Source organism: Nocardia sp. NPDC057668 (genome assembly GCF_042799795.1).
Taxonomy (GTDB): Bacteria; Actinomycetota; Actinomycetes; order Mycobacteriales; family Mycobacteriaceae; genus Nocardia.
This window is the reverse complement of sequence record NZ_JBHVIC010000003.1, coordinates 283392-337860: the sequence shown is the minus strand read 5'-3', so window position 1 is coordinate 337860 and position 54469 is coordinate 283392. Positions and strand designations below refer to the sequence as shown.

57 protein-coding genes and 2 tRNA genes (2 of these 59 only partly in view) are annotated in these 54469 nt (G+C 68.2%); 29 read left to right on the top strand and 30 right to left on the bottom strand.

The features are described 5' to 3' along the window. A protein-coding gene (locus ACFVBH_RS20090) for an ATP-grasp domain-containing protein (protein WP_379003280.1) crosses the window boundary here: on the bottom strand, nt 1-38 show its 5' portion. 736 nt of this gene lie to the left of the window's left edge; the window shows 38 of its 774 coding nt (coding positions 1-38); it begins with the start codon at nt 36-38; the stop codon falls past the left edge of the window. 386 nt (nt 39-424) lie between these two features. On the opposite strand from ACFVBH_RS20090, the gene ACFVBH_RS20085 reads away from it, so the two are divergent. The 3 genes from ACFVBH_RS20085 to ACFVBH_RS20075 all read left to right on the top strand — a co-directional run bounded on the left by ACFVBH_RS20085 (nt 425) and on the right by ACFVBH_RS20075 (nt 2588). Continuing rightward, a complete protein-coding gene (locus ACFVBH_RS20085; RefSeq protein WP_379003278.1) occupies nt 425-1297 on the top strand; it encodes a helix-turn-helix domain-containing protein in 873 nt (290 codons plus the stop codon). Between the two features lie 86 nt (nt 1298-1383). Continuing rightward, the gene (locus tag ACFVBH_RS20080; RefSeq protein ID WP_379003276.1) at nt 1384-2061 is read left to right on the top strand and encodes a DUF998 domain-containing protein; all 678 of its coding nucleotides are present in this window, start codon (nt 1384-1386) and stop codon (nt 2059-2061) included. A 35-nt stretch (nt 2062-2096) separates the two neighbouring features. Next, nucleotides 2097-2588: a hypothetical protein gene (locus tag ACFVBH_RS20075; protein ID WP_379003274.1), complete on the top strand. Its 492-nt coding sequence runs from the start codon at nt 2097-2099 to the stop codon at nt 2586-2588. Between the two features lie 44 nt (nt 2589-2632). On the opposite strand, the gene ACFVBH_RS20070 is transcribed toward ACFVBH_RS20075, so the two are convergent. Beyond that, on the bottom strand, nt 2633-2836 hold the full coding sequence (locus tag ACFVBH_RS20070) for a DUF397 domain-containing protein (RefSeq protein ID WP_354990738.1): 204 nt from the start codon (nt 2834-2836) through the stop codon (nt 2633-2635). Further along, nucleotides 2833-3732: a helix-turn-helix transcriptional regulator gene (locus ACFVBH_RS20065; RefSeq protein WP_354990739.1), complete on the bottom strand. Its 900-nt coding sequence runs from the start codon at nt 3730-3732 to the stop codon at nt 2833-2835. The genes ACFVBH_RS20070 and ACFVBH_RS20065 overlap by 4 nt, the downstream gene beginning before the upstream one ends. A 331-nt stretch (nt 3733-4063) precedes the next feature. Here ACFVBH_RS20065 and ACFVBH_RS20060 point away from each other — a divergent pair, with 331 nt between their 5' ends. From ACFVBH_RS20060 to hisG, 5 genes are all read left to right on the top strand, one after another. After that, nucleotides 4064-4288: a hypothetical protein gene (locus ACFVBH_RS20060; RefSeq protein ID WP_379003271.1), complete on the top strand. Its 225-nt coding sequence runs from the start codon at nt 4064-4066 to the stop codon at nt 4286-4288. Continuing rightward, nucleotides 4285-4470, top strand: a complete 186-nt coding sequence (locus ACFVBH_RS20055; RefSeq protein ID WP_354990741.1) for a hypothetical protein — start codon at nt 4285-4287, stop codon at nt 4468-4470. Before ACFVBH_RS20060 ends, ACFVBH_RS20055 begins: the two co-directional genes overlap by 4 nt. A gap of 84 nt (nt 4471-4554) precedes the next feature. Continuing rightward, complete coding sequence (locus tag ACFVBH_RS20050) at nt 4555-5136, top strand: TerD family protein (RefSeq protein WP_354990742.1); 582 nt, start codon at nt 4555-4557, stop codon at nt 5134-5136. Nucleotides 5137-5306: 170 nt separating this feature from the next. Next, nucleotides 5307-5570, top strand: coding sequence for a phosphoribosyl-ATP diphosphatase (locus ACFVBH_RS20045; protein ID WP_067710097.1), 264 nt, complete (start codon nt 5307-5309; stop codon nt 5568-5570). Nucleotides 5571-5657: 87 nt separating this feature from the next. Continuing rightward, nucleotides 5658-6509, top strand: a complete 852-nt coding sequence (gene hisG, locus ACFVBH_RS20040) for an ATP phosphoribosyltransferase (protein WP_354990743.1) — start codon at nt 5658-5660, stop codon at nt 6507-6509. Nucleotides 6510-6629: 120 nt separating this feature from the next. On the opposite strand, the gene ACFVBH_RS20035 is transcribed toward hisG, so the two are convergent. After that, complete coding sequence (locus ACFVBH_RS20035) at nt 6630-7562, bottom strand: RecB family exonuclease (protein ID WP_379003268.1); 933 nt, start codon at nt 7560-7562, stop codon at nt 6630-6632. Nucleotides 7563-7647: 85 nt separating this feature from the next. On the opposite strand from ACFVBH_RS20035, the gene ACFVBH_RS20030 reads away from it, so the two are divergent. Beyond that, entirely contained in the window at nt 7648-8481 is an 834-nt protein-coding gene (locus ACFVBH_RS20030; RefSeq protein ID WP_354990950.1) for a tRNA (adenine-N1)-methyltransferase, read from the top strand. 86 nt (nt 8482-8567) lie between these two features. Here ACFVBH_RS20030 and ACFVBH_RS20025 read toward each other — a convergent pair whose 3' ends face one another. Both ACFVBH_RS20025 and ACFVBH_RS20020 read right to left on the bottom strand, forming a co-directional pair. After that, nucleotides 8568-8990, bottom strand: coding sequence for a hypothetical protein (locus ACFVBH_RS20025; RefSeq protein ID WP_379003266.1), 423 nt, complete (start codon nt 8988-8990; stop codon nt 8568-8570). 54 nt (nt 8991-9044) lie between these two features. Continuing rightward, nucleotides 9045-9569, bottom strand: a complete 525-nt coding sequence (locus ACFVBH_RS20020) for a hypothetical protein (RefSeq protein WP_379003264.1) — start codon at nt 9567-9569, stop codon at nt 9045-9047. A gap of 180 nt (nt 9570-9749) precedes the next feature. On the opposite strand from ACFVBH_RS20020, the gene arc reads away from it, so the two are divergent. Continuing rightward, nucleotides 9750-11510: a proteasome ATPase gene (gene arc / locus ACFVBH_RS20015; RefSeq protein WP_354990953.1), complete on the top strand. Its 1761-nt coding sequence runs from the start codon at nt 9750-9752 to the stop codon at nt 11508-11510. 65 nt (nt 11511-11575) lie between these two features. Here the strand turns inward: arc and ACFVBH_RS20010 are convergent, their stop codons facing one another. Further along, nucleotides 11576-12019 (bottom strand): MarR family winged helix-turn-helix transcriptional regulator, encoded by a 444-nt coding sequence (locus tag ACFVBH_RS20010; RefSeq protein ID WP_379003261.1) that lies wholly within the window; start codon nt 12017-12019, stop codon nt 11576-11578. A 90-nt stretch (nt 12020-12109) separates the two neighbouring features. On the opposite strand from ACFVBH_RS20010, the gene ACFVBH_RS20005 reads away from it, so the two are divergent. Continuing rightward, nucleotides 12110-13870 carry an ABC transporter ATP-binding protein gene (locus ACFVBH_RS20005; protein WP_379003259.1) on the top strand — a complete coding sequence of 587 codons (1761 nt, stop codon included), beginning with the start codon at nt 12110-12112 and terminating at the stop codon, nt 13868-13870. 69 nt (nt 13871-13939) lie between these two features. On the opposite strand, the gene ACFVBH_RS20000 is transcribed toward ACFVBH_RS20005, so the two are convergent. Continuing rightward, on the bottom strand, nt 13940-14347 hold the full coding sequence (locus ACFVBH_RS20000) for a hypothetical protein (protein ID WP_354990956.1): 408 nt from the start codon (nt 14345-14347) through the stop codon (nt 13940-13942). Between the two features lie 408 nt (nt 14348-14755). Between ACFVBH_RS20000 and ACFVBH_RS19995 the strand changes: the two genes are divergently transcribed. Genes ACFVBH_RS19995 through ACFVBH_RS19985 form a run of 3 tightly spaced genes read left to right on the top strand, consistent with a single transcriptional unit; the run spans nt 14756 to nt 18067 of the window. Further along, nucleotides 14756-15592, top strand: coding sequence for a nitrilase-related carbon-nitrogen hydrolase (locus tag ACFVBH_RS19995; RefSeq protein WP_379003256.1), 837 nt, complete (start codon nt 14756-14758; stop codon nt 15590-15592). After that, nucleotides 15592-17013 carry a dihydropyrimidinase gene (hydA, locus tag ACFVBH_RS19990; RefSeq protein WP_379003253.1) on the top strand — a complete coding sequence of 474 codons (1422 nt, stop codon included), beginning with the start codon at nt 15592-15594 and terminating at the stop codon, nt 17011-17013. Before ACFVBH_RS19995 ends, hydA begins: the two co-directional genes overlap by 1 nt. A 19-nt stretch (nt 17014-17032) precedes the next feature. Next, nucleotides 17033-18067 (top strand): TIGR03842 family LLM class F420-dependent oxidoreductase, encoded by a 1035-nt coding sequence (locus tag ACFVBH_RS19985; protein ID WP_379003251.1) that lies wholly within the window; start codon nt 17033-17035, stop codon nt 18065-18067. Between the two features lie 70 nt (nt 18068-18137). Here the strand turns inward: ACFVBH_RS19985 and ACFVBH_RS19980 are convergent, their stop codons facing one another. The 6 genes from ACFVBH_RS19980 to ACFVBH_RS19955 all read right to left on the bottom strand — a co-directional run bounded on the left by ACFVBH_RS19980 (nt 18138) and on the right by ACFVBH_RS19955 (nt 21306). Then, nucleotides 18138-18575 (bottom strand): hypothetical protein, encoded by a 438-nt coding sequence (locus ACFVBH_RS19980; protein ID WP_354990961.1) that lies wholly within the window; start codon nt 18573-18575, stop codon nt 18138-18140. Nucleotides 18576-18584: 9 nt separating this feature from the next. Next, nucleotides 18585-18872 carry a hypothetical protein gene (locus ACFVBH_RS19975; RefSeq protein ID WP_379003248.1) on the bottom strand — a complete coding sequence of 96 codons (288 nt, stop codon included), beginning with the start codon at nt 18870-18872 and terminating at the stop codon, nt 18585-18587. Between the two features lie 81 nt (nt 18873-18953). Then, entirely contained in the window at nt 18954-19409 is a 456-nt protein-coding gene (locus ACFVBH_RS19970) for a hypothetical protein (protein WP_379003246.1), read from the bottom strand. Between the two features lie 169 nt (nt 19410-19578). After that, on the bottom strand, nt 19579-20100 hold the full coding sequence (locus ACFVBH_RS19965; protein WP_379003244.1) for a hypothetical protein: 522 nt from the start codon (nt 20098-20100) through the stop codon (nt 19579-19581). Nucleotides 20101-20202: 102 nt separating this feature from the next. Then, nucleotides 20203-20754, bottom strand: coding sequence for a dihydrofolate reductase family protein (locus ACFVBH_RS19960; protein ID WP_379003242.1), 552 nt, complete (start codon nt 20752-20754; stop codon nt 20203-20205). A gap of 45 nt (nt 20755-20799) precedes the next feature. After that, the gene (locus ACFVBH_RS19955) at nt 20800-21306 is read right to left on the bottom strand and encodes a hypothetical protein (protein ID WP_379003240.1); all 507 of its coding nucleotides are present in this window, start codon (nt 21304-21306) and stop codon (nt 20800-20802) included. Nucleotides 21307-21426: 120 nt separating this feature from the next. On the opposite strand from ACFVBH_RS19955, the gene ACFVBH_RS19950 reads away from it, so the two are divergent. Beyond that, on the top strand, nt 21427-22944 hold the full coding sequence (locus ACFVBH_RS19950) for an ArnT family glycosyltransferase (RefSeq protein ID WP_379003238.1): 1518 nt from the start codon (nt 21427-21429) through the stop codon (nt 22942-22944). 2 nt (nt 22945-22946) lie between these two features. Here the strand turns inward: ACFVBH_RS19950 and ACFVBH_RS19945 are convergent, their stop codons facing one another. Next, nucleotides 22947-23681, bottom strand: a complete 735-nt coding sequence (locus tag ACFVBH_RS19945) for a peptidylprolyl isomerase (protein ID WP_354990968.1) — start codon at nt 23679-23681, stop codon at nt 22947-22949. Nucleotides 23682-23840: 159 nt separating this feature from the next. On the opposite strand from ACFVBH_RS19945, the gene ACFVBH_RS19940 reads away from it, so the two are divergent. After that, nucleotides 23841-24521, top strand: a complete 681-nt coding sequence (locus tag ACFVBH_RS19940; RefSeq protein ID WP_354990969.1) for a TIGR00266 family protein — start codon at nt 23841-23843, stop codon at nt 24519-24521. 1340 nt (nt 24522-25861) lie between these two features. On the opposite strand, the gene ACFVBH_RS19935 is transcribed toward ACFVBH_RS19940, so the two are convergent. Beyond that, a complete protein-coding gene (locus ACFVBH_RS19935; protein ID WP_379003235.1) occupies nt 25862-27343 on the bottom strand; it encodes a DUF222 domain-containing protein in 1482 nt (493 codons plus the stop codon). Nucleotides 27344-27605: 262 nt separating this feature from the next. Here ACFVBH_RS19935 and ACFVBH_RS19930 point away from each other — a divergent pair. The 3 genes from ACFVBH_RS19930 (at nt 27606) to ACFVBH_RS19920 (ending at nt 28154) form a co-directional block, all read left to right on the top strand. Beyond that, nucleotides 27606-27677: transfer RNA gene (locus ACFVBH_RS19930), tRNA-Asn, on the top strand. A 29-nt stretch (nt 27678-27706) separates the two neighbouring features. Then, nucleotides 27707-27780 (top strand) — tRNA-Asp (locus tag ACFVBH_RS19925). A gap of 8 nt (nt 27781-27788) precedes the next feature. Then, entirely contained in the window at nt 27789-28154 is a 366-nt protein-coding gene (locus tag ACFVBH_RS19920; RefSeq protein WP_379003232.1) for an HIT family protein, read from the top strand. Between the two features lie 104 nt (nt 28155-28258). Here the strand turns inward: ACFVBH_RS19920 and ACFVBH_RS19915 are convergent, their stop codons facing one another. From ACFVBH_RS19915 to ACFVBH_RS19905, 3 genes are all read right to left on the bottom strand, one after another. Beyond that, complete coding sequence (locus tag ACFVBH_RS19915; RefSeq protein ID WP_379003230.1) at nt 28259-28660, bottom strand: PPOX class F420-dependent oxidoreductase; 402 nt, start codon at nt 28658-28660, stop codon at nt 28259-28261. 59 nt (nt 28661-28719) lie between these two features. Beyond that, the gene (locus ACFVBH_RS19910; RefSeq protein ID WP_379003228.1) at nt 28720-30216 is read right to left on the bottom strand and encodes a carboxylesterase/lipase family protein; all 1497 of its coding nucleotides are present in this window, start codon (nt 30214-30216) and stop codon (nt 28720-28722) included. Nucleotides 30217-30295: 79 nt separating this feature from the next. Continuing rightward, complete coding sequence (locus tag ACFVBH_RS19905; RefSeq protein WP_379003226.1) at nt 30296-31198, bottom strand: SMP-30/gluconolactonase/LRE family protein; 903 nt, start codon at nt 31196-31198, stop codon at nt 30296-30298. Between the two features lie 264 nt (nt 31199-31462). On the opposite strand from ACFVBH_RS19905, the gene ACFVBH_RS19900 reads away from it, so the two are divergent. Then, on the top strand, nt 31463-32089 hold the full coding sequence (locus ACFVBH_RS19900; protein ID WP_379003224.1) for a TetR/AcrR family transcriptional regulator: 627 nt from the start codon (nt 31463-31465) through the stop codon (nt 32087-32089). Between the two features lie 273 nt (nt 32090-32362). Continuing rightward, entirely contained in the window at nt 32363-33895 is a 1533-nt protein-coding gene (locus ACFVBH_RS19895; RefSeq protein WP_379003222.1) for an alpha/beta hydrolase, read from the top strand. Nucleotides 33896-34081: 186 nt separating this feature from the next. On the opposite strand, the gene ACFVBH_RS19890 is transcribed toward ACFVBH_RS19895, so the two are convergent. Genes ACFVBH_RS19890 through ACFVBH_RS19880 form a run of 3 tightly spaced genes read right to left on the bottom strand, consistent with a single transcriptional unit; the run spans nt 34082 to nt 38269 of the window. Beyond that, the gene (locus tag ACFVBH_RS19890) at nt 34082-35542 is read right to left on the bottom strand and encodes an FAD-dependent oxidoreductase (RefSeq protein WP_379003219.1); all 1461 of its coding nucleotides are present in this window, start codon (nt 35540-35542) and stop codon (nt 34082-34084) included. Nucleotides 35543-35576: 34 nt separating this feature from the next. After that, on the bottom strand, nt 35577-37349 hold the full coding sequence (locus ACFVBH_RS19885; RefSeq protein WP_379003216.1) for an NAD(P)-binding domain-containing protein: 1773 nt from the start codon (nt 37347-37349) through the stop codon (nt 35577-35579). Then, nucleotides 37349-38269, bottom strand: a complete 921-nt coding sequence (locus ACFVBH_RS19880) for a diiron oxygenase (RefSeq protein WP_379003214.1) — start codon at nt 38267-38269, stop codon at nt 37349-37351. Before ACFVBH_RS19880 ends, ACFVBH_RS19885 begins: the two co-directional genes overlap by 1 nt. A 130-nt stretch (nt 38270-38399) precedes the next feature. Here ACFVBH_RS19880 and ACFVBH_RS19875 point away from each other — a divergent pair, with 130 nt between their 5' ends. Next, a complete protein-coding gene (locus ACFVBH_RS19875) occupies nt 38400-39020 on the top strand; it encodes a TetR/AcrR family transcriptional regulator (protein WP_379003212.1) in 621 nt (206 codons plus the stop codon). Nucleotides 39021-39128: 108 nt separating this feature from the next. Here the strand turns inward: ACFVBH_RS19875 and ACFVBH_RS19870 are convergent, their stop codons facing one another. Beyond that, the gene (locus ACFVBH_RS19870) at nt 39129-39638 is read right to left on the bottom strand and encodes an NUDIX domain-containing protein (protein ID WP_379003210.1); all 510 of its coding nucleotides are present in this window, start codon (nt 39636-39638) and stop codon (nt 39129-39131) included. Between the two features lie 325 nt (nt 39639-39963). Between ACFVBH_RS19870 and ACFVBH_RS19865 the strand changes: the two genes are divergently transcribed. After that, on the top strand, nt 39964-40344 hold the full coding sequence (locus ACFVBH_RS19865) for a nitroreductase family deazaflavin-dependent oxidoreductase (protein ID WP_354991114.1): 381 nt from the start codon (nt 39964-39966) through the stop codon (nt 40342-40344). Between the two features lie 7 nt (nt 40345-40351). Here ACFVBH_RS19865 and ACFVBH_RS19860 read toward each other — a convergent pair whose 3' ends face one another. Further along, the gene (locus ACFVBH_RS19860; RefSeq protein ID WP_379003207.1) at nt 40352-40858 is read right to left on the bottom strand and encodes a nitroreductase/quinone reductase family protein; all 507 of its coding nucleotides are present in this window, start codon (nt 40856-40858) and stop codon (nt 40352-40354) included. A gap of 231 nt (nt 40859-41089) precedes the next feature. Between ACFVBH_RS19860 and ACFVBH_RS19855 the strand changes: the two genes are divergently transcribed. Continuing rightward, complete coding sequence (locus ACFVBH_RS19855) at nt 41090-42643, top strand: glycosyltransferase family 39 protein (RefSeq protein WP_379003205.1); 1554 nt, start codon at nt 41090-41092, stop codon at nt 42641-42643. Here ACFVBH_RS19855 and ACFVBH_RS19850 read toward each other — a convergent pair. The 3 genes from ACFVBH_RS19850 to ACFVBH_RS19840 form a co-directional block, all read right to left on the bottom strand. Further along, nucleotides 42573-44066 (bottom strand): AarF/ABC1/UbiB kinase family protein, encoded by a 1494-nt coding sequence (locus ACFVBH_RS19850; RefSeq protein ID WP_354991117.1) that lies wholly within the window; start codon nt 44064-44066, stop codon nt 42573-42575. The two genes, ACFVBH_RS19855 and ACFVBH_RS19850, sit on opposite strands and share 71 nt — an antisense overlap. A gap of 369 nt (nt 44067-44435) precedes the next feature. Next, nucleotides 44436-45728 carry a PucR family transcriptional regulator gene (locus ACFVBH_RS19845; RefSeq protein ID WP_379003203.1) on the bottom strand — a complete coding sequence of 431 codons (1293 nt, stop codon included), beginning with the start codon at nt 45726-45728 and terminating at the stop codon, nt 44436-44438. Nucleotides 45729-45738: 10 nt separating this feature from the next. Beyond that, entirely contained in the window at nt 45739-47541 is a 1803-nt protein-coding gene (locus ACFVBH_RS19840; protein WP_354990325.1) for a long-chain fatty acid--CoA ligase, read from the bottom strand. 357 nt (nt 47542-47898) lie between these two features. Here ACFVBH_RS19840 and glnA point away from each other — a divergent pair, with 357 nt between their 5' ends. The 3 genes from glnA to ACFVBH_RS19825 all read left to right on the top strand — a co-directional run bounded on the left by glnA (nt 47899) and on the right by ACFVBH_RS19825 (nt 51381). Continuing rightward, complete coding sequence (glnA, locus tag ACFVBH_RS19835) at nt 47899-49335, top strand: type I glutamate--ammonia ligase (protein ID WP_379003201.1); 1437 nt, start codon at nt 47899-47901, stop codon at nt 49333-49335. 296 nt (nt 49336-49631) lie between these two features. Next, complete coding sequence (locus tag ACFVBH_RS19830; protein ID WP_379003198.1) at nt 49632-50990, top strand: hypothetical protein; 1359 nt, start codon at nt 49632-49634, stop codon at nt 50988-50990. A gap of 31 nt (nt 50991-51021) precedes the next feature. Next, entirely contained in the window at nt 51022-51381 is a 360-nt protein-coding gene (locus tag ACFVBH_RS19825; RefSeq protein ID WP_379003196.1) for an arsenate reductase family protein, read from the top strand. Nucleotides 51382-51743: 362 nt separating this feature from the next. Here the strand turns inward: ACFVBH_RS19825 and ACFVBH_RS19820 are convergent, their stop codons facing one another. Next, nucleotides 51744-52205, bottom strand: coding sequence for a nitroreductase family deazaflavin-dependent oxidoreductase (locus ACFVBH_RS19820; protein ID WP_379003194.1), 462 nt, complete (start codon nt 52203-52205; stop codon nt 51744-51746). Between the two features lie 126 nt (nt 52206-52331). On the opposite strand from ACFVBH_RS19820, the gene ACFVBH_RS19815 reads away from it, so the two are divergent. Beyond that, nucleotides 52332-53021, top strand: coding sequence for a TetR/AcrR family transcriptional regulator (locus ACFVBH_RS19815; protein ID WP_379003192.1), 690 nt, complete (start codon nt 52332-52334; stop codon nt 53019-53021). A gap of 24 nt (nt 53022-53045) precedes the next feature. On the opposite strand, the gene ACFVBH_RS19810 is transcribed toward ACFVBH_RS19815, so the two are convergent. Beyond that, nucleotides 53046-53429, bottom strand: coding sequence for a DUF4873 domain-containing protein (locus tag ACFVBH_RS19810; protein WP_379003190.1), 384 nt, complete (start codon nt 53427-53429; stop codon nt 53046-53048). After that, nucleotides 53426-54340 carry a diiron oxygenase gene (locus tag ACFVBH_RS19805; RefSeq protein WP_379003188.1) on the bottom strand — a complete coding sequence of 305 codons (915 nt, stop codon included), beginning with the start codon at nt 54338-54340 and terminating at the stop codon, nt 53426-53428. The genes ACFVBH_RS19810 and ACFVBH_RS19805 overlap by 4 nt, the downstream gene beginning before the upstream one ends. Before the next feature lie 96 nt (nt 54341-54436). Between ACFVBH_RS19805 and ACFVBH_RS19800 the strand changes: the two genes are divergently transcribed. Next, nucleotides 54437-54469, top strand: partial view of a TetR/AcrR family transcriptional regulator gene (locus ACFVBH_RS19800; protein WP_379003185.1) — the 5' end (the start) only. Its footprint extends 678 nt past the window's final position; the window shows 33 of its 711 coding nt (coding positions 1-33); it begins with the start codon at nt 54437-54439; the stop codon falls past the right edge of the window.

The following is a 54469-nucleotide window of genomic DNA, read 5'->3' as shown; positions in this document are numbered from 1 at the left end:
AACTCGTCATGGAGGTCGATGATCCACCGCGGTCGCATGGTCCGATGGTATGCGTGACCGGCGCGGGATCCGCGGGGCGGCAGCAGGACTCGGCGTACCCGCGGCCGGGTGCGATCCGCGGACCTCAAGATCGCCGTCCTCGAAGACTGTTGTGGCGCATGAGCTGTGAGAGCGCAGGTCGAACGACGACGCTGATGATGTCGGCGCATACGTGAGCTCAGCAGATCGTGTCGCGCCGGGATCGGAGCAGTGGTACGGCCGCTGGGTGCTCTCCGGCGTGTGGCGCGCCGCGCCGGCTCCATCGCGGTGATGAGCGGGAAACGGAATGAGGTTCCACGGGAACGTCGCGGCCGTGCGGTGCTCGGTGACGGCCGGGCCGGCCGACGTCGGCGTACGGCAACGCCGGATCCGTAGTGTGGAGCGTGTGGGAGTATCCGAAGCCGGGGACGTCGGCGGGGCGGGGTGGGACTTCGCGGGGCCGGTGGCGGGCGGAGAGCCGGGTGCGGCGCTGATCGGGTATCGCGACCTCGGCGGGGCGGGGTGGGACTACCGGGCGGCCGCGACCACCGCGGTCGGGGTGGTGATCGAATTCTCGGGGCGGGATCTGACCGTTGACGGTGCGGGCGGGCAGCGGCGGCTGGGCGGGTTCGTCGTGGGACTTCCCATGGGGGCCACTCGCATTCGCAGCGTCTCCGCCGAATGCGTCGAGGTGCGGTTGTCGCCGGCCCGGGCCTATTCGCTGCTGGGCGTCGCCGCGCACGAACTGGGGCCGGGCGTCGTATCCCTCGACGAGCTGTGGGGGCCGGAGGCGGACCGGCTGCGGGAGCGGCTCGCGGCGGCGGGGAACTGGGAGCGGCGGTTCACGGTCACGAAAGCGTTTCTGGCCCAGCGTGACAGGCCGGACCGGGTGCTGGAGCCCGAGGTCGGCGCGGCGTGGCAGCGCATCGTCGCCGCCGGTGGTCAGGTGCGGGTCGCCGAGCTCGCGCGATCGCTCGGCTGGAGTCGTAAGCGGCTGTGGTCCAGGTTCGAGGACCAGATCGGACTCACGCCCAAGCGCGCGGCGATGCTGGCCCGATTCCGTTGCGCGACAGTCGGTCTGCTGGCGGGCAGGCCGGCCGCCGAGGTTGCGGCGGCCTGCGGGTACACCGATCAGGCGCATCTGTGCCGGGACGTGGCGATCTTCGCCGAGCGCACGCCGGGGTCGCTGCGGGCGGACGCGCTGCCCGCCATCGCCGCGGACCGCGACCGGGCCTGGGGAACATTTTTCCAATCCCCGAGCCGAGCCGCCGGCCGATAGTGGTGTCCCCGGCTGCGGCGCGCTCCCCGCGCGACTCGGCAACCGCACCGGCCGACGAGAGGACACGTGTCGTGCGGACACCCTTGATGACGAGACTGCTACTGGCCTGCGGTGTCGTCGCGCCACTGTTGAACATCACCGTGCTGCTCATCCTCGGGGCCGTTCGCCCCGGCTACGACGCCTGGCGGGTCCCCGACAGCAACCTCGAACTGGGGCCCGGCGGCTGGATGCAGATCACCAACTACATCGCCACCGGAATCCTGCTGCTCGCCTTCGCATTCGGTGTGCAGCGGGTGCTGGGCGCCGAACGCGGTTCGGGCCGGGGCCCGATCCTGCTCGCCGTCTACGCCCTCACCTTCGTGGCGATCGGCCCGATCCTGCCCGACCCGTCCCTGGGCTACCCGGCGGGCGAGCCCACCGACCTGACCCTGCACGGCGCGATCCACAGCGTGCTCGGCCTGATCCAGTTCTCGTCGCTGAGCGCGGCGTGCTTCGTCCTCGCGCGCGGCTACGCAATGCTCGAAAGTCGTAGCTGGCAGCGGTATTCGATGACGAACGGCGTGCTGGTGGCCCTGTCCTACATCGCGTTCGCGCTCACCGCGAAGCTGGTGGACGGTGGCCCGGCGGGGCTCGTCGAGCGCATCGGCCTCGGCCTGTGTGGAACATGGATCGCGATCCTCGCGATCCGGTTGTCGCGCGGCCTCATTCGGCGTTCGACCGTGGCGGCGCGCGGTGCGGTGGTGCACAGGGCCGACGCGGTATAGGTCGGGTGTCGGGGACGCGGAGTATGTTGCGGCGCATGGAGTTGGTGCTACCTCGGCCCGAGGAACTGTGGTCCCTGATCGTTTCCGAGGGGTACGCGTACCTGATCCGGGCGGGGGAACCGGGCGTGGCGACGAAGCTCGCGGCGACGGACGCACCGCACCCGACGGCGGGAGACCGGCTCGCCAGTGAAGACGGCGCGGGAAACTGGTTCGTGCTGGTGTGGGTCGAGGCCGGCCGGGCGCTGCTGTTCGGCGCCGACGAATCGAGCGAACTGTTCGAGACCGACTTCGACCCGTGGGGCGATGCGCCCGAGTGGGTGCGGGCCATCGACCGTCCTACGACGCACCCGAGGCTGCATCCGGAGTCGGACCTGGTGTCGTTCGCCCGGTGGTGGGACGGCGCGAGCTGGTGCCGGACGCCGTTCGAGAATCACCTGGACGACGAACTCTTCGCCGATGATCCTGACGCCGACGACGGCTTCTACATGGGCCTGCGGTCGGTGCTGGATCCAGCGTTTCGCGGCTGACCCGGGACAGCTCCCCGAAGCGGCCCCCGGTCAGTCGTGCTCGGCTACAGGTCGAAAGCGCCCGTACCCACCGAGGATACGAACCGGTCCCAGGCAGCGGGCTCGAAGACGAGCACCGGGCCGGCGACACCGAGCTTCGAGTCGCGCACGCCTACCGTGCCACCGCGCAGGTGAGCCGCTTCGACACAATGCTCGCCGCCACCGCTGCGACTGCTTTTGAACCAGCGCGCTCCGTCTAGATCGTTCACGCTTCGTACTCCTTCGCTACCCACCTCAGAAGGTGTTTGCTATCAGCAGGATTCAACGCTACCTGCCCCAGCGCCATATGGGCGTTCAGGTACCTGTCGACATCGCTTGCGCGGTCGTAGTACAGCCGAGATCCATAGCCTTCGATGTAGACGGTTGTCGGTTCGACCGGCCGTTTCGTGGCCGGATCGGTGGGAAAGTGCAGGATGACGAAGGGGCCGGAAGGGATGCCCAGCGGAAAACCCGCCTTGAACGGGATGATCCGGACCTGGACGTTCGGGGGAGTATCGGCCAGTTTTCGCAGCTGAGCGGCCATGATTCGCTTGTTGCCCGACCAGCGGTGCAGCACAGCCTCATCGAGCAGTAGATCGACCTCGACGGGAGACAGCCTGCGATTCAGCGCCGTCTGTCGCTGCATCCGCACCTGGATGCGCTGCTCGAGTTCCATCGGCGTGTCGGATGAGAAGAACACGCGATCCAGTTCCCGCGCGTAGTCGGCGGATTGCACCACACCGGGCACGATGTCGGCCTGGTACATGATCACTTGTGCCGCAGCTGCTTCCAGGCTGACGTAGGTCTCGAAGTCATCGGGGATGAGATCCTCGTAGCGATGCCACCAGACCCGTTCGTCCACCGGCCGTGTTCGGTGGTCGGCCTCGGTGGCCAGAGCCTTCAGCGCGTCGGTCTTGGGTTCGCATCCGTAGACCTTGCACAGAGCTTCTATGTCCAGCAGCCGGATTCTGGGCGACTCACCTGATTCGAGGCGTTGCAGTGTGCCGGCGCCGCGTTCGATCAGGCGTGCGGCGTCTGCGATCGAAAGGCCTGCGGCCTGACGAAGTTCCCGCAGCTGTCTGCCGAGTCTGCGACCGGGGATGGTGGTTCGATTCTTACCGCTCATTAGCCTGGCTCCCCATTTTTTGGGTGGCGCTGTGCGCCGTACGTGGGTGGCAGATATCTAATTCCGGGGCGGAGCGTGAAAAGTTCCCAGCTGTATTGTCCGCTGACTTCGGGTGCCGTGCAGGGAAAATGGGCGGATCTGCTTTGGGTGATCCGAAGTGCTGTTTTCGCAGGCGAGAGGCATGTCTACTGGAGATCGCCCCGGCCGGTGGGCAATTGGACACGGCGATTCGGTAGTCATCAGTGCCCGTTGTGCATTCGGGTCGTCCAACTCCAGCACCTGCCTGCCCGGCAACACAGCAAGCATCGAATCCAGAAGGAGGTGACCGAGAATGTTCGACGACCTTCCCCTCATCAACCACGATCCCGTCCCCTGGGAAACCATGACCGACGCCCGCGCGCACCGCGTCATGCAGCAGCACGGGTCGTGTCCGATATCGGTGTGCGGAGCCAAGTCTCAGGCGCACTGCATGCTCGTCGCCGCGGGCCGTGTGACGCCCGCGGGATCGGCCGCGCGATCGGTGACCGCTGTCACAGCGGCGGGGTGGCGGGCATGAAGACCTACATGAGTCACAACTATCCCGAGCGTCCCGTGCTCGATCTGGAGATCGCCAAGCGCGAACGGGACAAGCATCGGGACTGCGGCGACGACTGTGATGCCAAGCGCTACTTCACCCGGCTGGTGCCGCAGATCGAACGCCGCGCGGGTGCCTGGAACATCTGGGCGCGGCCGAGCTGAGGTCCGGCAACCGCGCGGAAAAGTCCGCTACCAGGTATTTCGCTGCCCCCCAACGAAACCGGTGATCGCCGGTACGCTGAGGGCGTGATTACGCTTCGAAAAGAAGACGGTGCGGCTGATCTCGGCGGGATCACCAAACTGAGTGTGGGTGTGAGCTGGGATCCTTCGGCGGGCAGCAGCGGCGGTGTGCTCGGCATCGCCAGGCGCAAGCGCGGGGTGGATCTGGATCTGATCGCGATTCTCATGCAGGGCGCGGAGCCGGTGCGCTTCGCGGGCCTGGACTCGCTCGATCCGCTCGGCAACGGCGCGGTGCTGCACACCGGCGACGAGCAGACCGGCGCGGCCAGTGGTGACGACGAGACCGTGCATGTGACGTTCGCCAATGTTCCGACCGCCATCGACTCGATCATCTTCGTCGCCGCCGCCTTCAAGAAGGGCTCGAGCTTCGAGAAGGCGAACAACATCTCGTTCAAGATCTACGACGCGACCGGCGGCAGCACCCAGCAGGTCGCCGACATCTGGCCCTCGCTGCTGGGCACCGACAACGCCAACGCCATCGCCCGGGCCTTCCGCAACGGCCCGGACTGGCAGCTCGAGGTGCTCGACCGCAAGGGCAAGATCAAGCAGGGCGACATGCAGGCCCTGCTGCGCTTCGGCCTGGCCTGACCGGCCGCGCGGCCCCGGACGCGGGCCCGCGCCGACGCGCTCTCGACCCGCGACCCCCGGCCGCCGACGCGGCGAACCGGGGGTCGCCGCGTGGGCCCGGGCCGCTGACCGCACCGAACGGACCGGGTGAATTGCGGGCAGGATGCGGCGGTCTGGAACAATGGCTCTCCGTGAAAACTTTCGAAGCCCTGTTCGCCGAGCTGCAGGATCGTGCTGTCAACCGACCCGAGGGGTCCGGAACCGTCGCCGCCTTGGACGCCGGTGTGCATGCGCAGGGCAAGAAGGTACTGGAAGAGGCCGGTGAAGTGTGGCTGGCCGCCGAACACGAGAGTGACGAATCCCTTTCGGAGGAGATCTCCCAACTCCTGTACTGGGTGCAGGTGCTGATGGTGGGCCGCGGCTTGCGGCTCGAGGACGTCTACCGACATCTGTGATGCGCCGATTCACCGCACAGCCAGTGCGGCCGACGACCCCGCGACCACTGTCTTCGCGTCCCCCCACCCGCCCCGAAAGGAATATCTATGCTTCGCGTCGCCGTCCCCAATAAGGGATCGCTCAGTGAGATGGCCGTGGCCATCCTCGCCGAGGCCGGCTACCGCGGCCGCAAGGACGCCCGCGATCTGAGCGTGCTCGACCCGGCCAATCAGGTCGAGTTCTTCTTCTTGCGCCCCAAGGACATCGCCATCTACGTCGGCTCCGGCGAGCTCGACCTCGGCATCACCGGGCGCGATCTCGCGCTCGACTCCGGCGCACCCGTGCAGGAGCGCCTGGCCCTGGGCTTCGGCCGCTCCACCTTCCGCTACGCCGCCCCCGCCGGCCGCGAATGGAAGGTCGAGGACCTCTACGACAAGCGCATCGCCACCTCGTACCCCAACCTGGTGCTCTCGGACCTGGCCGCGCGCGGCATTCAGGCCGAGGTCATCCGACTGGACGGCGCGGTGGAGATCTCCATCCAGCTCGGTGTGGCCGACGCCATCGCCGACGTGGTCGGCTCCGGCCGCACCCTGCGCCAGCACAACCTCGTCGCTTTCGGTGATTCGCTGTGCGATTCGGAGGGCGTGCTCATCGAGGCCAAGGACGCCGATCGGCAGAACAAGGCGCGTAACCAGCTCGTCGCGCGCATCCAGGGCGTGGTCTTCGCCCAGCAGTACCTGATGCTGGACTACGACTGCCCGAAGGATCTGCTCGACGCCGCGGTCCGGATCACCCCGGGCCTGGAGTCGCCGACGGTCTCGCCGCTGACCGATCCGGACTGGGTCGCGGTGCGTGCGCTGGTGCCGCGCAAGGACGGCAACGAGCTGATGGATCAGCTCGCCGAGCTGGGTGCGAAGGCCATCCTGGCAACCGATATCCGGTCCTGCCGCGCCTTCTGACCCACGGTCCGAAAATCGCGCCCGCTGCAATGTTGCAGCGGGCGCGAGTGCTGTGCGGGGGAGTCCGCGGTGCCGGGCAGCGACCGTAAGTGGTTGTGACGCCCCGGAATCGGCGCGCGGTTACGTCGTCGGTGTTCCGTCGGCGTTCTTCGCGATGGTCGGGATCGCGTGGTTCGCGACGGTCGGGATCGGCAGATCCTGGCGGCCGCCGGACAGGGGTTGCGGATCGGCCGGGTAGGGCGGTGGGGTGCCGCCGAATTCGGGGCACAGCGGCTTGAAATCGCAGTACTTGCACAGCCAGGACCTGCTGGGCGGGAAATCGCCTGAGGCGGTGGCGGATTGGATGGCGAGCCAGAGCGCGGACACCACGCGCTCGAAGCGCAGCAACTCCTCGGCTTCGGGCTGGTAGGTGAGGGTCTGCTCGTCGGCCAGATACATCAGCCGCAGGGCGGTGGGTGCGGTTCCGAAGGTGCGCAACAGAACCAGGGCGTAGAACTTGAGCTGGAACAGCGCGCGCATCTCATGATCCGGCGCGGGTGATTTTCCGGTTTTATAGTCGATGACGTGCAGTCCGCCGTCGCTCGCGCGGTCGATGCGATCCACGAATCCGCGCAGCGGAGTGCCGTCCGGCAGATCGGCCTCGACGAAGGCTTCCAGGGACTGCGGGGTGAAAGCGGTGGGGTCCTCGAGGCGGAAGTAGACCGCGACCAAGGCTCGCGCCTCCGCGTAGAAGCCCTCCAGTTCATCATCGGCAATCAGGCCCGCCGTATCGGCGCGCGATTCCAGCATGCGCTGCCAGGCCGGTGCGACGAGCGCGTCCGCGTGCGCCTGATCGCGCTCGGCCGCGGGCAGTGCGAACAGATCCTCCAGGACCGAGTGCACCAGCGTGCCGCGCACCGCCGCGCGGGACGGGGGCTCGGGGATCCGGTCGATGGCCCGTAACCGATACTTCAGCGGGCACTGCTTGAAATCTATTGCGCGCGAAGGCGACAGCGCGGGCTTGCGTGGCGTCTCGCCCGCCGAGTCCGGGGTAGTGATAGCGGGTACCGACATACCTGGCAGGCTAAACGCCGGCACCGACAAGGTGCGATGCCGATTTGGCAGCAAAATCGCAGCGAAACAATGAGGACGGAGATTCATGACGGCCAGACGGACCGGGCCTTTCCAGATCGGTGACCGGGTGCAGCTGACCGACGCCAAGGGACGCAAGTTCACGGTGATTCTGGCGGAGGGCGCTTTCTTCCACACCCACGCCGGTGAGATCGCGCACGACGATCTGATCGGCGCCGACGAAGGCTGCGTGGTCACCTCGGCCAAGAACACGCCCTACCTCGCGCTGCGGCCGCTGCTCACCGACTACGTGCTGTCGATGCCGCGCGGCGCGGCGGTCATCTACCCCAAGGACGCCGCGCAGATCGTGCACGAGGGCGACGTCTTCCCCGGCGCCAAGGTGCTCGAGGCGGGCGCGGGCTCGGGCGCGCTGACCTGCTCGCTGCTGCGCGCGGTCGGTCCCGAGGGCAAGGTCATCTCCTGGGAGATCCGCGAGGATCACGCCGAGCACGCGGTGCGCAACGTCGAGAAGTTCTTCGGCGAACGCCCGGACAACTGGGAACTGACCCTCGGCGACGTCGCGGAGTACTCCGGCGAACAGGTCGATCGGGTCATCCTGGACATGCTCAAGCCGTGGGACACCCTGGACGCGGTCTCCAAGGCCCTGGTCCCCGGTGGCGTGCTCATGGTCTATGTGGCCACCACCACTCAGATGTCCGAGGTCGTCGAGCACCTGCGCCGCCAGGAATGCTGGACCGAACCGCGCGCCTGGGAGTCCATGGTCCGCGGCTGGCACGTGGTCGGCCTGGCCGTGCGCCCCGAGCACCGCATGCAGGGCCATACGGCCTTCCTGGTGAGCGCACGACGCCTCGCCGACGGCACGGTGGCACCCAAGCCTCAGCGGCGCGCGGGCAAGGGCTGACGAGCGCCCTGAGACGTGAAAGCGCCCCCTGCCGACCCGGAGCAGGGGGCGCTTCGCCGTTCGGCGCCGGTGCGCGCGGCGGTGAATCAGCAGGCAGCCTTGCCCATGGCCAGGATCATGCAGCCGGTGCCCTCGGAGAGCTGCCAGGCGCCGTCGGCGTACTGCCAGGTCATCGGGACGCCGGGCATGGTGCCGTGCGGGGACGAGATCGCGACCGCGGCGTTCGCGCCCTCGCCGTTCACCTGCACGCCCGAGACGCCGAAGCCCACGTGCCCGTAGTTGCCCAGCGCACTGCTCATCTTGTCGATGTTGCCGGACTTCGCGGCGCCGCCGACCATGAGCTTCTCCTTGTCCGCGGTCGGCACCGCGGGGTCGACGAAGCGGTCGAGGGTGGACTGGAGTTCCTCCGGCGACGGCACCGGCGCGGCGGCGGCCTGGCCCGCGCCCGAGGCGAGGAGCAGGGCCGTTCCGGCGGCGGCGAGACAGAGGCGGGCGGTGCGAGCGAGCATGGGGGAGCGTGCCTTTCGGGTCTTACGGGCGATTCGAGTTATGCGTTGCAGCTATTACGGCTGGCAGGCGGCGCGCGCCATGCCGAGCAGCGTGCAGGCGCCGGCGTCGGCGAGCTTCCAGCTGCCGCCGTCGTACTGGAAGGCGATCGGCACGCCCGGCATGGCGCCGTGCGGCGAGCCGACCGCGACGGTCGCGGTGGCGGTGTTGCCCTCGGTCTTGACCTCGCCGACGGTGAAAGTGACCTGGTAGCCGGCCAGGCCCTGGTTCAGGGTCTCGATATTGGCCAGTCGCTTCTCGCCGCCGACCACCAGTTTCGCCTTGTCCGCGGCCGGTTTTGCCGGGTCGGCGAAGCCGGTCAGGATGCCCTGCAGCTCGGCCGCGGTGGGCGCGGGCGCTGCGGCCTGTGTCTGTGAAGTGGCACTCGCCGAGGTCGAATGCGTGGAATGGTTGTTGTCCTCGGAGCCGCAACCCGCCACAGTGGCGGTAACGGCGAGGGCAGCCGCAGCGGTAGCCACGGAAACACGCAGCGTCCGCGAGACGTTGCGCATACCAGGGATACGGCCGGTGGGAAGGAGCATCTACGGCACCCTTTCGGATCGGCGGCGAAGTAACTCGCCGGAAACAGGTTAGGGCAGGCTAACATGCTTGACCGGGCCGCCCGCCGCAGCCTAGATGTGATCACGACGAAACCATGTCGGAAAGCGGGATCGAGTATCGCCCGGTAGCGTTGATAGACCGGGACTGGGAGGAGCAGCATCATGAGCCCCAACGAACATTCGGATTCGGCAGCCTGGAGGGAACTCGAGGCGGTACGTGCCGAGGCGGCTGCACTCCGGAGGCAACTCGCCGATTCACCGGATCGCGCACGGGAATTGGAAGCGCGCATCGATTCGCTGACGATTCGCAACACCAAGCTGATGGACACGCTCAAAGAAGCGCGTCAGCAATTGGTCGCGCTACGTGAGGAAGTCGATCGGCTCGGCCAGCCGCCGAGCGGCTACGGCATCCTCCTGGGTGTGTACGAGGATCAGACGGTCGACGTCTTCACCTCGGGACGCAAGATGCGCCTGACGTGTTCACCGAACATCGACACCACCATTCTGGTCCAGGGTCAGACCGTGCGTCTCAACGAGGCACTGACCGTGGTCGAGGCCGGGCGGTTCGATCAGATCGGTGAAATCGGCACGCTGCGCGAGATTCTCGACGACGGCAAGCGCGCCCTCGTGGTGGGCCACGCCGATGAGGAACGGGTGGTGTGGCTTTCGGGCCCGCTGTCCGAAATGGTGGATGTCGACAACGTCGACGATCCCGATCGCCCCATTCGTAAACTGCGGCCGGGGGATTCGCTGCTGGTCGACTCCAAGGCGGGCTTCGCGTTCGAGCGGATTCCCAAGGCCGAGGTCGAGGATCTCGTGCTCGAGGAGGTGCCGGACGTCGACTACCTCGACATCGGCGGCCTCTCGCGCCAGATCGAGCAGATCCGCGACGCGGTGGAACTGCCGTTCCTGCACAAGGATCTGTTCCGCGAATACGCGCTGCGGCCGCCCAAGGGCGTGCTGCTCTACGGCCCTCCCGGTTGCGGTAAGACGCTGATCGCCAAGGCCGTCGCCAACTCCCTGGCGAAGAAGATCGCCGAAGCGCGTGGCGAGGATGCCAAGGAAGCCAAGTCGTTCTTCCTGAACATCAAGGGTCCCGAGCTGCTCAACAAGTTCGTCGGTGAGACCGAGCGTCACATTCGGATCATCTTCCAGCGGGCGCGTGAGAAGGCCAGCGAAGGCACCCCCGTGATCGTGTTCTTCGACGAGATGGACTCGATCTTCCGGACCCGTGGTTCGGGTGTGTCCTCCGACGTGGAGACCACCGTTGTGCCGCAGCTGCTTTCGGAGATCGACGGCGTCGAGGGCCTGGAGAACGTCATCGTCATCGGCGCCTCCAACCGCGAGGACATGATCGACCCGGCCATCCTGCGGCCCGGCCGCCTGGACGTGAAGATCAAGATCGAGCGTCCGGATGCCGAAGCGGCACAGGACATCTTCTCCAAGTACCTGATGGATTCGCTGCCGCTGCACTCCGAGGACGTCTCGGAGTTCGACGGCGACAAGTCCAAGTGCGTGCAGGCCATGATCGAAAAGGTCGTGGAGCGCATGTACGCCGAGTCCGAGGACAACCGCTTCCTGGAGGTCACCTACGCCAACGGTGACAAGGAGGTCCTGTACTTCAAGGACTTCAACTCCGGCGCCATGATCCAGAACATCGTGGACCGGGCCAAGAAGTACGCCATCAAGTCGGTCCTCGAATCCGGCGCGCCGGGCCTTCGCATTCAGCACCTCTACGACTCCATCGTCGACGAGTTCGCCGAGAACGAAGACCTCCCCAACACCACCAACCCCGACGACTGGGCGCGCATCTCCGGCAAGAAGGGCGAGCGCATCGTCTACATCCGGACCCTGGTGACGGGCAAGAACGCCTCGGCCAGCCGGGCGATCGACACCGAGTCGAACACGGGTCAGTACCTGTAAATCGGTAAAGGCAAGGGGCGCACTTCTTTCGGGAGGTGCGCCCCTTGTCGTACGGGTCTCCGGTGTCAGCTCCCGGAGCGTTCACTCGCGTTCGCGTCGAGTTCGGCGAGGATCTCGCGCAGGGTTTCGCGGCGGGCGGGGGGCAGGGTCGCGAAGAGGTTCTCGGCGGCCTTGCGGCGGGCCGCGTCGATGCGGGCGAGGGTCGAACGGCCGGTGCCGGTGAGGGAGACCAGGGTGGCGCGGCGGTTGGTGGGGTCGGCCGCGCGCGTGACGAGGGCGGCCGATTCGAGGGCGTCCACGACCGTGGTGGCCGAGCGGGGGACTATGCCGAGGCGGTCGGCCAGGTCGGACATGCGCAGGGGTTCGGCGGCGCGGCTCAGGGTGCGCAGGGCGCGGCTCTGACCGGGGGTGAGGCCGAGCGGGGCGAGATCCGCCATCTGAGCGCGGCGGATGCGTTTGGCGGTGCGCACGAACAGCTCGGGTAGATCGGTGTCGGGGGCCTCGTCCATGATGCTGAGCATAAGTCATTGTCACTGGGAACAATATTGAGTCAGACTCAGTTACACGCTGTGTTCTCAGATCTCAGGAAGGAGGCGCCTATGGCTGCCCGATCCGAGCTGCGCCGGATTATCCGGCTGTTCCACCCCTATCGTTCCCGGCTCGCCCTGGTGGGCGGGCTGGTCGCCCTCGCCTCGGCGGTGGGCCTGGCCTCGCCGTTCCTGGTGCGCGGCATCATCGATGATGCCCTGCCGCACGGGCGGACGGGGCTGCTGACCCTGATGGCCGCCGGCATGGTCGCCGTCTCGGCGCTGACCGCCGTCTTCGGGGTGTGGCAGACCTATCTGTCGACCGCCGTGGGCCAGCGGGTCATGCACGATCTGCGGACCGCGGTCTACGCGCGGCTGCAATCGATGCCGCTGTCGTTCTTCACCGCCACCCGCACCGGCGAGGTGCAGTCGCGCATCGCCAACGACATCGGCGGGATGCAATCCACGGTCACCTCGACCGCGACCTCGCTCATCTCCAACTTCACCTCGGTGCTGGCCGCGGTCATCGCCATGTTCGTGCTGGACTGGCGGCTGACCCTGGTGTCGCTGGCCATGCTGCCGTTCTTCGTCTGGATCAGCCGCCGCGTGGGTTCCGAGCGCCGGCGCATCACCGGGGAGAAGCAGAAACAGCTGGCCGGAATGTCCGCGATCGTCGAGGAATCACTGTCGGTCAGCGGAATACTGCTGGGGCGCACCATGGGTCGCTCCCCGGCGCTGGTGCACGACTTCTCGAAGGAATCGCGCGGACTGGTGGATCTCGAGATCCGCTCCAGCATGGCCGGGCGCTGGCGGCAGTCGACCATCACCATCGTGATGGCGGCCATGCCCGCGGTCGTCTACTGGGCCGCCGGGCTGGCCTCCGCGGCCGGAACGCCGCTGGTGTCCATCGGCACGCTGGTCGCCTTCACCACCCTGCAGGCCGGGCTGTTGCGGCCCGCGGTCATGCTGCTCTCGACCGGCGTCGAGGTGCAGAGTTCGCTGGCGCTGTTCGCGCGCATCTTCGAATATCTGGACCTGACACCCGATATCGCCGAACCCGAGCGCCCCGCGGCGCTGCCCGCCGAGGGCGTGACGGGCGCGGTGCGTTTCGAGGGCGTCGGCTTCGCCTACGATCCCGCCGACCGGAAGGTGTTGAACGACATCGATATCAGCGTTCCGGCGGGGACGAGCCTGGCGATCGTCGGCGAAACCGGTTCGGGCAAGACCACACTCGGATACCTGGTCGCGCGGCTCTACGATGTCACCGACGGCCGCGTCGCCATCGACGGAATCGACGTGCGGGAGCTGAGTTTCGCGGATCTGGCCGCCACGGTCGGCGTGGTATCGCAGGAGACCTACCTGTTCCACGCCTCGGTCGCGGACAACCTGCGTTTCGCCAAACCCGATGCCACGGACGCGGAATTGGTCGCCGCTGCCCGCGCCGCGCAGATCCACGAGCACATCGCGAGTCTGCCCGAGGGCTACGACACCGTCGTCGGCGAACGCGGCTACCGGTTCTCCGGTGGTGAGAAACAGCGCCTCGCGGTGGCGCGCGCGATCCTGCGCAACCCGCCGATCATGGTGCTGGACGAGGCCACCAGCGCCCTGGACACCCGCACCGAGCGGGAGGTGCAGGCGGCGATCGACGCGCTGTCCTCGGGGCGCACGACGATCACCATCGCGCACCGGCTGTCGACGATTCGCAACGCCGATCAGATCGTGGTGCTCGATCGCGGGCGCGTGGCCGAGCGGGGGACGCACGAGGAGCTGTTGGCGCGCAACGGGTTCTACGCGGATCTGCTGGCGCGGGATGAGGTGCTGGCCGCGGCCTGAGCGATTCGGGCCGGAGACGGCGAAGGGCCGCGATCTCGAATGAGATCGCGGCCCTTCGGCCGTGCGCGCTCAGCTGCCCGGGATGAACCCCGGGTAGATGAAGTGGTGCCCGCCGGTGAGCTGGGTGCTCGAGCCCAGTGCGAACGGGAAGTTGTTCGGCACGATGTTGAGCTTGTGCGGATTGCCCTGCTGGTCGGCCTGGAAGCAGCTCATGGTCTGCCCGTGGAAGGACGTGCATACGATGCGGGTGCTGGTGCCGAACGGCGAGGTCAGGCGGGAACGGCTCTCGAACGGATTCCAGTAGCCCGGATCGGCGGGGGTGAGGAAATCCTTGGTCTCGAACACCGAGATCGGGCTGTTCGGATTCCACTCCGGCCACTCGTCGGCGGATGCGGCGCCCGCGCCGAACGCGAGCACTGTTCCCGCCGTGGCGACGGTGGCCGCGGCCACGGTCGCAGCCCGGGTGATCGTCTTCATTGACCCCTCCAAAAATCGTCGTGCGGTTTTCGGCCTCACCCGGCGAATCGCTCGGGTCGCCGGGTTTTGTTACTCGTACTACGTACCCGATGGTCCGGTCGGTAACCCCGCCGTGACCGGGGGATCCGGTTTCGGGTCCGAATCAGCTGCTGGGACGGGTCGAATGGGTGTCCCGAGGCGAGCGGTGGTCCAATCCCGCATTGTGCCTGCGGCATTCGCCGAGGCCGCGCAGGCGTGGCACGCGGTCACCATCGAATGAGCCGGGGCAATTCGCGGACCGTGCGCATGCGGCAACCCCGCATCGGCTCGGATCTCGTGTCCGAATTCGATTGCTGAATTTACGGTTACGAATCCATTACCCCGGCAGGTAAGCCGGGAAATTTCGGTAGCGGTGCAGTATCACAGAGTATGGCAATCGTTCGAGCTGCGCTGGTCCAGACGAACTGGGCAGGCGATAAAGAGTCCATGATCAAGGCCCACGAGGACTACGCGCGCCAGGCCGCCGCCGCGGGTGCGAAGGTCATCTGCTTCCAGGAGCTGTTCTACGGGCCGTACTTCTGCCAGCTCCAGGACACCAAGTTCTACGACTACGCCGAATCGGTGCCCGGACCGACCGTGGACCGATTCGCCGCGCTGGCCGCCGAACTCGGCCTGGTCATGGTGCTGCCGGTGTACGAGCAGGAGCAGCCGGGACTGCTGTACAACACCGCGGCGGTGATCGACGCGGACGGCAGCTATCTCGGCAAATACCGAAAACACCACATTCCGCATGTGAACGGGTTCTGGGAGAAGTTCTACTTCCGCCCGGGCAATCTGGGGTGGCCGGTGTTCGATACCGCGGTCGGCAAGATCGGGGTGTACATCTGCTACGACCGGCATTTCCCCGAGGGCTGGCGGGCGTTGGGACTGGCGGGCGCGGAGATCGTTTTCAATCCCTCGGCGACCTCGCGCGGGCTGTCGAGCTATTTGTGGAAGCTCGAGCAGCCGGCCTCGGCCGTGGCCAACGAGTATTTCATCGGTGCGATCAACCGGGTCGGCATCGAGGAGTACGGGGACGACGATTTCTACGGGACGAGTTACTTCGTCGATCCCGAGGGCAAATTCGTCGGTGAGGTGGCCTCCGATACCGCGCCGGAGCTGGTGGTGCGGGACCTGGACCTGGATCTGATCAAGGTCGTGCGCGATCGGTGGGCCTTCTATCGAGACCGCCGGCCGGACGCCTACGGACCGTTGGTGACGCCGTAATGACGCGCGTATTCATCCACGGCGGAACCGTGGTGTCGGCCACCGGTTCCCAAGAGCTCGACGTGCTCATCGACGGGGAGACCATCGCGGCGGTGGTGCAGCCGGGGTCCACGGCGCTGGGGGTCGATCTGGCCGCGGCCGCCGATACGGTCATCGACGCCACCGGGCGGTACGTGCTGCCGGGCGGGGTCGACGGGCACACCCATATGCAACTGCCCTTCGGCGGCACCGAGGCCTCGGACACCTTCGAGACCGGCACCCGGGCCGCGGCCTGGGGCGGGACGACGACGATCGTCGACTTCGCCGTGCAGAAGCCGGGGGAGCGGGTGCAGGATTCGCTGGCGCAGTGGCATCGCAAGGCCGACGGGCAGTGCGCGATCGACTACGGATTCCATCAGATCGTGGGCGACGTCAACGCCGAATCCCTGAAGGGGATGGCGGAATTGGTCGCGGAGGGGGTGAGCAGCTTCAAGCTGTTCATGGCGTACCCCGGCGTCTTCTACTCCGACGACGGGCAGATTCTGCGCGCCATGCAGACCGCCGGTGATCTGGGCGCGCTGCTGATGATGCACGCGGAGAACGGGATCGCCATCGACGTGCTCATCGAGCAGACGCTGGCGCGCGGGGACACCGCGCCGTACTTCCACGGGACTTCTCGGCCTTGGCAATTGGAGGAGGAGGCGACCCATCGCGCCATCATGCTGGCGCAGGTGACGGGTGCGCCGCTGTACGTGGTGCACGTGTCGGCGAAGCAGGCGCTCGAGCAGATCGCCACGGCTCGGGGCAGGGGCCAGAACGTCTTCGGCGAGACCTGTCCGCAGTACCTGTATCTCTCGCTCGAAGAGCAGTTGGGCGCACCGGGTTTCGAGGGCGCGAAGTGGGTGTGCTCGACACCGTTGCGTGCGCGGGCCGAGGGCCATCAGGACGAGCTGTGGCGGTACATCCGCACCGGGGACGTCACCACGGTCGCCACCGATCACTGCCCGTTCTGCTACAAGGGGCAGAAGGACCTGGGCGTCGGGGATTTCAGCAAGATTCCCAACGGTATCGGCGGGGTCGAGCATCGGATGGATCTGATGTACCAGGGGGTGCGGGACGGTCGCATCTCGCTGGAGAAGTGGGTGGAGGTCTGCTGCACCGCGCCGGCGCGGATGTTCGGGATGTATCCGCGCAAGGGGGTGATCAGTCCGGGGGCCGATGCCGACGTGGTGATCTACGACCCGAACGGGCACACCAGCATCGGGCTCGGCAAGACCCATCATATGAACATGGACCACTCGGCGTACGAGGGGTTCGAGGTGGGCGGGCACGTGGACACCGTGCTCTCGCGCGGGCGGGTCATCGTCGACGGCGGGGAATACCTGGGTTCGATCGGCCACGGCCGCTTCCTGAAACGCGGACTGTCCCAGAACCTGATCTGACCCGAAGGGAGTGTGCGCCATGGATATCGGAGTGGTTTTGCAGTGCACGCCGCCCGCGTCCCGGGTGGTGGAATTGGCCCGGGTGGCCGAGACGCACGGGTTCTCGCACGTGTGGACCTTCGACTCGCATCTGCTGTGGCAGGAGCCGTACGTCATCTACAGCCAGATCCTGGCCGTCACGCGCAAGGTGGTGGTCGGGCCGATGGTCACCAATCCCGCCACCCGGGATTGGACGGTCACGGCCTCGACCTTCGCGACGCTCAACGAGATGTTCGGCAATCGCACCATTTGCGGTATCGGGCGCGGGGATTCGGCGGTGCGCACGCTCGGCGGGCGGCCGTCGAATCTGGCGACGCTGCGCGAATCCATCGGGGTGATCCGCGAGCTGGGCAACGGGCGGCCGGTCTCGCTCGGTGACACGACGGTGCGGTTGCCGTGGGCGGCGGATTCGCGGCTGCCGGTCTGGGTGGCCGGATACGGCCCGCGCGCACTGGATCTCACCGGTGAGGTGGCCGACGGCTTCATCCTCCAGCTGGCCGATCCGGACATCGCCGCCTGGACGATCGCCCGCGTGCGGGCGGCGGCCGAACGCGCGGGCCGCGATCCGTCGGAGGTGAAGATCTGCGTGGCCGCGCCCGCCTACATCACCGACGGCACCGAGGCGGCCCTGAAACACGCACGCGAACAATGCCGTTGGTTCGGCGGGATGGTCGGCAACCACGTCGCGGACATCGTCGCGCGCTACGGCGCGGACGCCGCGATCCCCGCCGCCCTGACCGACTACATCGCCGGCCGCCAGGGCTACGACTACAACCAGCACGGCCGGGCCGGGAACACCCACGCCGAGTTCGTCCCCGACGCGATAGTGGATCGCTTCTGCGTCCTGGGCACCCCGGACGACCACCTCGCCCGGCTGCACGAGTTGGAGTCACTGGGCGTCGACCAGTTCGCCGTCTATCTCCAGCACGACGCCAAGACCAGCACCCTCGACGCCTACGGCGAGTCGGTCCTACCCCGCCTCGCCCACCCGGTCACGGCCACGACCACCGAGTAGGGCGCGCCCCGGCGCGCTCTCGGATCGGCATCGAGCCGGGGCAGCTCACGGTTCCGCCGGTCGGGCAATCTCACGGCCGGTGGAAATGTGTCGTGAGCTGCGTGCACAGTGCCGCCACCGCCGATTCGCCGACCTCTCGTCCGTCGGTCCAGGAGGCGAACCAGTCCACCGAGTCCGGAGTGCCCGTGGGGCGGACGAATACGTGCTGGTGGAAGTGCGCGACGCTGCGGCCGGTGACAGCGGAGAACACGTACTCGGGCGACAGCTCGGTGCGCAGCGCGTGTGCGGCACGGCGCACGGCCCAGCCCGCCCGCTCGGCCTCGTCGTCGGTCAGGTCGGCCAAGGCCGGTGCGTGCCGGACGGTTTCGACGAACAGGTAGCCGGGCATCGGCACACCGTCGGACAGGGGTCGGTGCGTCACCACGATCAGGTCGTCGGCATAGATAACCGGCCCGACCAATTCGCCTCGGCCACGGTGCTTTTCACAGATCGGGCATTGGGTCCCCATGCCGTGACGCTACTCGGGAACGTTCGCGCCGGCATCTTCGCGTTCGTTCTCGCGCAGAAACCGCTCGAGCCTTCGCCGAGCGTGGACATCGGTCTTGCCCAGCGCGGCCAGCTCGTCGAGCCGTCCGGCTCGGGCGAGGAGATCCATGTGCCACAGATGCGCATTGTGTTTGCCGGCATCGGGACTCCAGCACCCCGCGGCGCTGCTGACCGCGGCGATGGCCGCGTCCCAGTCGAGCCGAAGCTCCGCCGCGCGCACGGCATCGTCGATCGCGTGCCAGTCGGGCGGCTCGTTCACGATCCCAGTGTGCCGATCCGAGTATCCGGCCGGACCGCCGCCCCCGGAAGCCGGGAGCGGCGGCGGATCGGTCGAGCGGGATCAGGCCGGGAAGCTGCCGAAGGAGCCGGTGCCGGTGGGGGCCGCGGCCACCTCGCAGGTCGTGGGGCCGTAGGTGAAGTTCCAGCCGGGGCCGGACTCGTGGGCGTAGAGCTTGTGGGTGCCCGCCTTCGTGGGCGTCCACTGCACGCTGACCGTGGTGCCCGCGCCGTCGGCGACCGTGATCGGCGAGCCGATCGACACCGCCGACCCGTCGGGGCCGACGCTGCTGAACGCGACGGTGGTGTTCGGGTTCAGGATCGCGGCGGTGACCGTGTAGGCCGAATTCACCTGCAGCGCGGTACCGGACACCGCGGGCTGGTCCGCCGGGAGCGAACCCGACGAATAGGTGCAGCCCGACGCCGGCTGATCGGCCCCCGCCGTCGCCATCGTCCCGCCCGCCGACACCGTAGCGACCAGCACCGAGGCCGCGATTCCACACTTGACGACCAGATTCATCGGCCGCCCTCCCCGTGAACTCACAGAGTCACCCTCTATCTACCCCGAGATCCGGGGCGTCGAAATATGAAGCATTGCAACGTGTTGCTACAACACAGAGCAACGTACCCCGGGGGTCCGACAGGTCGAGTGGGGGAGTCCCGCAAGCGTTTTCGGGTCGCGGGCGTGATCACCGACTGCCGTGCAGCCACTCCTGGAACCCGGCGGCCCGCTCGCGCAGCACGGCCTCGTACTCGGGGGAGTCGAAGGGGAGATTCCGATGGTTCCAGCGGTGAGCCGGGTAGCGGGACGACGCCCTGTGGATGGCGTGGAGCACGGCGGGGCGGTGGATCAGGGACACGCGCCAGCCGCCCAGATAGCGGGCGGTGATGTTGGACGTGACGATGCGGCCCTGGTGATTCGTGCCGGTGACGGTCACGACCTCGTGGCCTCTTCCGGCGAAGCCGCCGATGACGTGGAGCTTCGCGCCCGCGGGGAAGATTCGGTGGCTGCGGTAGTCCGCTTTCGGGCCGGGGTTGTAGGGGTAGGGGAGCAGGTTGGCCACCACGCACCACTCGGGGTGAACAGCGTTGGGGTGCGGCGGTTCCGCCGGCTGTGCCTCGGTGGGGTCTTCGGGCAGCGCGGTGCGCAGCTTCCACCAGCGAGCTGCCGCCGCGGCCGCCAGCGAGACGGCCGCGAGAAAGCGCTTCATGGGCCGTCAGCCTAGTCCCCGGTGCGCTGCGGGCGACGCCATTGTCCTTGCGGTGCAGAGCATTCGGCGGTCCGGCGGCCCATCGGCGTTCCGTGGCGTGTTTCAGGCGGTCACGTAGCGCAGTAGCTGCGCGGTGGCGAACTGTCGCCTTTCGACCAGGCGCAGGGGGATGCGTTTCTCGAGCTGCGGCAGGAAAGGCGTTCCGCCGCCGAGGATTACGGGGGAGACATACAGCTGGTACTCGTCGATCAGATCGTGCGGGATCAGGGCGGCGGCGAGATTCGCGCCGCCGACCTCCAGGATGCCGTCGCCCTCGGACTTGAGGCGGCGGACCGTCTCCACCGCATTCGAGGAGACCAGGGTGCTGTTCCAGCCGACCTCGGTCAGGGTGCGAGAGAAGACGTATTTGGGCTTGTTCACCCAGAGACCGGCGAAGTCACGTTCGATGGGCGGGGCATCGTCGGCGACGTGCGGCCAGTAGTCGGCCATCAGCTCGTACAGGCGGCGGCCGTGCAGGGAGATCTCGACATCGCGGAAGCGGTCATTGTGAAACCCGTGGAGTTCGTCGTCGGGGTCGGTCCAGTCGATGTTGCCGTCGCGGTCGTTGATGTAGCCGTCCGCGGACACGGTGAAGCCGTAGATCAAAGTCCTCATGCGGGTGTAGACCTCCTGAGTCCTCGGAATTCATCGGGCAAACCGTCAGTAGTCGCCCACCCAGCGGAGTTCCCAGCGCTGGGCGGGTCCGGGTGCTCGCAGGACGACATCCGGTGACCCTTCTTCGGATGTGCCGGCCGCCCGCAACTCGGCGCCGGGGTACGACAGGTAGTACGTGCCGTCCCCGGCCGGGGTGAGCGCCCAGCGGGTCGAGGTTTCACTCTCGGGTTCGGTGCGGACCGTCGCGCCGGGGTGAGCGGCGGCGGACAGGGCCGCGCGGCGGGTGTGGTTCACGATCGCGAAATGCTCACCGTCGGCCTCGCCCATCGGTTCGAGCCACCAGATCCACAGGCCGTCGCCGGGCGGCGGTGTGCTCGCGGCCAGGATGAGCGCGGGAGAACCCTCGAACATCCGGAGCCATCGACCGTCATCGGCGGCGACGATTCGGTACGCCCCGCTGGTCGGCGTCGCGTGCGCGGGGGCCGACGTGATGATCGCGGCGACCAGCATCGCCATCGCCGCCGTCAGCGCCGCGAACGCGCGAGATCCCATGTCAACCTCTTGTGCCGATGATGATCTTCGGATCCTAGACGGTATCGCCGGGTCCGGTGGCCGGTGCGGGACTGCGGCGGAGCCGGGCGGGGAGATCGGCCGCGGCCTACAGTGGCGCGAGTGACTGCGGTGGTTGGTGTGGAAGCGGAGCAGCGGAATTCGGAGACGCCACCGTTCGCGGTGGGTGCGGTGGGGGTGATCACCGGACTCGCGGCGATCGCGATGTTCGCCTCGATCGGCCGATACGGATTCTTCGGCGACGAATGGTATTTCGTGGCGGCGGGACGGCGGCTCGCGGCCGGGTACGCAGATCAGGGGCCACTGGTGCCGGTGATCGCGTGGGCGATGGACGGACTCGCACCGGGTTCGCTGGTGGCGCTTCGAGTTCCAGCGGTGCTGCTGACGCTCATCGCCATCGTGGTGAGTGCCCAGATCGCGCGGGAATTCGGGGGCGCGCGCGGGGCACAGGTGCTGACCGCGGCCGCCTACGCGACTTCGCCGTTCCTGCTCGTGCAGGGTACTCAGCTGGCGACGAACACGGTGGATACGGCGCTGTGGGTGGTGATCAGCTGGCTGGTCGTGCGGTGGGTGCGCACGCGACGGGACGGACTCTTGCTCGCGGCCGGCGCGGTGACCGCCCTGGATATGCAGGTGAAGTGGCTGATCCCATTCTTCTGGATCGCGATCGCCGTGGCCGTACTGGTCTATGGGCCACGGGAATTGCCGAAGCGGCCCGCACTGTGGGCGGGAGCGGCATTCGCGGTCGTGTGCACCGTGCCGACGCTGGTGTGGCAGGCGCGGCACGAATGGCCGCAGCTGGGGATGGGTGCGCAGGTATCCGCCGAGCAGGACACCGTCGGCGGGCGAATCACCTTCGTGCCCTTGGCATTGGCGGCGGCGGGAATTCTCGGGGTGGTGCTGCTCGGATTCGGACTGTGGGCGCTGTGGCGCTGGGAGCCGCTGCGCCCGTATCGGTTTCTCGCGTTGACGACCGTGGTGCTCGCGGTGGCATTCCTGGCGATGAACGGCCGGTCGTACTACGTCGTGGGCATCTATCCGGCTGTCATGGCAGCCGGAGCGGTGTGGTTCACGCGCGATGCCGCCACCTGGAGGAAGTGGGTGGGCGGAGTGCTCGTGGTGATCTCGCTCGTGCCGGTGCTGTTCTCGCTGCCCTGGCAGGCCGAATCCGATATCGAGCCGGCCGCCAGCGACGAGGCGGCGGGATTGGCCCTCGGACTCTATGGCAAATTCGGCTGGCCCGAACTGGCCCGGGCTACCGCGGACGCGTACACCGCGCTGCCCGAGCGAGAACGTTCATCGGCAGTGATCATCGCCGATTCCTATTGGCAGGCAAGCGCATTGGATGTGCAGCGGGCGGAGTACGGTCTCCCCGCGGTGTACAGCCCCAACCGTGGTTTCGGCTACTTCGGCACGCCGCCGGACACCGCCACCACCGTGCTCTGGGTGGGAGGTGACGGTAGTGAACCGCGCACTCGGTGCTCGAGCGTCACCGAGGTGGGCCGAGCCGACGCCCGGCTGGGTATTCCCGGGGTGACCAGCGACGTCACCCTGTGGCGATGCGACCACCCGCGCGCACCGTGGTCGCGCGAGTGGCCGAACATGCTGCGGCTGGGCTGATCTCAGCTCTGCGCGGCGGAGACCTCGGACAGGGTGGGATCGGCGGCGGGCTTGCCGTCGGCCGAACCATCCTGCGTGCCGGCCGCGACGATGCTCTGGAGCGCGTCCATGCCATCGGTGATGCGGCCGAACGGCGTGTAATTCGCGGGCAGGCGAGTATCGCGGTAGACCAGGAAGAACTGGCTGCCATTGGTGTTGGGACCCGCATTCGCCATGGCGATGGTGCCCGCGGGGTAGGAAGCGCCCGCCAGATTCTCGTCCACGAACTTGTAGCCCGGACCGCCGGTGCCGGTGCCGGTCGGATCACCGCACTGGAGCACGAAAATGCCCTCGGTGGTCAGGCGGTGGCAGCGCGTGTGATCGAAATAGCCCTGATCGGACAGGAATACGAAAGAGTTCACCGTGTGCGGAGCACGAGCAGCATCCAGTTCAGCGGTGATGGTGCCGCAGTTGGTCTCCAGGGTCGCGGTGTAGGTCGCGTTCTGATCGATCGTCATCGCGGGCTCCGTCGCCCACTTGGCACCGCTGGGCGTGCCGGAATCGGGCGCAGCGCAACCGGGCGAGCGCTGCGGAGCCGGATCGGGCAGCGCCTCGGCGCGGCCGGTCACCAGAACGGTGAGTGCGACCACCGCCGCGATCAAACCGACGCGCCGAAGCGCCTTGCGGTCGAAGCGAATTCGGCGTGCGGGCCGAAGTTGATCGTCATCGAGCGGCAGCGCGTGCGTCTCGGTGGTCACCGGGTAATTCTCCTTCATCGTCTGGGGTATGACTCGGACCGTGCCGACGGGCATCATTGCATCTGCGCCGCCCGCGCGGACCGGGATGGCCCTAATGCGGCCGGAGACGCGCCGGGATCGCGCGCGCAAGGGGGGTTTTCGCTGCTAACGTCGCAAAATATGAAGGTTCAACTGCGGCACAATCCGTCGTCGACCATTGCCCGCTGCTTCCTGGACCCGGGCGAGCCCATGCGGGTCGAGAGCGGGGCCATGGTCGCGCATTCGGCAGGAGTCGCACTGCACGCCAAGGCCGAGGGCGGCGTGCTGGCCGGTCTCAAGCGCTCGATGCTCGCGGGCGAGTCGTTCTTCGTCTCCACATTCACCGCACCCCAGCAGGGCGGCTGGGTGGATGTAGCGCCCGCACTGCCGGGCGACATGCTCTCGCTCAGCATCAGCCCGGACCGGCCGTTCTACATCAGTCGCGGTGGCTGGATCGCCAATTCGCACGCGGTGACGGTCGAGGCGAAATGGGGTGGCTTCGCGAATCTCTTCGGTGGAGAGGGCGGATTCGGACTGCGTGCGCACGGGAACGGAGAGGTGGTGCTGGGCGTATTCGGAGCGATCGACGTCATCGATCTCGCACCCGGTGAGCCGGTCACCATCGACACCGGGCATGTCGTTGCCTACGACCTGGCCATGAACTTCACCATCCGGCGAGCAGTATCGGGTCGTTCGCTGCAATCGCTCAAGTCCGGCGAGGGCTTCGTCTTCGACTTCGTCGGACCCGGCCGCGTACTGCTGCAAACCCGCAATCCGGGCGCCTTCGCGGCCTGGGCAGGATCCTCCGCATCCTCCGGCTAGTCCATGTGATCCAGATCACTGTCCCACTGAGTGGGCATAACCCCAGTTGGAACCGGTTCCAGTATGAAATCTTGATCCGACGGGGAAACTTTTCACCTGAAAAGCCACCCATGGACAAGTGAAGCGTGCATGCTTCGCATGTTCGACATGTCGTTTCACAGATGAGGAGTACACCGTGTCCGGATCCGCAGCGGATTTCCTGGCCGAGGTTCTGATCAAGACCATCCAGGGTCTGTTCACCGGCACCGCCGGCCAGTAACCGTCGCTCCGACGGCAACGCCCGAGGAACTTCGGTAGCCCATCGAGTCGCGCGGGACTCGATGGGCTGCTTGCGTTTTGGGCGGTAGTGCTCCGGGCGTCGCGCTGGAGGCGTCAGGTAGCTTCGCTGGTTGGGATTGACGGTTCGCAGAAGCGGGGTCGTGACACGCGTGCTTGGTGCAAGTGGGCCCGGACTTCGTGATTGGCGCGACACGATCGGGGTAGCTGCAAGTAAGCTGAAGTTCGAGAGTCTGACTGGCACCAGCCCACAGAAAGGGCGTGACGCAGTGAACGCGATTACGATCCCGGCTCGAGAGCTTCCGCGGTACATCGGTTCTGAAATTGTCGGTCATGGCACGCTTCTGATGGCTATGGCGCTTTCTGAAGACGAGATCATGTACTGCCGGTTCGGGGGATATGGGGGTGGGGCGGCGGCTTTTCCCTTGTTGCAGACTGTGCGGGTTGTCTCTAGGTGAGTGGGGGCTTCGGGTCTGTTGAACGGAGGCCGTTGGGTATGCGTGGCTGACTTTTCGGGGGATCGGAGCGTTGGGCGGGTGCGTGCGTTTCGGGACGACTGGATAACGAAATACCAGCGTTGTGCGGTGGGGGACTCGGCTGCGGTTGGGTGGCCTACCGGAGAAAGAGCAGCCTGGATAACGGAGTAGCAGCGTGGCCCGGTTCGGAGCCTCGACGGCGGTACCGGCCCTCCCGGGCCGATAAACGGGATCCACCACTAGCGGGGGTAAGAGCAAGCCTCGAATCGACTACCGCTCACCACAATCACCCGCTAACGCAGTACCAGCATTCAGGGATGACGGATCTTTGTCTGTAGGTCTCGAGAAGGTTCCCACGGCCATCCAGCCACGCTGGGAGGGCGAACAGGCTCCCAACTGGGGAGCCGAAGTCGGGTACGGCAGGCGAAGTAACCAGCACTGCCTCATTGCTCTTGCTTGTCCTCCCGAACCCCGCTGGAAGGCGCACGGCGCGTGCGGGTCTCGGCTACGTCGGCCACTGGAGTGAACACCAATGCCGCTCTTGGGGGTTGGGCTTGGGGGTTTGGGTTTCGGCTGGAGGGCAGCGCTCTAGCAGAGTCGCCGCGCCGGAATACCCGGAATCCCCGAAGGACTCGGCACACGCGGGTGATGACTGAAATTCACCCGAGGTCTACGAGCCGGATCAATATGCGGTGGCGGAATCCACCCGGTTTTGCCCGGATGCTCCGAATCCTCGGGCATCACTATCGTTTTCCAACCGTTCGGACCAGTGTTGACCTGGGCGTGGCAGGCATCGCACGCAAACGTCAGATTCTCTATGTCCGTTTCGCCGCCATCAGCCCACTCCTTGATGTGATGCACGGCCGAGCGGGTGGCGGGGGCGTCGCATCCCGGGCGGGTGCAGCCCCGCTCGACGGCGGTGAGCGCCAGGCGCTGCTCTACCGTTGCCAGGCGTTGCCCGCGTGAGAGGTGCAGGGGGCGGCCGTTGGCATCCACGATCACCAGGTACGGGGTGGACCGCGCGGCCAGCTTGACCGCTTCGGTGATCGAGAGCGTGCCCCCGGTGTTCGTGGTAGCGAGCCCCGTGCGCTGCTCCAGGTCCGTCAGGCGCATGGTGACCACGGTCGATACCGGCAGCCCACGGTGATACCCAAGCTTGGTGGGACCCATATCGGGGTGCAGGAACCGCAGCAACGCATCGTGATTGCGTTGCGCTTCGCTGCGGTGATCACGCTTGGCGGCAGCTCGCAGCACCGCACGCGCGGCGACGGTGGCAGCATCCAAGTCGCTGTCGTCGGCGTCGATTTCGGTGTCGATCCCGAGTTCCGCGGTGGCGTGCGGGCTGTCCGGGTCATCGGGGTTGCACATGCCGGGTCGCGCGAACTTGGCGAACATGGGCAGGAACACCGCACCCAACTCCGGGGTCAGCAACCCCGAGATCGGGAACATCCCATCCGCACGCTGACGCCCGATGCAGATGCCGCGCATCCGCTGCCGGTCCTTGTCCGCGGTCAACACCCCGTCCGGGTCGGCGTAGGCCAGGACTCGGATACCGGCTTGGGTCACCCCTTTCGGGTCACCGACGCACGCGAAGTCGGTCAACGTCTTCTCGGCGAGTTCCTTCAGCTTCGGATCCACGCTGGCGGGGATCCGGTCCAGGACCTTCACGATCGCTTGCACGTGCTCGGCGGAGATCTCCCCGGCACGTTGGGCGGCGGCGATGTGCGGGAACACCGGTGGCCGCTGGAAACTGCCCTCGGACACGGTCGAGAGCCGGTCCGCGTTCCGCATTCGAGCGGCAGCATCGAAATGCGAGATCCGCAAGGTCTGTTGCAGGAACACGATCGGGCTCTTGATCCCGGCCCGCGCGGGCAGTCCTCGTGCCGCGCATTCGAGAGCGAAGCGCTGTTTCACCGCTTCGAGCTTGCGGTAATCCGCCTCCAGCTTCTGCATCATCGCGATGACCTCGTCATCGGACGACGAATACAGGGGTGATTCGAGAAGTCCTTCGACCACGACACCGTGTACGTCTACACGGTGCGCGATGCTGGATTCCCCTCCCGAATTCATGCCCCTATTCTACTCCTCGATAGCCACCTGCAATAGCCCAATCCCATTGTGATACAACAATATTCAGACCCGATTGCAGTTCAAACCGTCCGAATTCTGCCATTCTCGTGATGGGGTCGAACCAGATCAGCGTGCCGCGCCGGTGACCCAGACCTGAACATCGCCTCGACCTGTGCCGCAGGGGCCGAGAAAATCAGTTGTGGTCGCCGGCGACGGCTGCGAATCTTGTTGTACCGCAACGCCGGGAGGCGGCGGTGGAGATTGGCCCGTAGCTCAGTGGCAGAGCACCCGCCTGTTAAGCGGGGGTGCGTAGGTTCGAATCCTGCCGGGCCAGCGGGGTGCTCGCCGGTGGCGAGGGCCTGGCGATCCGTAGCTCAAATGGCCAGAGCACCGCCCTGTCACGGCGGAGGATGCGGGTTCGAATCCCGTCGGGTTGACTGGTGAAATGGTGGGTGGGCTGGAATCGTACCGGGGTGACGGTCGTTCGCGGGAGTGCGTCTTCTGCGGGCGGATCGTGAGGGGCGAATTCGACCGCGAATACGCCTTCGGAGTAGTGCGGTTCGCACCGGTGAATCCCGTTGTGGCGGGGCATATGTTGTTCGTGCCGAGAGCGCATGCCGAGCACCCTGACGCGGACGCCGTGGGACGATCCATGGCGGCCGCGGAGAGCTACGGCGGGGAGCGGCAGGCCGACTTCAACCTCATCACCTCATCGGGGGTGGACGCGACGCAGACCGTTCCGCACATCCATGTGCACTATGTCCCTCGACGGTCGGGGGACGGGCTGGCCCTGCCCTGGACCGGGCAGTGAGGGGCGGAAGCGGAGCCCTACTTCCCGGCGGAACGGGGATCTGGGCCCCTCGGTGGGCGGGGGATCCCACGTCCTAGCCCAGGCAGAAGTCAGCGAGCCGGAGCCTACTTCTCGGCCGGGACGGGGAGCGCTTGGACCTCGATCGCCGCGTGGACCTTGTCGATGCCGCCGCGAAGGATCGCCTGGGGCACGAAGTAGAAGGCGTGATTCCAGTAGCGCCGGACGATCTTGTCGAAGACCCTGCGGGTTTCGGTTGCGGGGAGCATCCGGGCCACGGCCTCGACGGGCTCGCCTTTCACCTTGCCCAGGACACCGCATTTCTGGATCGTGACGCGGGGAGTGTTCCTGATGCGCTTCGTTTTCCACGAGCCGTCGTCGGTGATGATCAAAAGCTTGCCGTCTTCGGGGACGCCCCAGACCGCGGTGGGTTTGGGGGTGCCGTCCTTGGTGTAGGTGGTCAGGAGCAGGTAGCGCTCGCGGTAGACGTCATCGAAGGTCGGGGCCATGGGGACCATCATCGCGCGGAACGGCGCTCGCCGCCGGGCAGGCGAGCGCCGGGGCGGGGTCACGGTTTCGGGCGGGCCTGTCGCAGGGCGTGGAGATCGTCGGCGCGGGGGAGCGGGACGTCGGCGGACTCGGGGGCGTCGAAGACCCGGATGATTCGGGAATCGGTGTCGTAGGGCGTCCAGCCGGGACTGCCGTTCGTGGCGAAGGACACCCAGGCGCCGTGCATGTCGTCGGCGATCGCCCGGGGCGGGTTGGGGCCGGTCAGGGTGGGCAGCGCGTCGGGGCGGCCGAAGACGAAGGGGATTTCCAGGACGTGGCAGGCGCCGAGGTCGGCCACCGGTGAGCGCCAGGCGAATTCGTAGACGTACGTGGGGTTCGACGCACGGGACGTGGAATCCGCTATGCGCAGCGCGTCGTCGCGGAAGGCGAGATCGGTGATGATCGCGCAGAAGACGTCGGCGGGGCTCGCGCCGGGGCGGTTCGCGGCATAGGTCGCCACGACGGTGGGGTCCAGGCCGTAGCGGGCCACCGCGAACGGCAGGACCTGTTCGGTGATTCCGGCGGCCGCACCGGTGAGGAAGGTGAAGAAGCGGTATTCCTCGGCCGTCCAGCCGATGAGCAGCGGTACGGTCCGATCCGGTTCGGCGGCAAGGACATCGGTGGGGCGGGCGAGCACGAACTCCCCGTCGATCACCGGGAACAGGCTCATCACCCCGAAACCGTTGGCGATGACCGTCGCACCCCAGCGTGCCGGATCCGGGTCCAGCATCACGTCGCGGGCGAGCTCGTCCTGCGCGGCGCGGAGCCGGGCCGGATCGAGGTCGCCGAACGCCGCGGCGGTGGGTTCGATCCCGAGCAAGCCGGCCAGATGGCGGGTGACCTCGGCCGCGTCCTGCGCGGTCGCCACCGTGGAACCGTTGGCGCTCTGGGCGATCGCGCGCTGGAACAGCCCCCGCGCGGGCGGGGACGCGATCAGGTCGAGGACGCTCATACCGCCCGCCGACTCACCGAAAATGGTGACATTGCCCGGATCGCCGCCGAACGCCGCGATATTTCGCCGCACCCACTCCAGTGCGAAGACCTGATCGCGCAGTCCGCGATTGTGCGGTGCGCCCTCGACGACCGCGAAACCGGAGATGCCCAGGCGGTAGTTGATCGACACCAGCACCACGCCGTCGCGCGCGAATGTCGTTCCGTCGTACATGGTTCGGGCGTTCGAACCGCGGGTGAACGCGCCGCCGTGTATCCACACCATCACCGGCAGGCCGCTGCCGCCCACCTCGGGGGTCCAGACATTGAGGTTCAGGTAGTCGTCGCCGGGGATGCCGTCGCTGCCGATAAGGGCGTCGATCGGCGGTGGATACGGCGATTGCGCACACGTCGCGCCGAACTCGAGCGCGTCGCGAATGCCCGGCCACTCCGCCACCGGGGCAGGCGCTTGGAACCGCGCGGGGCCGACCGGCGCGGCCGCGTACGGTATGCCGAGGAAGCGGCTGATGCCGTTCTCGGTCCGGCCGCGGATTTTGCCGCCGGTGACGTGGACGATTGCTTCCATCGCGGGGACTCCTCGGGGTGCGGTGCGGGACTGTGTACCTGGTGGGGGATCGGTATGGAGCGCCGGCCCGGATCGACCGTCAGGAAAGGGCCGGCGTTTCGGCGGCCGCTATCGGGACGCGCAGCGCGACCACGGCTGCTTCGCGGGCGTTCGAGCGGGCATGTTCGTCGAAATCCGGTGCCGTGCAGGCGAACAGGGTGCGGCCTTCGGCCCCGCCGAGCGCGCAGGCGAAGACGCCGGTGGGGAGCACGATCTCGTCGGTGATGGTCCCGCCCGCCAGCACACGGAGCAGGCGCGCGTGCACGGCGTCGGCCACCCACAGGCCGCCGTCCGCGTCGAGGGCCGAACCGTCACCGCCCACGACGACCTGCGCGAGCACCGTGCCGAGATCGGCCTCGCCGGGGAGATCGCCGAACCGCGCCCAGACGCGCCGGTTCCCCAGTGCGCCGCCGGGTCCGATGTCGAACGCGGTGATCCGGTTGCCGAGGGTTTCGTTGACCAGCAGCACGTCGTCGCCGGTGATGACGCAGCCGTTGGGAAACCACAGGTCTTCGGCGACTTCGGTGACCGTTCCGTCCGGATCTGCCCGCAGCAGACTCGCGGGGCGCGGGGATTCCGCCGCGCCCAGGTCGAATCCGAAGCTGCCGATGTAGGCGCGTCCGTGCCGGTCGACGGCCATGTCGTTGAGGTGACCGATCGCGTGTCCGGACAGATCCGCGTGGGTGACCAGGGCCCCATCGGGTTCGCGGCGCAGCAGTAGGCGATCACGCATGGAGACGATCAGGAGGCGGCCGTCGGGGAGCCATCCCAGGCCGGACGGCCGGCCCGGGACCCGTGCCTCGACGCGCGGATCGCCGCCGTCGGCGGTGACGGACACAACCTGATGGGTGTACATGTCCGACAGCCACAATCGGCCCTCGTGCCACCGGGGGCCCTCCAGGAACGCGTAACCGGTCAGGAGGGTGGTGATCGCACTGCTCATGGAACGACTTCTCTCGGAATTCGGTGCTATCCGGTGGCGGCCTCGGGGGCGAAGCCGTGATCGGGGTGCACCTGGTCCACGCCGCCGTACGGGCAGGGTGGTCGGGATCTGGTGGATCTGAACGATCGTTCAGGTGGATTAGGGCCAGCATGGGTGAGATGGCGATCACATGTCAAGGAAAAAATATTTGTGGCCGAAGGCCATTGAAACCGCGACCGGGAGCCGCTATCGTTCGGCCTGAACACTCGTTCACACAGGATGGACATGACTGCCAAATCGATCGGCGCGCCGGACCTGCTACCGGCCGGCGCGGACCTGTCCGGCACCCGGCGGCGGCTGTTCGAAACCGCCCTGCTGCAGTTCGGCGAACAGGGCTATCACGCGGTCTCCGTGCGGGATCTGGCCACCGCGCTGGGATTGCAGCCCGGGGCCATCTACACCCACGTCACCTCCAAACAGCAACTGCTCTACGAGCTCGTGGAGATGGGGCACCGGTACCAGCGCGATCTGCTCGAGGACGTCCTGCTCGGTACCGGGCCGGACCCGGTCGAGCAGGTGCGGGCGCTGGCCCGCGCGCATGTGCTGCTGCACCTGCGCTACCGCGAACTCGCCGGTGTCACGCATCGCGAATTCCGTTCGCTCACAGTCGAACAGCAGCAACAGCTCTACGCGATCCGCGGTGAGACCGAGCGGATGTTCCTCAACGTCATCGAGCGCGGCGTGCGCCTCGGCGCGTTCACCGTGTCCGATCCGTGGCTCGGCGTCGCGGCCATCGGCGCGATGGGGATTCGTGCGGCCGAATGGTGGACGCCTCAGGCGCCGTTCGACGCGGACAAGGTCGCGGACACCTTCGCGGGCTTCGCGATCGCGCTGCTGACCCGGCAGAGCTGACCACACCGCTCGTCGGGCAGCCGGTGGGTGCTTGTCGCATCGCCGTGCGCGGCTGCGCAACCGACGATCACCTCGGGCCCGCGGGATTCGGCTGCCGCCGAACGGGTATCGCCGTGCTCGTGCGGCCGGGCCGGAACGCGGACGGCTCGACACGCCGACGGTGGCACATCGGCCCGACCGGGCCCGCCCGCCTGGGAGTGTCGTACCCGTCGGCGCGCAGGGTACCGCCGCGCGTGATCAGTGCGTTCACCACACGAGGGGAGTTCCACCGGCATGAAGTCCGCCACCGCCGCGGCGACAGCGTTCCTGCTCGCGCTCACCCTGACCGGCTGCTCGCAGTCGTCACAGCCCGATGACGCGGAGCGATTGCAACGGTTCTACGACCAGCAACTGGCCTTCGGGGCCTGCGACGGGTACGCCACCACCGCGGGCGACGAGACCGCCATCGCAGCTAGGCCGGAATTCCGTTGTGCGCGTCTGGAAGTCCCGCTCGACTACGGGGATCCGGGTGGGCGCACCATGAAGATCGCCGTCCTGAAAGCGCCCGCCCGCGGGGAGCGGATCGGCTCGTTGCTGCTGAACCCCGGTGGGCCGGGCGGGCCGGGTATGGCCATGGCCGCCGTGGGCGCCAAGACCTGGGCGGCGAGCCCGGTGACCGAGCGGTTCGACCTGATCGGCTTCGACCCGCGCGGGGTGGGGGCGTCCACGCCCGCCATCGACTGCTTCAGCGACGCCGAAACCGATGCGGGCGAGGCGGTGTTCCCGATGGCCTCGAGCGTCGGCCGCTGGACCGCCGACGACACCCGGGCGCTGGTCGAACGCTGCGCCGAACGCTCCGGCGGCACGGACGTGCTCGAGCACGTCGGCACGCGGGATGCGGTGCGCGACATGGACATCCTGCGCGCGGCGCTGGGGGACGAGAAGCTCAGCTACCTGGGTCAGAGCTACGGCACCCGGCTCGGGCCGGTCTACGCCGAGACCTTCCCCGAGCGCGTGCGCGCCATGGTCCTGGACAGCGCCATCGACCCACACACCGGAACCGTCGACCGCCGCATCACCCAATTCGCGGGATTCCAGCGCGCTTTCGACAAGATGGCCGCCGACTGCGCCACCCGGCCGGACTGCCCCCTGGGCGCCGATCCCGCGCGGGCCACCGCGAGCTTCCAGCAGCTCACTCGTTCGCTCGCGGACACACCGATCGAGGTGCAGGGCCACCGGCTGAGTTTCGCCGACGTGTGGGGCGCGGTCACCGCCGGGCTCTACGACTCCGCGGCCTGGCCGGTGATCACCAAGGGCCTCACCGAGTTGCGCGCGGGCAAGGGCGACACGCTCGTCGCACTCGGCAACGCCTTCGGCGGCCGCGGACCCGACGGCCGCTGGCCCAACTTCGCCGAAGCCGCGTACGCGATCAACTGCATGGACGAGGAACGCCGCACCCCGGACGAGGAAACCGAGCTGCGCCGCCGCCTGTACGAGGCGGCCCCGTACATGGACCCGGGCACGGGGGTCGAGGGCGCTCGCGACGCCTGCGAGTTCTGGCCCGCACCACCCACTCTCGGCTACCCGTACGCCGAGGGCATCAGGGGCCTCCCGCAAACCCTCACCATCGGCATAACCGGCGATCCCGCCACCCCGTACCCCGGCAGCCGGTCCCTGGCCGAAACCCTCGGCGGCACACTGCTCACCGTTGCCGGCGAGCAGCACACCGTCGCCCTGTCCGCGGTCAGTCCGTGCGTCAACGCCATCGTCGCGGACTACCTGGTCGACCTGAAAACTCCGCCCGCGGAGGCTCGCTGCACGCTGTGATTCGACGGGGTGCGCTGCGGTCCGGCAACCTGGCGCCGATGCCGGACCTCGATCTCCGGCATTCCAGGTGCGTCGCCGCGCGGTTCAGCGGAACGAAAGCGGTCGTCGAACAACCACTTTCGCGGGCCGGATGGGCCCGGCCGACTGTCGTCGTCATGTCCGGCCCCCCGGTCGCCCGGGCGGCGGTCAGCGCTGAGCGGGTTCGGGGAGCGTGCCCGCGCGATGGTCGGCGAGCAGGCTCGCGACGGTTTCCTCCGCACACGTGCGATTGGTGCCGATCACGCCGGTCGGGCCGCGTTTGATCCAGCCCGCGGCATAGACGCCGGCGACGGGCGTGCCCGCGGAGTCCACGACACGGCCGCCGGAGTGCGGGATGGTGTGGGTGCGCGGGTCGAAGGCGACGCCGGCGATGGCACGTCCGCGGAATCCGATCGCCGCGACCACGATCGACGTGCCGATCATCGCGTCGGTGTTCGGCGGGCCGTCGTGGGCGGTGCGTTCGGTGCGGACTCCGGACACCGCGCCGGATCCGAGCACGGTGGTGGGCGCGGTATGGAAACGCAGGACGATCCGCCGGTTGCCGGGGACGGGCGGCCGGGTCGCCGCCTCGGCCAGCAGTTCCACGCGGGTGCGGGCCACCCGGTCGGGGATGTGCCGCGCGGGTAGGTCGGCGGGGTCGACGATCACGTCGATATCGGGGCGTTCCAGCAGGCCCACCAGTTCGGGGACGGTGAAACGGGCGTGCTCGGGACCGCGGCGGCCGAGGACCACGACCTCCTCGACGGCGCTGCGCCGCAGCGTGTTCAGGGCGTGTCCCGCGATCGTGGTGGCGGCCAGGCGGTCCGGCTCGGTGGCCAGTACGCGCGAGATATCCAGGGCCACATTGCCGTTGCCCACCACCACGGCTCGGCGTGCGGACAGATTCGGGGCGAGCGAGCGATGGGCGGGGTGATCGTTGTACCAGCCGGCGAAGGCATCGGCGTAGCAGACACCGGGCAGGGCCGCCCCCGGGATCGTCAGCCGGTTGTGGTCCGCGGCGCCGGTTGCGTAGATGACCGCGTCGTGGCGGGCAAGCAGGTCGGCGTGACCGGTCTCCGCGCCGATCTCGACACCGAGGCGCAGCCGGAAGCGGGCGCGCTTGCCGGGGCCGAAGTCGAACCGATCGACCACGCGCTTCGTCGCGGGGTGATCCGGTGCGACCCCGTGCCGAACGAGACCGTAGGGGACGGACAGCTTTTCGTACATCTCGACCCGGATTCCGGGATGTCGCAGCAGCGCCGCGGCGCTGTAGAACCCGGCCGCCCCCGAACCGACCACGGCGACGTTCAACGGTGTCGCCGTGGTGACCAGACCGGTCGGGGGTCGCATACGGATGAAACTCGGCGGCGCGGAGTTGTCGCGGTAGTAGCCGGCATTGACCGAGGCGAACGGCCGGGTTTCGGCGGTGAGGGCGGTCTCGGGCCGGATCGCGTCCACGGGACACGCGTCCGCGCACGCCCCGCAGTCGATACAGGTCGCCGGATCGATATGCAGGAGTTCGGCCGTGGCGAAGCCGGGCTCCTCCGGTGTCGGGTGAATGCAGCCCACCGGGCACGCCGCCACGCAGGAGGCGTCGTTGCAACAGTTCTGGGTGATGACGTAGGCCATGAGAGTCCTTGCGGTACAGGGGAGAACGCGTCGTTCAGACGTCGAGCGGGTGCGCGTAGGGAAACGCGCCGTGCCCGGTGATGTGTGAGCCACCCCAGGGGTCCCCGTCGGTCAGCGTCGCCGGCACCGGGTCACGGCCCGGAACCCGCAGGCGCACCGGTCGATTCGCGACCGGATGCAGCCGGGCCAGGTCCGCGCACGCGTCGAGCCGCCCGGACCAGTGCACGGTGTTGTCGACCGGCTGATACAGGGCGAGCAGGTGCGCGCGCACCGGGTACTCGACGCCGTCGGGGCCGCTGACGAAGGCCGGGCCGTGGTACTCGTCCTCGTCCTCGCGATCCTCGGCGCGGGTGAACTCGAAGTCGTCGGATCGCGGCATCCGGGTGCGCCGCCAGTACTCGAGGGTCGAGCCGGGCCAGATCGCCCGGTTCACGCCCTCGTCGTCCAGGTACCAGCTGCGGCAGCCGCCGGTGGTCCACACCGTGCCCCGGGACCGGTGTTGCAGCATCCGGTTGAACTGCTGCTGCACATGCGCTTTCACCTCGACACGGGTGGCCTCGCGATCGCGCATCGTCGTGAGCAGTTGCGCGATGTAGCGGGCCTGGGCCTCGATCATGAAGACGATCGACTGGTTGCCGACGCCGCTGTTGGGGCCGACGATCAGGAAGTAGTTGGGTAGGCCGTGTGCGGCCAGCCCAAGGTACGCCTGCGGGCCGTCGCGCCACAGTTGCCGGACGGTGCGCCCGCCCGCGCCGATCAGGTTCCGGCCGTGGAACTTGTCCGCGACCTGGAATCCGGTGCCGTAGACGATGATGTCGGCCGGATGGTCGACCCCGTCACCGGTCCGGACCCCGGTCTCGGTGATTCCCGTGATCGGGGCGGTGACAACGGTGACGTTCTCGCGTGTCAGCGCGGGATAGTAGCGATTGTCGATCACCATGCGCTTGCAGCCGATCTCGTAGTCCGGTGTCAGTCGCTCGCGGAGAACGGGATCGCCGATCTGTCGGCGCAGATGCGCCCGCGCCACCGCGCGCACCATCGGCATGTATCGCGGGCGCAGGAACGCGCCGACCAGCGCCTCGTGGCCGAAATAGACGCCGGCCCGCGCCATCCCGCGCAGCCCCGGGATCGCCCGGTACGCGGTGCGCTCGGCGGCGGTGATCGGGCGATCGAGTTTGGGCAGTACCCAGCTCGGCGTGCGCTGGAACACGGTCAGGTGTTCGGCGCGCGCGGCCAGATGCGGGGTGAACTGCACCGCGGAGGCGCCGGTCCCGATCACCGCGACCCGGCGGCCGGTCGGATCGGCCGTGTGATCCCATCGGGCGGAATGAAAGATGCTGCCCGCGAACGCATCCGCGCCGGGAATGGCGGGGACGTTCGGGATGTGCAGCGGCCCGGTGCCGTCGATGACCGCGCGGGCGGTGCGTTCGACGCCGTCGGCGGTGGTGACGGTCCAGGTGTCGGAGTTCTCGTCGAAGGTCTCCGCGACGACCTCGGCGCCGAAGCGGATGTCGCGGCGCAGGTCGAAGCGGTCTGCCACCGAGCGCAGGTACTCGAGGATCTCGGGCTGGGTCGCGTAGCCGCGCGTCCACCTCGGATTGGGTGCGAAGGAGAACGAGTACATCAGCGACGGCACGTCGCACGCCGCGTCGGGATAGGTGTTCTCTCTCCAGGTGCCGCCCACCTCGCCGGCCTTCTCGAGGATCACGAAGTTGTGCATGTTCTTGCGGCGCAGCATGATCGCCGCGCACAGGCCGGCGAACCCGGCCCCGACGATCACGACGTCGTACCGCGGGAATCCGCTCATCACAGGAATCCGAATCGACGCCACAGCAGTCGCGAGACCGGATTCATCAGGCCGTTCTCGCACAGGAACCGATACAGGCCCTCGAACGCCTCGCGGCGGCGCGCGTTGACCGGTTCGTTGGCGCGGGCCTGGCGCATCGCCTCGGCGGAGTCGAGTCCGCACCGCTCGTACACACGCCGGTCGTACATCAGCCGGCGCAGCACGAAACCCGCCGCGCCGTTGGCCGAGGCCGCGAATTGCCGTTCCCACCACGGCGCGTGCCGCACACGCCGCCGCACGCCCTCGCGGGCGTAGCGAATGTGGCGGGCTTCCTCGGTGACGTGAATGCGCATGATCTGCGCGACGATCGGCTGCAGGTCCGGGTGCCGCGCGAACGCGCGCTGCGCGTCGTCGATGACCTCCTCGCCGCACAGGGCGGCCACCCACAGGAACAGACCCCGGTAGAAGAACGGAAAGCTCTGCACCGCCATCGCTTCCAGCGGCGAGAGCCGGTACGGCAGGGCGCCGACGGCGGTGATCACGCGGCTGAACATGATCATGTGGCGGGTCTCGTCGCCGATTTCGGTCAACGCGTACTGCACGTTTCGCGAGGTCGGGTCCTGATGGAGCATCGCCCGCAGCAGGCCCTGGTTCAGCGTGTTCTCGAACCACACCGCCCGGCTGAGCATGTTCGCCAGCTCCTGCCGGGAGAGCTCGACGCGATCGGCGTGGGACATGTTCTGCCACAGCGGCGTTCCGTACAGCGAGATCGTCTCGGGCGGCATGTAGAACAGGTTCGGGTCCTGGGGCGCGTCCCAGTCGACGTCGACGAGCGAGTTGTAGGAACGCCGCAGGGAACCTCCGATCAGGCGCTCGGCGACGGCATCGCGGGCCTCGGTGTTGATCGCGCGGGGATCGGTCGAATCGGTCGACGCGGTCATCGTGTCCTCCTCCTGGACGAACCGGCGGCGGATCACGCGGCGCGTAATCGCCGGTGCTCGGCATCTGCGCCGGGTGTTAGTGGAATAGTAGACAGATAGTGTCTATGTGTCTACTTCGTAGGATGTGGCCATGAGCCCGAAGGTGATGAGCGGTAAAGCGGCGAGCGGCACCCGCGAGCGCATCCTGGACGCCACACGCGAACTGGCCGCCGGCACCGGGATGCGCAAGCTGTCCATGGACGAGGTGGCCCGGCGGGCCGGGGTCAGCCGAGCGGGGCTGTACAAGCATTTCGCGGGGCGCGACGCGCTGATCAGCGCCCTGGTCGAGGAGGAGTTGGCCGCGTTCTTCGCGGGCGTGCAGGCCGTGGCTCAGGGCTACGACGACGACGCGGACCGGCTGGTGCACTCGTTCGCCGCGGCCTATCGCAGCCTGAGCGAGCATCCGGCGATTCGGCCCGTGCTGACCATGAATCCGGAACTGTTCCTGCCCTACGTCATCACCGCCGACAGTCAGGCGCTCAACTGGGGGCGGATGTTCGTCGCGACGTTCCTGCCGCTGGACGGCTGGTCGACGCCGGACGCCGCGAACCGATTCGCCGAGCACGTGGCCCGGGCTTTCCACACCCTGATCCTGATTCCGTCCGAGGTGCTCGGGCTGGATCGGCCAGACGGCCCGGAGGAGTACGCGCGGGACTTCCTGCTGCCCGTGTTGGAACACCTACGGCCGGAGGTGGATTCGAAGTCGGAGTAGCGCGTTGAACGGGGATTCGGACCTTTTCGCGCGGGGTGCGGGAACAGGCGCGGGGTGCGGAACTCGGCACTGAGGCACGCGATCCGGAGCGGGACGTGGAGACCCGGTTCAGCGCAGCAGGTGCGGGACCAGGACCCGGGTGTCGGGGACGAAGGGCCAGGCGGGGTCGGTCAGGTGGGCGCGGAGCTCGGCGTCGGTCCACCACCAGCCGTCGGCTATCTCGGTGGCCTGGTGGCGCAGGGGGCCGTCGGAGCGGTACTCGTAGGCGAAGAGGTGGCAGCGCATGGGTTTTCCCGCCCACTCGCCGTCCCAGGAGACCGTGGCGAGGGGTTGCAGGGGGACCTCGGCGGTGATGCCCAGTTCCTCGGAGAGTTCGCGGGCCGCGGCGTCGGCTGGGTCCTCGCCGGGGTCGAGGACCCCGCCGGCCAGGCAGTCGTGCATGCCCGCGAAGACGGCCTTGGTGTCGGTGCGGCGGTGGACGTAGATCCTGGAACCGTCCAGGGAGCGCACGAGCACCCCGGCGGCGGCGTGCCACAGGCCCGTCGCGTAGACGACCGCGCGATCCTGCGAGCCGATCTCGTTGCCTGCGGCGTCGTAGATCGCGATCATCTCGGGCATGGGGCTCCTCTCCGCGCCGGGTCGACGGTCGGACCCGAACACTAGTCAGCGGGACGACGGCGGTCGCGGTCCGGGTCCGCCGCTACCGGATTCGAATATCGCGGGGGTGGCCGAGGCCACGATCCCGACCCGAGGCCACAACCACACCCGAGCCCCCACAATCCCAACCCGAGGCCACAACGACACCCCGAGCCCCCACAATGCCAGCCCGAGGCCACAACGACACCCGAGGCCACGATCCCAACCCGGGCCCACAACCACACCCGGGACCGGAATGCGGCGTAGCCTCTGGGACGCAAACGTTTTCGTCGGAGAGGACGAGATCATGCCGTTGCCGCAGGCGCTGGCCAGGCTCAATCGACGCGTCAGCAATCCGGTGCTGGGCGTGCTGGCGCGGGTCGCGCCGGGGTTCGGAATCGTGCGGCACGTCGGCCGCAATTCCGGGCGCGCGTATTCCGTGCCGGTCATGGTGTTCCAGCGCGACGGCGGGTACCGCATCGCCCTGACCTACGGGCGGAACGTGGACTGGCTCAAGAACATCCGGGCGGCGGGCAGTTTCGAGTTCCAGACCCGCGGGCACGTGGTGCGGCTCACCGACCCGGTGGTGGGACAGGACTCCTCGGCGTCCTGGGCCCCGCCGGGCGTGCGGCAGGTTCTGGTCGCGCTGTCCGCCGAGAACTACGTGCAGGCGCGCGTCGCCGAGTGAGGCCCGGCTAGCGGTGCGGGGTGAGGCGGATGACGACCCCGCCCTGCTGCCAGGTCTGATAGATGTCGGCCCGGTGCGGGGAGCCGTCCGGGTCGAAGCCGATGCCGTTGAAGGCGGCGTTGCGGGCGTTGTCGCGGGCGACGATCTCGTACAGGCGCATGACCGATTCGCTGTCGGTGTGCACCTCGGCGTCCATCGTGCGCCGGGGACCGCCCGCGCTGATCTCGAGCGGCACGTCCTTGCGGATGTTGCGCACCCAGGGATGGTTGGCGGTGCCGATGAGCAGTTCGCCCTCGTGCCGGGTGTAGGCGAGGGGCACGTCGTAGACCTTCCCGGTCTTGCGGCCCACCACGTGCAGGATCACTAGCCGTTTGCCGACCACGCCCGACAGCACGGGCACGCGCAGCAGCACGCGGATGAACTTGTTCAGGGTGCCCTGGGACGAGCGGATCGGCTGCGGGCCGGTCGTGGTGGGGATACCGAACGGATTGGTCTCGGGCGGCTGGGCGGTCATGGCCACACTCCTTGCCTGAAAGCTGTTGTACGGCAGTGCGATACGAGCGCAAGTATAGGCCGCCGCGACAGGGGCTTCGGCGCGGTGGCGGCGCGCCTGGGCCGCGCGGGCGAGCGACAGCGCGTTCGAGAGCGTGATTTGTCCGAATTACAGCTGTTTCGCAGGCGGGCCGGATCTGATGAAAGCTGTAGATTTGCTGAAGTCCAGTGCCTGCCTGCGAGGAGTGTGCCGATGACCGACGTGGTTGATCGTCCGGCTCAACCCGGATCCTCGGGACGACATGCGGCGGTGGAAGAGCAGACCGGCATGGCGTGGTGGGCGGTCGCGGCCGTTGCCATTCCGGCTGCTGTGGTGTTGCTGCTGTCCTCCACGCGGTACGGATACTTCGGCGACGAACTGTACTTTCTGGCCTCGGGGCGACGCCCGGCCTTCGGGTACGCCGACCAGGGGCCGGTGCTCCCGCTGCTCGCCCGGCTGATGGACACCATCGCGCCGGGCTCCTGGTTCGTGCTGCGACTGCCGGCCGTGCTGCTGACCGTGGCGGCGATCGTGCTGTGCGCCATGCTCGCCCGTGAATTCGGCGGCGGGCGCTGGGCGCAGGCGCTCGCGGCCCTGGGCTACGCGACCTCGCCGTTTCTGCTGCTGCAGGGCGCCATGCTCACCACCAACGCCATCGACACCGCGCTGTGGGTGATCATCACCTGGCTGGTGGTGCGCTGGGTTCGCACCCGCCAGGATTGGCTGCTGCTGATCGCGGCCCTGGTCACCGCGCTGGACCTGCAGGTCAAATGGCTCATCCCGTTCTTCTGGATCGCCGTCGCCATCAGCAGCCTGATCTGCGGTCCCCGCGATCTGGTACGCCGGCCGCTGCTGTGGCTCGGCGGTGTGCTGGCCGTGCTCGCGACCGTGCCCGAACTGCTCTGGCAGCACGAACACGACTGGCCGCAGCTCGAGATGGGCCGGATCATCGCCGATGAACAGGACATCCTCGGCGGCCGGTTGCTCTTCGTGCCCATGTCGGTGAGCCTGGCCGGATTCCTCGGGACGCTGCTGCTGCTCTGGGGGCTGTGGGCGCTGCTCACCTGGGATCTGCTGCGGCCCTACCGCTTTCTCGGTCTCACCCTGATCCTGCTGTACCTGGCGTTCCTGATCTCGGGCGGGCGGATCTACTACGCGGCGGGGATGTACGGGGTGATGATCGCCGCGGGTGCGGTCGGGCTGGTCACCACCGCCGAACGCGTGACGGCTCCGTGGCGGCGCGTCCTGATCGCCGCCACCGCGCTGCTGGCCTCGGCCGCAACCGCTTTCGTGCTCTATTCGACCCCGTGGCGACCGGCCGACGACATTCGCCCGCCCGCCGACGACGCCGAGGCCGCCATCAATATCGGCGTCTACGGCTCCTTCGGCTGGCACGAACTCACCGACGAGGTGATCCGCGTCTACGACGCGCTGCCCCCGGCGGAGAAGGAACGCGCCGTCATCCTCACCGACACCTATTGGCAGGCCGCGGCCCTGGACCAGTTCGGCCGCGACCAGTTGCCGCCCATCTACAGCCCGAGCCGCGGTTTCGGCTACTTCGGCGCTCCGCCGGACGACGCGACCGCGGTGCTGGCCGTCGGCGGCTACGAGGTGCTGCTGCGCACGCAGTTCGCGAAGGTCGAACCGGTCGGCAAGGTGGACACCCGGATCGGATTCCCGGGCAACACCCAGGACGTCACCATTTGGAAGTGCACGGAACGGAAGGAACCGTGGTCGAAGGCGTGGCCGAACTGGATGCATCTGTGACCGCCACCAGGTGACGCGTCACCGGCGGTAGCTCCTCGCCGAGCAGGAAGCGCTCCAGCGGGGCCGCCAATTCCGGTATGTAGGTGAGGAGTTCGGCGCGCAGCGGGCCCTCCACGTCCAGCTGGCACAGCACCCCGGCCGTGGCCACGATGGCCCGGCCGATCGGGGTGTACTGCGGCGCCGAGGTCAGCTCCCGGCACACGTTGGACAGTCGCAGATCGGTGGCCCGCAGCACCTGGCGGCGCAGCCACGGCGTGGTAAGGCGCACCACGCGGTGATAGAACAGCTCGCGGACCTCGGTGGTCACGATCCGCAGCGCGGCGATGTCGAAATCCCGGTCGGAGCGGACGAATTCGTGCCGGCGCAGCACCGCGAGCAGCTGGGCGTCCGTGCCGTTGAACGCCGCGTCGGCTATCTCGCCCACCAGGGCCGGGAAGTCGGCGGGAAAGGTCGGGCACGCGCCGAAATCGACCACGCCCAGACGGCCGTCGCGCAGCACCCGGAAGTTACCGGGATGCGGATCGGTGTAGAGCCGCCCGGTGCGCACACCCGAGGACAGCACGAACCGGGTGATCAGCAGACCGATCCGATCCTTCTCCTGCTGTGCGCCGGATTCGATGATGCGCGGCAACGGAATTCCGTCGAGCCATTCGCTCACCAGGACATCGCCCTGCTGGTGGACCACCTCGGGCACCACGAAATCCGGATCGTCGGCGTACGCGGTGGCGAAGCTGCGCTGGGTGGCGGCCTCGGTGACGTAGTCCAGTTCCTCGTTGATGCAGTCCGCCAGTGCCGCGGCCAGCGCACGGGTATCGGCGGCGGGCGCGAAAACCGTTGCCAGCGGGGCCAATCGGCGAATCTGCTCCAGGTCCGAGCGCACCGATTCGCGGGCACCGGGATACATGAGCTTGACCGCCACCGCGCGCCCGTCGTGCCAGACGGCCCGGTGCACCTGACCCACCGAGGCCGCGGCACAGGCCCGCGCGTCGAAGCGGGTGAAGTGGCTCTCCCACTCGGGCCCCAGGTTCTCGGCCATGGCCGCGCGCACCGCCCCGGGCAGCATGGCCGGGGCCGAATCCTGCAGGTGGCTCAGGGCCTCGCGATAGGGTGCGCCGAGTTCGGCGGGCAGGGCCAGCTCGTACAGCGCGAGCAATTGACCGAGTTTGGCCGCGCAGCCCTTGAGCTCGCCGAGTACCTCGAACATGTGCTGGGCGGTGCGGGCCTGGATGTCGAGTTCCACCTCGTGCGCCGGGCGGCCGAGCGCGCGCCTGCCCACCCCGCCCGCGCGCCGGGCCGCGTAGGCCACCGGCAGTGAGACGATCTTGGCGTTGCGGACCGATGCGCGAGTCGGCGGCTGCCCGGCGGTGTCGGAATCGGCACGGCGGCGCAACCGCCGGAATCCACCCTGGCGCGGTTCGGGCATGGAATACCTCCGAAGATCGGTGTCTCAGTGTGTCATGCGGTCGATCTCAGGGGGAGAGGGTGCGGGGGAGAAGATTGCTGAGAATTTTGGCCAGGCGGGGTGATTGCGGGCGGTGAATCCGTGCGGTGGCGGGCATGATTCGCTGTTGTCTGGGACGAATTCATCGGCAGACCGTAGCGGACATAGGGTGTTCGAAATGGCGATTTATGTCCACCTCACGGGTACCTGCTCCCGTGATCGGCTACTTCTAGATCATCTTTGAGCTTTGGTGCCCGACTGTCCGGGTCTGAGAGCGGATCGGGCCCAACCGAACCCGGACAGTCGTCGCTCGGCATGCGTATTCGGGCCGCCCGTGCGGTGTGCGGCGGGTTAGGGGGAGAAGGACGCCGATTCCAGGCAGCGGGCGATCCGGGCCGCGGACAGGGTCATCGCGTCGGTGGGCCGGTGCGGGTCCAAACCGGTGAGCTCGTGCACCCGCGCCAAGCGATAGGTGACGGTGTTGCGGTGGATATTGAGCAGGCGCGCGGTGGCCAGCTGGTTGAACCCGGTGTCCACGAACACCTCCAGGGTTTCGGCCAGCAGCGGCTGCGCGTCCAGCGGGGCCAGGACCGCGGCCAGGCCCGGCCGCGCCGAACCGCCCGCCGCGATCGTGTACTCGAACATGAGATCTGCTCTGCGGCACAGCATCTGCGGACGGTCCAGGCAGCGGCCGAGTTCTGCCAGCATGCGCGCCTCGGTGAACAGGTCCGGAATCTCGGCCCGGGAATTCGCGCTGGCCACCCCCACCCAGAACGGCGCGGGCGGCGCGGCGCGGCGGCCCGGTTCGGCCGCGGGTTCGCCCCTGCGCCCGGCCACCGCGGTCCGCGGGCCCGGCTGATCGGCCCGGCGCGCGGGCGTCCCGGCCGCGGGCGGGACGTACCCGGCCGGGTGGGCGGGAAGCAGCCGGGTCGTCAGCGCGGCGATGGCGGCGGTGCCGTCGTCGCCGGCCTGCAACGGCAGCAGCGCGGTCCAGCCGCCGCTGTCCATGCGCAGGAACACCCCCGGGATCGCTTCGATGCGATGGCGCAGTTCGCTGGTGTCGCCGCCCCGCGCGGCGCTGAGCCGGAAAGCCGCGATCAGGAAGGCGTCGGGCACCGCGATGGCAGGCTCGTCCGCCCACTCGATGGGGTCGCGCCCGGTCAGCAACGCGTCGGCGATGGCCCGGCGGCGTTCGAGCAGTTCCCACCGCGGATCGTGGGCGTGCTGCACGTACGCGGTCGCGATCCGGGTGGTGACCAGGGTGATGTACTGAATCAGGGACATGGCGGAATCGGTGAGCGTCTGCTGCTCCTCCGCGCTCGCGCCGGCGCGGATCCCGGACCAGATGTAGTCCGCGCCGATCCGGTACCGGCCCAGCACTTCCTCGAGGGGTTCGCCGTCGCGCACCCGGCCCAGCGCGATCTCGACGACCTCGCGGGTGTCGGCCTCCGACGGCGTCACCCCGCTGCGCAGGAAGTCGAAGAACAGATCCACGTTGAGCTTGATGCCGCGCTCGACGCCGCCGGCCACCAACGGTTCCGGCAGCGTCCGATACGGCGGCAGCACGCCCTGGGAATCTTCCCTCACCGCCACCGCCCGCCGGTACAGCTGTTCCAGCGCCCGATCCCCGATTCGCCCCTGCATAACTCTCCTACTACCCGTACAGCGAGTCGATAGTAGCCGCGTAGGCGTTAGCTATCGGTTTGCGCCTCAGTTTTCCGGTGGCGGTGAGGCAATCACTGCCCGGTGTCCACACATCGGGCAGCACCACGAACTTCTTGATCTGCTCCACCCGGGACAGCTTGGCATTGGCGGCGTCTACGCCCTCCTGCACGCTCGCCAGCACCACCGGGTCCTGTGCCAGGGCCGCGATCGAGCGATTCGATAGCTGATTGCGCTCGGCGAACGCGGCGACCAGATCGGGATCGAGGCAGATGAGCGCGGTGTTGTAGGACCGGCCCTCGCCGATCGCGACCACGGTGCCCGCGAGCGGGGTGCTCTCGGTGACGGTGTTCTCGATATTGGTCGGGGACATGTTCTTGCCCGCCGCGTTGATGATGAGTTCCTTCTTGCGATCGACGATCTTCAGGAAGCCCTCGGCGTCGATTTCGCCGACGTCGCCGGTGTGCAGCCAGCCCTGGGGGTCGACGGTCTCGGCGGTCTTGTCCGGGGCGTTGCGGTAGCCGCGCATGACCATGCGACCGCGCACCAGCACCTCACCGTCCTCGGCGATCTTGATCTCGGCGCCGGGCAGCGCCGTGCCGACCGTGCCGATCTTGACCCGCTCGGGGCGGTTGACCGTCGCGCCCGCGGTGCACTCGGTCATGCCGTAGCCCTCGCACAGCGGCAGGCCCAGGCCCAGGAAGAACTCGTGGGTGTCGCGCGGGATGGGGGCCGCGCCGGTGACCGCGACGCGAACCTTGTCCAGTCCCAGGCGTTCTCGAACGGTGGACAGGACCAGGCGGTCCGCGAGCCGGAAGCGCGCGTCCTCGAACGCCGACGGGCGGCGCCCGTCCGAGACCGCGCGGGCGCGGGCGCGCCCGGTGGCGATGGCCCAGTCGACCAGGCGGCGCTTGAGCGGGCTCGGCTCGGCGCGGAATCGATCCTCCAGCGCCGCTTTGACTTTCACCCACACGCGGGGCACACCCAGGAAGACCGAGGGGTGCACCTCGAGCAGCGCCTCGGCGACCTGCTTGAGGTCGGGGCACGTGGTGATCTGACCGCCGGTGGTCATCGACAGGTAGTGCGCGAACCAGCGATTGGCCGCGTGCGCGTCGGGCAGGTACGACACCACCTTGTCCTCGGGGCCGCCGCCGCCGAATTCGTCGATCACGCGGGCGTTCTCGAGGAAGTTGGTGTGGGTCAGCTCCACGCCCTTGGGCGGGCCGGTGGTGCCGGAGGTGTAGACGATGGTGAGCAGGTCCTCGGGATCGACCGCCCGCCAGGTGGCCTCGAAATCGAAGTCCGGCTTCGGGGCGGCCTCGACGGCGGACAGGGCGGTGGCGCCCGCGGGCTCGCCGTCGATGCACACGACGTGCTCGACCACCGCGCCCTGGGTCGCGGCCAGGGCGACCGCGGCCAGCACCTGGGGCGCGAACTGCTCCTCGCAGATGACGACCTTGTTCCCGGCATTGCCGAACTGGTACGCCAGCAACTCCACCGGGTTGGTGTTGTACACCGAGAACGGCGTCGCGCCGGTGTGCAGGACGCCGGTGTCGCACAGGTGGAACTCGGGACGGTTGGTCATCATGAGCGCGACGGTGTCGCCGCCGCCGACACCCAGGGCCGCCAGACCGGCGGCGATCGATCGGACGCGCCCGCCGTACTCGCCCCAGGTGTGCGACTCGGCGCCGCCGAGCGTTCGCAGGGCGACCGCCTCGGGATACCGCGCCACGTTCGCCTGAAACGCCTCGCACAGCGTCCGCGGCTGCACTGCCGCTACCTCTGATGAACTCACGACCTACCTCTGGTTCGACTGTGATCGAGAGCACCGCGGCTCCCGGTGTCATCCAGCACACCGCACAAAGACCCGTGCGGACCAGTGGCAATGGCGAAGATCTGCGGGTTCGCGTTTGTGCATGTGACCAAAGAGGGAAACTCGGCCCGGGCGCTGGGGCGCAGCACGGGCGCAGGCGGATTGCGCGCCCGGATCGGCGCTGCGGGGATACGGCCCGAGTGGCGCGAATGATCTTGGTACACAATCCGATTCGCGACCGGGCCGGTGCGGGGGAGACGTATCGTTGGACCATCAGGACCGCCGGTACCCGACTGGGCCGTCCGATCGGGACGCGGTGCGGCCGTAAGGGAGCCCGCAATGATCACTCCGAGCCCGAGCGGAGTCCAAGACTTCATCGACGCCGAACAGATCGAATACGTCGACGTGCGCTTCTGTGATGTGCCGGGTGTGCAACAGCATTTCTCGATACCCGCATCGATGTTCGGGACCGAACTGGTCGAGGAGGGCATCGCCTTCGACGGCTCGTCCGTCCGCGGATTCCAGGCGATTCACGAATCCGACATGCTGTTGCTGCTGGATCTGCGCACCGCGCAATTGGATTCGTTCCGCGCCGCCCGAACACTCAACATCAACTCCTTCGTGCACGATCCGCACACGCGCCAGGCGTACAGCCGGGACCCGCGCAATGTGGCGCGCAAAGCGGAGGACTACCTGCGCAGCACCGGGCTCGCGGACACCGCCTACTTCGGGCCCGAGGCCGAGTTCTACATCTTCGATTCGGTGCGCTACGAGACCGGGATGAACGGGGCCTTCTATCAGGTGGATTCGGCGTCGGGGAGCTGGAACACCGGCGCGAAGCGCAATGTCGACGGCAGTGTGAACCGCGGATACAAGGTGCGGCCCAAGGGCGGGTACTTTCCCGTCGCGCCCTACGACGCCGACGTGGATCTGCGGGACCAGATGTGCACCCACCTGCAACGCGCCGGCTTCGAACTCGAGAAGGGGCACCACGAGGTGGGCACGGCCGGGCAGGCCGAGATCAATTACCGCTACAACACGCTGCTCGCCGCCGCCGACGACCTCATGCTCTACAAATACATCATCAAGAACGCCGCCTGGCAGGGCGGGAAAACCGTCACCTTCATGCCCAAGCCATTGTTCGGCGACAACGGTTCCGGCATGCACGTGCACCAATCGCTCTGGAAGGACGGCCATTCGCTGTTCTACGACGAGTCCGGGTACGCGGGGCTCTCGGATCTGGCCCGGTACTACATCGGCGGCCTGCTGCACCACGCCCCGTCACTGCTGGCCTGGACCAATCCCACGGTGAATTCGTACAAGCGCCTGGTGCCGGGTTACGAAGCGCCCGTCAATCTGGTGTACAGCCAGCGCAATCGCTCCGCCGCCGTCCGCATACCCGTCACCGGCGCCAACCCCAATGCCAAGCGCCTCGAATTCCGCTGTCCGGACGCCTCGGGCAATCCCTACTTCGCCTTCGCCGCCATGATGATGGCCGGCCTCGACGGCATCATGAACAAAATCGAACCCGCGCTGCCCATCGACAAGGATCTCTACGAACTCACCCCCGAAGAATCGGCGGCGGTGACCCAGACCCCCGCGAGCCTTGCGGCGGTCATCGACAACCTCGAGGCCGACCACGAGTACCTCACCCGGGGCAACGTGTTCACCGAGGATCTGATCGAGACCTGGATCGTGCTCAAGCGCGAATCCGAGATCGCCGAGATCGCTATTCGCCCGCACCCCTACGAGTTCGACCTGTATTTCGACGTGTGACGTCCGAATCGGCTGTGCGCACGGCGTTTCGAGCCGTGGCGCGCGCAGGCCGCCGCCCCGCCCGGCCGGGAACGCGTTCGGAGGGTAGCGTGTTGACGAGAACTCGCAAGGGCAATCGCGTTGCGGGGAACGGTGATTGAGGTCAGGAGTGAGCGGGGGCAAACGGGTGGGGTGGGTTCGACGTGCGCATAGTCATACGGGGCGCGCTCAAACTATGACCTTTCCCTCACTGCCCGCGCCCATCACCCGGGTAGCCATACGATCCGGGCCTGATAGAGGTGGAAGGCGATGTGCCCATGGATCGAAACGCGTTCGTCGAAGTGATGAACGAGGCGAGCGGGATGCTGGACTCGGGCCGCGCGGAGGATGCGCTGGCACGGCTGACAGCGTTCGACGACGCGCTGACGACCCCGCCCGATCCCAAGGACTACGGCTGGGTCGTGTCCTACCGCTTCCGCTCGGCGTTCGCGGCCGGCGAATACGACCAGGCCCTGCACCTGGCCGAGCACGGCCCGGCCCGCTTTCCCGCCGACATCCCGCCCGCCACCCTGTCCACCATGTACTCCATGGCGGTGGAGGCCGCGACCCAGCTGGGCCGGGCCGAGACCGCGGTCGTGATGGCCGACCGCTGCATCGAGATCCGGCGCGGGCACGGCGACACCGGCGAAGTGCTCATGGCGGCCATGACCGCGTGCACCCTGCTCGGCGACATCGAACGACACGATCTGGCCATTCGCTACGCGCTGCTGCTCGTGGCCGAGGGCGAGGGGCACGACGAGCAGCGCTCGTACGGTTACTACGCGGTGTGCGCCGCGATCGAGCACGACATTCCGGGTCCGCTGCTCGAGACCCTGAGCGCCGGGCGGGAATGGCTCAGCGACCGGGACAACGAATTCGCCCGCGAGGCACTGGAATACCTCGACAAGGTGCAGTCGAACGCGCCGGCGGCGGCTCCCGCGGCTCCCGTATCCGCGTCCGCACCGGCCGAGGGGATCGCCGCCGACCCACAGGCCACGGAGTACCTGCGCATCTCCGACACCGGCGCCCAGCAGGTCACCGGGCCCGCGCAACCGCCCGCCGATCAGGTCGCGGGCGGCGAGACCGCCGATGCGCTGCTGGACGCGCAGCGCCCGGGGATCGCCGCGGCCGCCTACCGCGCGCTCATCGACGACGCCTTCGCCACCGGCAAGCCCGATCCGCTGATCGCGGGCAAAGCCGTACTCGGGCTGCTCATGTCGCTCATCTTCGACAACCGCGTCGGCGAGGCGCACGCGGTGTGGATCGACGAGCAGAGCGCGACCTTCCTCGGGGTGTGGGCGCTCGAGAACGGGCAGACCTCGGTCCACGACGCGATCGCATACAACCTGGTCGCGGCCTTCCTGCACTCGCTCAGCACCGGGGACCGGCACGCCGCCAACCACGCGGTCGACACCCTCATGGCCCGCACCATCGAGTGGGCGTTCGAACACGACCCGCAGGCCGTGCCGCTCATGCTCAACACCTGGAAGCTGCATCTTCGCGAGATACACGAGGGCGAACCGGCGCCCGAATTCCGCTGGGAACTGGGCCGATTCGAACAGCGCTGGAACGGGCCCGTCCCCGAGTCCGGCCTGTACTGGATGCGCCCCTACCGCTGGGTCGTCGACTGGGTCTGAACCGCCCCGGATCGCTGACTAGGCTCGAGCCATGGCAACCGAAATCTGGCACAACCCGAAGTGCTCGAAAAGTCGCACCGCCAAGGCGCTGCTCGAGGACACCGGTGCCGACTACGTGGAGCGCCGCTACCTCGACAACCCGCCCACCGCGGCGGAGATCCGCACGGTGCTGGGCAAACTCGGCCTCGAGCCGTGGGAGATCACCCGCACCGGCGAAGCCGAGGCCAAGGAACTGGGCGTAGCGTCCTGGGGCCGCACCCCCGCCGACCGCGATCGCTGGGTCGAGGCCCTCGCCACCCACCCCCGCCTGATCGAACGCCCCATAGTCATCACCGACGACGGCCGCGCGGTGGTCGCCCGCGGCGACGAGGCCCTGGACACCCTGCGCTGACGCGGTGGCGTACATCGGCGATCGACGAGGCAGCCGCCCGCACGCGGGCCGCCCGGCGTGCCACGAGAACTCGGCTCGCACGTGCTCGGCGGACCGCCCGATGGCTTGAACCGGTCCAGTTGCCGACCGTTCCGGCTGCTCGGTTGCCCCCCCCCCCGGCGGCGGGACGATTCACTTACGCGGGAATGAGCTGCGGAGGCCGGGGGCGCGGGCGTTGGTGTCGCGGATGCTCGAAGCTCGGGTACGCCGCGGTAGTCGGCCGGGGCGCGGCCGCCGGTGCTCGAATTCCCAGCGTGGCGGCGGCGGAGGCCTCGGGTTCGGTGAGTCCGTGCCGGCCTGTCCGGGAACCCGGCCTTCGTCGTTCAGTGGCGGGCGGGGTGGATCTCGAAGACCGGGAAACCCGGTGCTATCTCGGCCAATTCGGCGTCGGTGGCGTCCTTGGTCAGGCCCTCGAAGAAGCGGCCGACCTCCCAGCCCCAGCGCTCGAGGTACTCGCGCAGCACCGGGACCTTGTCGGCGTCGGGCATTTCCACGGCGGTGAAGGGCTCGACCTTGCGGCCCAGGCGTAGTTCGCCGGCGCCGGCGGCGCGCAGGTTGCGGACCCACTGGGTGTGCCCGCGCGGGGCGACCAGGTAGCGCTTGCCGTCCGAGTCCAGGATGTTGACCATCGTGGTCCGCCATTCGCCGGACTTGCGGCCGCGCACCGCCAGCAGGCGGGAGCCGAGCACGCTGATCCCCAGTTTGGGCAGCAGGTTGAAGAACCGGTTCATGATGGGGTCCAAGCCGCTGGGGAGGATGTAGCGGGTGGCGGCGGTGTCGTTCATGGTCTGCCCTCTCGGTCTTCGAGAGCGGTGCTCTCTGATGTGATCAGTGTGCACGGCGATGCGACGCGATGTCAAGAGCGGTGCTCTCTAAAAGTTGCGGTGCTCCGAATGTGGCACACTGTTCCGATGAGCGCGCCACGTACCGCCCGCGAACGGGCCCGAGTCGAGATCACCCGCGAGATCACCGATGCCGCGCGACGTCAGCTCGCCGAATCGGGTGCGGCCGCACTGTCGCTGCGCGCGATCGCCCGCGAACTCGGCATGGTCTCCTCGGCCCTGTACCGCTACTTCCCGAGCCGCGACGAGCTGCTGACCACGCTGATCATCGAGGCGTACAACGCCATCGGGGCCGCGGTGGAGGACGCCGTGCGCGCGGCGGGCGGCCCGCGCGCCCAATGGATCGCCGCGTCGAACGCGGTGCGGGACTGGGCGATCGCGCACCCGCACGAGTACGCGCTGCTGTACGGCTCGCCGGTGCCGGGCTATCAGGCCCCGCAGACCACGATCGAGCCCGCGGCGCGGGTGCCCCTGGCCGCACTCGGCATCCTGCGCGCCGCGGTGGCCGACGGCGGTCTCGCTCGGGCCGACGAGTCGCTGTCGCCCGAACTCGCCGCCCAAACCGCGTCGCTGGCGGCGCAATTCGCGCCCGGGGTGCCCGAGGCGAACGTGGCCCGGATGGTCGTGGCCTGGACCCAGCTGTTCGGCCTGGTGAGCTTCGAGCTGACCGGGCAACTGGTGGGCAGCATGGATCCGGCCGCGCCGTTCTTCGACTACTCGGTGGCCGTGATGGCCGACCTCATCGGCCTGCCCGGCTGACCCGCGGTATCGCCCGCGGCCGTGTCAGCGAGCGGGCGTGGGCTCCAAGGGGAATGGCGGCGTGCCCTCGCCGACGATGCGCAGGTTGCCCCAGGGATCGCGTTCCTGCAGAACCGCCCCGGCGGGCGTGCCGCCGGGCAACATGAGGAATACCCGGCCGCGACCGGGATCGGGCAATTCCACGCCTTCCGGCGCGGAAACCCGTCCGTACCAATGGAATTTGCCGTCGATCGGGTCCAGATAGCCGCTCAGGGCGACCGTCACCGGCAGGTCACCCGCGGCGGTGTCCAGCAGGGCCGGGCCCGAATATTCCGGTCCGGCTTCGGGTTCGGGCCCCGAGTCCGCGTCGCGCGAACGCGGCGACCTGTCCGCGCGCGACCCGCGCCGCCCGCCGCGCAAGCGCCTCACAGCAGCCCCCTGCGCTGCCAGATGCGCTTACCGATCGGCCCGATCAGTCCCTGCTTGTCCAGGAACGCACCGAGATTCGCCGCGCCGATCCCCAGCGCCCGCCTGGCCGCCGGATTGGACCGGGCCATCCGCCGCGCGCCCCGGCCGTCCTCGATGCCGGCCCGCACGTACATGTGCCAGTTGGTCATCAGATGCACGAACAGCGGTGCGGCGATGGCCACGCACATGCGGGTGTACGCGCGCTCGGCGGCGGACATGTCCGGCGCCCGCCGGGCCAGGGCGTCGCGGGCGAAACCGATATGCCTGGCCTCCTCGGTGACGTGAATCCGCATGGCGCGCGCCACGATCGGCTGCAGCTCGGCGTCGTCGAGCGTGCGCCGCTGGATGGCGTCGAAGATCTCCTCGCCCACCAGCGCGCCGACCCATACCATGGATCCGCGCAGGAACAGCTGCAGCGAGCTGATCACCAGGCGCTCGTAGCGATTCGGCCAGTACGGGCGCGCCTCGATGCGGTCGATGAGCTTGCCGAACATCATCATGTGCCGGCACTCGTCGCCCATCTCGGTGAGCGTGTAGTGGCTGTGCCGCGAGGTCGGGTCGCCGTTCATGAGCTCGCGCAACAGCAGCCGATTGAGCAGATTCTCGAACCAGATGCCCACCGACAGCACGCTGGCCAGTTCCTGGCGGGAGAGTTCGCGCCGCTGTTCGGGGCTCATCGCCTCCCACAGCGGCGTGCCGTACAGCGAGATCACCTCGGGCGGCAGGAATAGCTTGTCCGGATCGAGCGGGGCGTTCCAGTCGATGTCGACCACGGGGTCGTAGGACTTCTTCGCCGATCCGAGCAGTAGGCGGTGCGCGAAGGCATCGCGGGGAAGTGGTGCGGCCGTTGCCACCGATGCGTCGTCGCCCATGACGGCTCCTGACTCAAGTTACTGATACAACCTGTTACACTCAGATTAGTGGTACATGGTGTATCGGTCAATGAGCGGGTGGGTATCGTGAAGCGGGTGACCGGAACCAGCGCACGTACGTCGTCCGCG

Excerpts from the sequence above, each read along its gene's own strand:
- ACFVBH_RS20060 (WP_379003271.1), top strand. The coding sequence starts at position 4,064 with ATGTTCGACGACCTTCCCCTCATCAACCACGATCCCGTCCCCTGGGAA.
- ACFVBH_RS20065 (WP_354990739.1), bottom strand. The coding sequence starts at position 3,732 with ATGAGCGGTAAGAATCGAACCACCATCCCCGGTCGCAGACTCGGCAGA.
- ACFVBH_RS19965 (WP_379003244.1), bottom strand. The coding sequence starts at position 20,100 with ATGAAGCGCTTTCTCGCGGCCGTCTCGCTGGCGGCCGCGGCGGCAGCT.
- ACFVBH_RS20025 (WP_379003266.1), bottom strand. The coding sequence starts at position 8,990 with ATGCTCGCTCGCACCGCCCGCCTCTGTCTCGCCGCCGCCGGAACGGCC.
- ACFVBH_RS19860 (WP_379003207.1), bottom strand. The coding sequence starts at position 40,858 with ATGACCGCCCAGCCGCCCGAGACCAATCCGTTCGGTATCCCCACCACG.
- ACFVBH_RS19970 (WP_379003246.1), bottom strand. The coding sequence starts at position 19,409 with ATGAATCTGGTCGTCAAGTGTGGAATCGCGGCCTCGGTGCTGGTCGCT.
- ACFVBH_RS19845 (WP_379003203.1), bottom strand. The coding sequence starts at position 45,728 with ATGCAGGGGCGAATCGGGGATCGGGCGCTGGAACAGCTGTACCGGCGG.
- ACFVBH_RS19910 (WP_379003228.1), bottom strand. The coding sequence starts at position 30,216 with ATGGAAGCAATCGTCCACGTCACCGGCGGCAAAATCCGCGGCCGGACC.
- ACFVBH_RS19875 (WP_379003212.1), top strand. The coding sequence starts at position 38,400 with ATGAGCCCGAAGGTGATGAGCGGTAAAGCGGCGAGCGGCACCCGCGAG.
- ACFVBH_RS19920 (WP_379003232.1), top strand. The coding sequence starts at position 27,789 with ATGGTGGGTGGGCTGGAATCGTACCGGGGTGACGGTCGTTCGCGGGAG.
- ACFVBH_RS19865 (WP_354991114.1), top strand. The coding sequence starts at position 39,964 with ATGCCGTTGCCGCAGGCGCTGGCCAGGCTCAATCGACGCGTCAGCAAT.
- ACFVBH_RS19980 (WP_354990961.1), bottom strand. The coding sequence starts at position 18,575 with ATGGGGACCCAATGCCCGATCTGTGAAAAGCACCGTGGCCGAGGCGAA.
- ACFVBH_RS20080 (WP_379003276.1), top strand. The coding sequence starts at position 1,384 with ATGACGAGACTGCTACTGGCCTGCGGTGTCGTCGCGCCACTGTTGAAC.
- ACFVBH_RS20055 (WP_354990741.1), top strand. The coding sequence starts at position 4,285 with ATGAAGACCTACATGAGTCACAACTATCCCGAGCGTCCCGTGCTCGAT.
- hydA (WP_379003253.1), top strand. The coding sequence starts at position 15,592 with ATGACGCGCGTATTCATCCACGGCGGAACCGTGGTGTCGGCCACCGGT.
- ACFVBH_RS20005 (WP_379003259.1), top strand. The coding sequence starts at position 12,110 with ATGGCTGCCCGATCCGAGCTGCGCCGGATTATCCGGCTGTTCCACCCC.
- ACFVBH_RS19820 (WP_379003194.1), bottom strand. The coding sequence starts at position 52,205 with ATGAACGACACCGCCGCCACCCGCTACATCCTCCCCAGCGGCTTGGAC.
- ACFVBH_RS19885 (WP_379003216.1), bottom strand. The coding sequence starts at position 37,349 with ATGAGCGGATTCCCGCGGTACGACGTCGTGATCGTCGGGGCCGGGTTC.
- hisG (WP_354990743.1), top strand. The coding sequence starts at position 5,658 with ATGCTTCGCGTCGCCGTCCCCAATAAGGGATCGCTCAGTGAGATGGCC.
- arc (WP_354990953.1), top strand. The coding sequence starts at position 9,750 with ATGAGCCCCAACGAACATTCGGATTCGGCAGCCTGGAGGGAACTCGAG.
- ACFVBH_RS19955 (WP_379003240.1), bottom strand. The coding sequence starts at position 21,306 with ATGGGATCTCGCGCGTTCGCGGCGCTGACGGCGGCGATGGCGATGCTG.
- ACFVBH_RS19960 (WP_379003242.1), bottom strand. The coding sequence starts at position 20,754 with ATGAGGACTTTGATCTACGGCTTCACCGTGTCCGCGGACGGCTACATC.
- ACFVBH_RS20010 (WP_379003261.1), bottom strand. The coding sequence starts at position 12,019 with ATGGACGAGGCCCCCGACACCGATCTACCCGAGCTGTTCGTGCGCACC.
- ACFVBH_RS19825 (WP_379003196.1), top strand. The coding sequence starts at position 51,022 with ATGGCAACCGAAATCTGGCACAACCCGAAGTGCTCGAAAAGTCGCACC.
- ACFVBH_RS20020 (WP_379003264.1), bottom strand. The coding sequence starts at position 9,569 with ATGCTCCTTCCCACCGGCCGTATCCCTGGTATGCGCAACGTCTCGCGG.
- ACFVBH_RS19830 (WP_379003198.1), top strand. The coding sequence starts at position 49,632 with ATGGATCGAAACGCGTTCGTCGAAGTGATGAACGAGGCGAGCGGGATG.
- ACFVBH_RS19880 (WP_379003214.1), bottom strand. The coding sequence starts at position 38,269 with ATGACCGCGTCGACCGATTCGACCGATCCCCGCGCGATCAACACCGAG.
- ACFVBH_RS20000 (WP_354990956.1), bottom strand. The coding sequence starts at position 14,347 with ATGAAGACGATCACCCGGGCTGCGACCGTGGCCGCGGCCACCGTCGCC.
- ACFVBH_RS19900 (WP_379003224.1), top strand. The coding sequence starts at position 31,463 with ATGACTGCCAAATCGATCGGCGCGCCGGACCTGCTACCGGCCGGCGCG.
- ACFVBH_RS19985 (WP_379003251.1), top strand. The coding sequence starts at position 17,033 with ATGGATATCGGAGTGGTTTTGCAGTGCACGCCGCCCGCGTCCCGGGTG.
- ACFVBH_RS19935 (WP_379003235.1), bottom strand. The coding sequence starts at position 27,343 with ATGAATTCGGGAGGGGAATCCAGCATCGCGCACCGTGTAGACGTACAC.
- glnA (WP_379003201.1), top strand. The coding sequence starts at position 47,899 with ATGATCACTCCGAGCCCGAGCGGAGTCCAAGACTTCATCGACGCCGAA.
- ACFVBH_RS19905 (WP_379003226.1), bottom strand. The coding sequence starts at position 31,198 with ATGAGCAGTGCGATCACCACCCTCCTGACCGGTTACGCGTTCCTGGAG.
- ACFVBH_RS19805 (WP_379003188.1), bottom strand. The coding sequence starts at position 54,340 with ATGGGCGACGACGCATCGGTGGCAACGGCCGCACCACTTCCCCGCGAT.
- ACFVBH_RS20075 (WP_379003274.1), top strand. The coding sequence starts at position 2,097 with ATGGAGTTGGTGCTACCTCGGCCCGAGGAACTGTGGTCCCTGATCGTT.
- ACFVBH_RS19995 (WP_379003256.1), top strand. The coding sequence starts at position 14,756 with ATGGCAATCGTTCGAGCTGCGCTGGTCCAGACGAACTGGGCAGGCGAT.
- ACFVBH_RS19855 (WP_379003205.1), top strand. The coding sequence starts at position 41,090 with ATGACCGACGTGGTTGATCGTCCGGCTCAACCCGGATCCTCGGGACGA.
- ACFVBH_RS19895 (WP_379003222.1), top strand. The coding sequence starts at position 32,363 with ATGAAGTCCGCCACCGCCGCGGCGACAGCGTTCCTGCTCGCGCTCACC.
- ACFVBH_RS19890 (WP_379003219.1), bottom strand. The coding sequence starts at position 35,542 with ATGGCCTACGTCATCACCCAGAACTGTTGCAACGACGCCTCCTGCGTG.
- ACFVBH_RS19870 (WP_379003210.1), bottom strand. The coding sequence starts at position 39,638 with ATGCCCGAGATGATCGCGATCTACGACGCCGCAGGCAACGAGATCGGC.
- ACFVBH_RS20030 (WP_354990950.1), top strand. The coding sequence starts at position 7,648 with ATGACGGCCAGACGGACCGGGCCTTTCCAGATCGGTGACCGGGTGCAG.
- ACFVBH_RS20035 (WP_379003268.1), bottom strand. The coding sequence starts at position 7,562 with ATGTCGGTACCCGCTATCACTACCCCGGACTCGGCGGGCGAGACGCCA.
- ACFVBH_RS19940 (WP_354990969.1), top strand. The coding sequence starts at position 23,841 with ATGAAGGTTCAACTGCGGCACAATCCGTCGTCGACCATTGCCCGCTGC.
- ACFVBH_RS19815 (WP_379003192.1), top strand. The coding sequence starts at position 52,332 with ATGAGCGCGCCACGTACCGCCCGCGAACGGGCCCGAGTCGAGATCACC.
- ACFVBH_RS19915 (WP_379003230.1), bottom strand. The coding sequence starts at position 28,660 with ATGGCCCCGACCTTCGATGACGTCTACCGCGAGCGCTACCTGCTCCTG.
- ACFVBH_RS19850 (WP_354991117.1), bottom strand. The coding sequence starts at position 44,066 with ATGCCCGAACCGCGCCAGGGTGGATTCCGGCGGTTGCGCCGCCGTGCC.